The 49,482-nt window shown below is 72.7% G+C and carries 43 protein-coding genes; 18 read left to right on the plus strand and 25 right to left on the minus strand.

What is annotated here, in order from left to right; genetic code table 11:
- Nucleotides 1-253 precede the first annotated feature (253 nt).
- Both AB0D31_RS26745 and AB0D31_RS26750 read right to left on the minus strand, forming a co-directional pair.
- Entirely contained in the window at nt 254-928 is a 675-nt protein-coding gene (locus AB0D31_RS26745; protein WP_362727739.1) for an HAD-IA family hydrolase, read from the minus strand.
- A 146-nt stretch (nt 929-1,074) separates the two neighbouring features.
- Nucleotides 1,075-1,980, minus strand: coding sequence for a peptidoglycan-binding domain-containing protein (locus AB0D31_RS26750; RefSeq protein ID WP_362727741.1), 906 nt, complete (start codon nt 1,978-1,980; stop codon nt 1,075-1,077).
- A gap of 435 nt (nt 1,981-2,415) precedes the next feature.
- Here AB0D31_RS26750 and AB0D31_RS26755 point away from each other — a divergent pair, with 435 nt between their 5' ends.
- Nucleotides 2,416-4,491 (plus strand): MFS transporter, encoded by a 2,076-nt coding sequence (locus AB0D31_RS26755; RefSeq protein ID WP_362727743.1) that lies wholly within the window; start codon nt 2,416-2,418, stop codon nt 4,489-4,491.
- Between the two features lie 117 nt (nt 4,492-4,608).
- Here the strand turns inward: AB0D31_RS26755 and AB0D31_RS26760 are convergent, their stop codons facing one another.
- From AB0D31_RS26760 to AB0D31_RS26785, 6 genes are all read right to left on the minus strand, one after another.
- On the minus strand, nt 4,609-5,112 hold the full coding sequence (locus tag AB0D31_RS26760; protein WP_362727745.1) for a GNAT family N-acetyltransferase: 504 nt from the start codon (nt 5,110-5,112) through the stop codon (nt 4,609-4,611).
- 59 nt (nt 5,113-5,171) lie between these two features.
- Nucleotides 5,172-5,531, minus strand: coding sequence for an antibiotic biosynthesis monooxygenase (locus AB0D31_RS26765; RefSeq protein ID WP_362727747.1), 360 nt, complete (start codon nt 5,529-5,531; stop codon nt 5,172-5,174).
- A gap of 69 nt (nt 5,532-5,600) precedes the next feature.
- On the minus strand, nt 5,601-6,716 hold the full coding sequence (locus AB0D31_RS26770; protein ID WP_362727749.1) for a DUF2330 domain-containing protein: 1,116 nt from the start codon (nt 6,714-6,716) through the stop codon (nt 5,601-5,603).
- A gap of 138 nt (nt 6,717-6,854) precedes the next feature.
- Nucleotides 6,855-7,598 carry a pyridoxamine 5'-phosphate oxidase family protein gene (locus AB0D31_RS26775; protein ID WP_362727751.1) on the minus strand — a complete coding sequence of 248 codons (744 nt, stop codon included), beginning with the start codon at nt 7,596-7,598 and terminating at the stop codon, nt 6,855-6,857.
- Nucleotides 7,599-7,690: 92 nt separating this feature from the next.
- Nucleotides 7,691-8,647 carry a phosphotransferase gene (locus AB0D31_RS26780; RefSeq protein WP_362727752.1) on the minus strand — a complete coding sequence of 319 codons (957 nt, stop codon included), beginning with the start codon at nt 8,645-8,647 and terminating at the stop codon, nt 7,691-7,693.
- Between the two features lie 242 nt (nt 8,648-8,889).
- Nucleotides 8,890-10,137 carry a cytochrome P450 gene (locus AB0D31_RS26785; RefSeq protein WP_362727754.1) on the minus strand — a complete coding sequence of 416 codons (1,248 nt, stop codon included), beginning with the start codon at nt 10,135-10,137 and terminating at the stop codon, nt 8,890-8,892.
- A gap of 237 nt (nt 10,138-10,374) precedes the next feature.
- Between AB0D31_RS26785 and AB0D31_RS26790 the strand changes: the two genes are divergently transcribed.
- Nucleotides 10,375-11,547 carry a steroid 3-ketoacyl-CoA thiolase gene (locus tag AB0D31_RS26790; protein WP_362727756.1) on the plus strand — a complete coding sequence of 391 codons (1,173 nt, stop codon included), beginning with the start codon at nt 10,375-10,377 and terminating at the stop codon, nt 11,545-11,547.
- A 56-nt stretch (nt 11,548-11,603) separates the two neighbouring features.
- Here AB0D31_RS26790 and AB0D31_RS26795 read toward each other — a convergent pair whose 3' ends face one another.
- The 7 genes from AB0D31_RS26795 to AB0D31_RS26825 form a co-directional block, all read right to left on the minus strand.
- Entirely contained in the window at nt 11,604-12,026 is a 423-nt protein-coding gene (locus tag AB0D31_RS26795; RefSeq protein WP_362727758.1) for a transglycosylase SLT domain-containing protein, read from the minus strand.
- 307 nt (nt 12,027-12,333) lie between these two features.
- Nucleotides 12,334-13,173 (minus strand): ECF transporter S component, encoded by an 840-nt coding sequence (locus AB0D31_RS26800; protein WP_362727760.1) that lies wholly within the window; start codon nt 13,171-13,173, stop codon nt 12,334-12,336.
- A gap of 20 nt (nt 13,174-13,193) precedes the next feature.
- Nucleotides 13,194-14,927, minus strand: a complete 1,734-nt coding sequence (locus AB0D31_RS26805) for an ATP-binding cassette domain-containing protein (RefSeq protein WP_362727813.1) — start codon at nt 14,925-14,927, stop codon at nt 13,194-13,196.
- Nucleotides 14,928-15,013: 86 nt separating this feature from the next.
- Complete coding sequence (locus AB0D31_RS26810; protein ID WP_362727762.1) at nt 15,014-16,204, minus strand: energy-coupling factor transporter transmembrane component T; 1,191 nt, start codon at nt 16,202-16,204, stop codon at nt 15,014-15,016.
- Between the two features lie 7 nt (nt 16,205-16,211).
- Entirely contained in the window at nt 16,212-16,871 is a 660-nt protein-coding gene (locus AB0D31_RS26815) for an SCO2322 family protein (protein WP_362727764.1), read from the minus strand.
- Nucleotides 16,871-18,103 carry a prenyltransferase/squalene oxidase repeat-containing protein gene (locus AB0D31_RS26820; protein ID WP_362727765.1) on the minus strand — a complete coding sequence of 411 codons (1,233 nt, stop codon included), beginning with the start codon at nt 18,101-18,103 and terminating at the stop codon, nt 16,871-16,873. Before AB0D31_RS26820 ends, AB0D31_RS26815 begins: the two co-directional genes overlap by 1 nt.
- 504 nt (nt 18,104-18,607) lie before the next feature.
- Complete coding sequence (locus AB0D31_RS26825) at nt 18,608-19,672, minus strand: MBL fold metallo-hydrolase (RefSeq protein ID WP_362727767.1); 1,065 nt, start codon at nt 19,670-19,672, stop codon at nt 18,608-18,610.
- Between the two features lie 330 nt (nt 19,673-20,002).
- Between AB0D31_RS26825 and AB0D31_RS26830 the strand changes: the two genes are divergently transcribed.
- A complete protein-coding gene (locus AB0D31_RS26830; RefSeq protein WP_362727769.1) occupies nt 20,003-21,463 on the plus strand; it encodes an aldehyde dehydrogenase in 1,461 nt (486 codons plus the stop codon).
- Nucleotides 21,463-21,696, plus strand: a complete 234-nt coding sequence (locus AB0D31_RS26835; RefSeq protein ID WP_362727771.1) for a ferredoxin — start codon at nt 21,463-21,465, stop codon at nt 21,694-21,696. Before AB0D31_RS26830 ends, AB0D31_RS26835 begins: the two co-directional genes overlap by 1 nt.
- A gap of 93 nt (nt 21,697-21,789) precedes the next feature.
- Here the strand turns inward: AB0D31_RS26835 and AB0D31_RS26840 are convergent, their stop codons facing one another.
- Entirely contained in the window at nt 21,790-22,416 is a 627-nt protein-coding gene (locus AB0D31_RS26840) for a TetR family transcriptional regulator (RefSeq protein ID WP_362727773.1), read from the minus strand.
- Nucleotides 22,417-22,664: 248 nt separating this feature from the next.
- Here AB0D31_RS26840 and AB0D31_RS26845 point away from each other — a divergent pair, with 248 nt between their 5' ends.
- The 4 genes from AB0D31_RS26845 (at nt 22,665) to AB0D31_RS26860 (ending at nt 26,771) form a co-directional block, all read left to right on the plus strand.
- Nucleotides 22,665-23,990 carry a glycosyltransferase family 4 protein gene (locus tag AB0D31_RS26845; protein ID WP_362727775.1) on the plus strand — a complete coding sequence of 442 codons (1,326 nt, stop codon included), beginning with the start codon at nt 22,665-22,667 and terminating at the stop codon, nt 23,988-23,990.
- Between the two features lie 147 nt (nt 23,991-24,137).
- Nucleotides 24,138-24,929: a class I SAM-dependent methyltransferase gene (locus AB0D31_RS26850; RefSeq protein ID WP_362727777.1), complete on the plus strand. Its 792-nt coding sequence runs from the start codon at nt 24,138-24,140 to the stop codon at nt 24,927-24,929.
- Nucleotides 24,926-26,002: a prenyltransferase gene (locus AB0D31_RS26855; protein ID WP_362727779.1), complete on the plus strand. Its 1,077-nt coding sequence runs from the start codon at nt 24,926-24,928 to the stop codon at nt 26,000-26,002. Before AB0D31_RS26850 ends, AB0D31_RS26855 begins: the two co-directional genes overlap by 4 nt.
- 187 nt (nt 26,003-26,189) lie before the next feature.
- A complete protein-coding gene (locus AB0D31_RS26860; RefSeq protein WP_362727781.1) occupies nt 26,190-26,771 on the plus strand; it encodes a hypothetical protein in 582 nt (193 codons plus the stop codon).
- Nucleotides 26,772-26,791: 20 nt separating this feature from the next.
- Here AB0D31_RS26860 and AB0D31_RS26865 read toward each other — a convergent pair whose 3' ends face one another.
- The 4 genes from AB0D31_RS26865 to AB0D31_RS26880 all read right to left on the minus strand — a co-directional run bounded on the left by AB0D31_RS26865 (nt 26,792) and on the right by AB0D31_RS26880 (nt 30,701).
- A complete protein-coding gene (locus AB0D31_RS26865; protein ID WP_362727782.1) occupies nt 26,792-27,802 on the minus strand; it encodes an LLM class F420-dependent oxidoreductase in 1,011 nt (336 codons plus the stop codon).
- 138 nt (nt 27,803-27,940) lie between these two features.
- The gene (locus AB0D31_RS26870) at nt 27,941-28,801 is read right to left on the minus strand and encodes a hypothetical protein (protein ID WP_362727784.1); all 861 of its coding nucleotides are present in this window, start codon (nt 28,799-28,801) and stop codon (nt 27,941-27,943) included.
- A gap of 144 nt (nt 28,802-28,945) precedes the next feature.
- On the minus strand, nt 28,946-29,905 hold the full coding sequence (locus AB0D31_RS26875) for an N-acetylmuramoyl-L-alanine amidase (RefSeq protein WP_362727786.1): 960 nt from the start codon (nt 29,903-29,905) through the stop codon (nt 28,946-28,948).
- Nucleotides 29,906-30,107: 202 nt separating this feature from the next.
- Entirely contained in the window at nt 30,108-30,701 is a 594-nt protein-coding gene (locus AB0D31_RS26880; protein WP_362727815.1) for a class I SAM-dependent methyltransferase, read from the minus strand.
- Between the two features lie 726 nt (nt 30,702-31,427).
- On the opposite strand from AB0D31_RS26880, the gene AB0D31_RS26885 reads away from it, so the two are divergent.
- The 3 genes from AB0D31_RS26885 to AB0D31_RS26895 all read left to right on the plus strand — a co-directional run bounded on the left by AB0D31_RS26885 (nt 31,428) and on the right by AB0D31_RS26895 (nt 36,450).
- Complete coding sequence (locus AB0D31_RS26885) at nt 31,428-33,635, plus strand: acyl-CoA dehydrogenase family protein (protein WP_362727788.1); 2,208 nt, start codon at nt 31,428-31,430, stop codon at nt 33,633-33,635.
- 71 nt (nt 33,636-33,706) lie between these two features.
- Entirely contained in the window at nt 33,707-34,894 is a 1,188-nt protein-coding gene (locus AB0D31_RS26890) for a lipid-transfer protein (RefSeq protein ID WP_362727790.1), read from the plus strand.
- A 116-nt stretch (nt 34,895-35,010) separates the two neighbouring features.
- Entirely contained in the window at nt 35,011-36,450 is a 1,440-nt protein-coding gene (locus AB0D31_RS26895; RefSeq protein WP_362727791.1) for an MFS transporter, read from the plus strand.
- A 133-nt stretch (nt 36,451-36,583) separates the two neighbouring features.
- Here AB0D31_RS26895 and AB0D31_RS26900 read toward each other — a convergent pair whose 3' ends face one another.
- Nucleotides 36,584-37,225: a response regulator transcription factor gene (locus AB0D31_RS26900; RefSeq protein ID WP_362727793.1), complete on the minus strand. Its 642-nt coding sequence runs from the start codon at nt 37,223-37,225 to the stop codon at nt 36,584-36,586.
- Nucleotides 37,226-37,326: 101 nt separating this feature from the next.
- On the opposite strand from AB0D31_RS26900, the gene AB0D31_RS26905 reads away from it, so the two are divergent.
- Nucleotides 37,327-37,908, plus strand: a complete 582-nt coding sequence (locus AB0D31_RS26905) for a dihydrofolate reductase family protein (RefSeq protein WP_362727795.1) — start codon at nt 37,327-37,329, stop codon at nt 37,906-37,908.
- A 42-nt stretch (nt 37,909-37,950) separates the two neighbouring features.
- Here AB0D31_RS26905 and AB0D31_RS26910 read toward each other — a convergent pair whose 3' ends face one another.
- The 3 genes from AB0D31_RS26910 to AB0D31_RS26920 form a co-directional block, all read right to left on the minus strand.
- Entirely contained in the window at nt 37,951-39,153 is a 1,203-nt protein-coding gene (locus AB0D31_RS26910; RefSeq protein ID WP_362727797.1) for a sensor histidine kinase, read from the minus strand.
- A gap of 123 nt (nt 39,154-39,276) precedes the next feature.
- On the minus strand, nt 39,277-39,999 hold the full coding sequence (locus tag AB0D31_RS26915; RefSeq protein WP_362727799.1) for an ABC transporter permease: 723 nt from the start codon (nt 39,997-39,999) through the stop codon (nt 39,277-39,279).
- The gene (locus AB0D31_RS26920) at nt 39,999-40,913 is read right to left on the minus strand and encodes an ABC transporter ATP-binding protein (protein WP_362727801.1); all 915 of its coding nucleotides are present in this window, start codon (nt 40,911-40,913) and stop codon (nt 39,999-40,001) included. The genes AB0D31_RS26915 and AB0D31_RS26920 overlap by 1 nt, the downstream gene beginning before the upstream one ends.
- Nucleotides 40,914-41,253: 340 nt before the next feature.
- On the opposite strand from AB0D31_RS26920, the gene AB0D31_RS26925 reads away from it, so the two are divergent.
- The 3 genes from AB0D31_RS26925 to AB0D31_RS26935 all read left to right on the plus strand — a co-directional run bounded on the left by AB0D31_RS26925 (nt 41,254) and on the right by AB0D31_RS26935 (nt 44,267).
- Entirely contained in the window at nt 41,254-42,108 is an 855-nt protein-coding gene (locus tag AB0D31_RS26925) for a MaoC/PaaZ C-terminal domain-containing protein (protein WP_362727802.1), read from the plus strand.
- Nucleotides 42,109-42,175: 67 nt separating this feature from the next.
- Nucleotides 42,176-43,252, plus strand: a complete 1,077-nt coding sequence (locus AB0D31_RS26930; protein WP_362727804.1) for a Zn-dependent alcohol dehydrogenase — start codon at nt 42,176-42,178, stop codon at nt 43,250-43,252.
- A gap of 70 nt (nt 43,253-43,322) precedes the next feature.
- On the plus strand, nt 43,323-44,267 hold the full coding sequence (locus tag AB0D31_RS26935; protein WP_362727806.1) for a 3-oxoacyl-ACP reductase: 945 nt from the start codon (nt 43,323-43,325) through the stop codon (nt 44,265-44,267).
- 446 nt (nt 44,268-44,713) lie between these two features.
- Here the strand turns inward: AB0D31_RS26935 and AB0D31_RS26940 are convergent, their stop codons facing one another.
- Complete coding sequence (locus AB0D31_RS26940; RefSeq protein WP_362727808.1) at nt 44,714-45,838, minus strand: hypothetical protein; 1,125 nt, start codon at nt 45,836-45,838, stop codon at nt 44,714-44,716.
- A gap of 259 nt (nt 45,839-46,097) precedes the next feature.
- Here AB0D31_RS26940 and AB0D31_RS26945 point away from each other — a divergent pair, with 259 nt between their 5' ends.
- Genes AB0D31_RS26945 through AB0D31_RS26955 form a run of 3 tightly spaced genes read left to right on the plus strand, consistent with a single transcriptional unit; the run spans nt 46,098 to nt 49,087 of the window.
- Complete coding sequence (locus AB0D31_RS26945) at nt 46,098-46,946, plus strand: Nif3-like dinuclear metal center hexameric protein (RefSeq protein ID WP_362727809.1); 849 nt, start codon at nt 46,098-46,100, stop codon at nt 46,944-46,946.
- The gene (locus AB0D31_RS26950; RefSeq protein ID WP_362727817.1) at nt 46,943-47,686 is read left to right on the plus strand and encodes a C4-type zinc ribbon domain-containing protein; all 744 of its coding nucleotides are present in this window, start codon (nt 46,943-46,945) and stop codon (nt 47,684-47,686) included. The genes AB0D31_RS26945 and AB0D31_RS26950 overlap by 4 nt, the downstream gene beginning before the upstream one ends.
- Nucleotides 47,687-49,087 carry a bifunctional RNase H/acid phosphatase gene (locus AB0D31_RS26955; RefSeq protein WP_362727811.1) on the plus strand — a complete coding sequence of 467 codons (1,401 nt, stop codon included), beginning with the start codon at nt 47,687-47,689 and terminating at the stop codon, nt 49,085-49,087.
- The last annotated feature ends 395 nt before the right edge of the window (nt 49,088-49,482 follow it).

Genomic DNA, 49,482 nt, shown 5'->3' on the forward strand with positions numbered 1-49,482 from the left:
TCCCCCAAGGCCTTAAGGGCCAGGGGGAACCCCCATTGACAGGCTGAGGTTGCCCATGCGGGCCGGCATCCTGCCGCGGTCAGCCCACCTGGGGCCCCACCACGGCGGAGCCCGTAGGGCACTCTCTGCCGGGCAGACACCCCCACCGCGGCGGAGCCGCGCAACGGGTGCAGCCCGCGCCCCTCGGAGCGTATCCGGGATGCGAAAACGGCCCCCGTGGTAGGACGGGGGCCGTTTGTACGGGGGCGGCTGCTCAGCCGGCGATCTCCAGGCGCAGGGTGCCGTCCGCCCCGGCGGTGACGGTGAGATGCGTGAGGTCGGGAACGTGGACGGTGGGCTGATGGGCACCCGCCCGCGGGCCCACGCCCACGACGCGCATCCCCGCGGCACGGCCCGCCGCGATGCCGGCCTCGGAGTCCTCGAAGACGACGCAGTCCGCCGGGGCGAAGCCCAGCTCGGCGGCGCCCTTGAGGAAGCCCTCCGGATCCGGCTTGCTCGCGCCCACCGACTCGGCCGTGATCCGCACCTCGGGCATCGGCAGCCCAGCGGCTGTCATACGGGCCCGGGCGAGCGCCGCGTCGGCGGAGGTGACCAGGGCGTGCGGCAGCTCGGCGATGGCCGCCATGAAGGCACCGGCGCCCCCGACCGGCACGACGCCGTCGGTGTCCGCGGTCTCCTCGGCGAGCATCACCTTGTTGTCCGCGTGGTTCTGCTCCATCGGGCGCTCCGGGAGCAGCACGGCCATCGTGGCGTAGCCCTGACGGCCGTGGACGACCTTGAGGGCGGCCTCGGGGTCGAGGCCGTGGCGCTCGGCCCAGCGCCGCCAGCAGCGCTCGACCACGGCGTCGGAGTTCACGATCGTGCCGTCCATGTCCAAGAGGAGGGCGCGGGCGGTCAGGACGGTGGTGGTCGTGGTGCTGGCCGACATCGGCGGACTCCAGTAGCGCGGGACGGCGCATGGGGGGCACGGAAAAACAAAGGTGACCCCCGCCCGCCGGTCAGGGAGTACAGGCAGGGATCACTTTGTTCCACCACGATACAAAACGAGGAGGGGGTTGTGCCACCCGGGCGGTCCTAGGGCTGGTCCGTCATGGATTCGAGCGCGCGCCGCGTCGGCGGCCCGTACACCCCGGCCGGGTCGCCCGTGACACCCGTATAGGACTGGAAGTCGCGTACCGAGCGCTCCGTCCGCGAACCGAAGCCGCCGTCGACGCTGCCGTTGTAGAGGCCCAACTGGCTGAGCCGCTCCTGGAGTTCGAGCACATCGGGCCCGCTGTCGCCCCGCCGCAGCGTCCGGCTCTGCGGCGGCGCGACCGGCTTGCCCTCGGGGGCACGCGAGGACGATGCGGAGGGCGACGGCGCCGCGGGCGCGGACTTCGACGGGCCCGGTGCGGCGGCCTTCGACGCGGAGGCGGACGCGGACGGCGAGGGCGGCATCGACGCGGACGCGGAGGCGGAGTGGCTCGGCGCCTGCTTCCTCGTACGCGATGCGGTGGCCGACGGCGTCGCGGACCCGGTGTCGGCGCCGCTGTACGGGACGCCGGTGTCCACGGCATCGGGCAGCGCCTGCTTCGGTGTCGCGTCGTCGGCGAACAGAGTGCTCGCGAAGGCCGCCGTGGCGACGACGACGGCGGTGGCGGCCCCGACGGTCAGCGCGGCGAGCCGACGCCGCCTGCGGGGCCTGCGGGGCCGGGGGCCCGCGGGGCGGGGGGAGCCGGAGGTGTGGTGCGCGGGGTACGGCACCGTGGCCGCGACCCCGCCGCCGCCCCCGGCGGAGACCTGCCCGGCGGCTCCCTGACCGGCCGAGTCCTCCGTGGCCGGGGCGACCACCCCGAGCTGCATGGTCCGGTCGATGCCGGTGTCGATGCCGGTGTCGACACCGATGCCGGTGTCGACACCGCTGTGGACACCGGCACCGGAGGAACCATCGCTGACGACGCCGTCGACGCCGTCGACACCACCGGAAGCCCCAGCAGCCACTCCAGCAACCAAAGGGTTCCCGTCAGGCGCAGGCCCCCCGTCAGGCGCAGGCCCCTCGTCCGCCGAAGCCGCCCCGTTCGGCAGGACGACGTACGGCCGGATGCGCAGCGGATCGAACTCTTCCGACGCGGCGGCCTCCGCCGAGCGTTCGGCATGCAGGGTCTCGGCCGCGCGTACGGCGCAGGCGCAGCCGGGTCTGCCGTCCACCCCGCGTTCCGCGCCGCATTCAGGACAGCCGTGTCCGGTCATCGTCGGGTCCCCTCCCCTTGGACTGCGAGCGATTATGCCCGGCGGCCCGCGGGCACCCGGGGGCTGTGGCTCGCCCCGGCAGGCCATTTCCGTACATTCCGATCAAGATGGTGTGTGCGGATCCGAGCGCCAACGGATCCGAGCACACCAACGGATCCGAGTACCCGAACGGATGGGACGTGGGCCATGGCTCAGGGAACCGCTCCCGCCACCGTCGCCCCCGGTGCGGGGCACGAACGGCGGACCGTGATGGTCGCCATCGGAGCGCTGCTGCTCGGCATGCTGCTCGCCGCGCTCGACCAGACGATCGTCTCGACGGCGCTGCCGACCATCGTCAGTGACCTGGGCGGGATGGAGCACCTGTCGTGGGTGGTCACGGCGTACATGCTGGCGTCCACCGCGGCCACCCCGCTCTGGGGCAAGCTCGGTGACCAGTACGGCCGCAAGAAGCTGTTCCAGGCGGCCATCGTCATCTTCCTCATCGGTTCCGCGCTGTGCGGCGTGGCGCAGAACATGGGCGAGCTGATCGGCTTCCGCGCACTCCAGGGCCTCGGCGGTGGCGGACTCATGGTCCTGTCCATGGCGATCGTCGGCGACCTCGTCTCGCCCCGCGAGCGCGGCAAGTACCAGGGCCTGTTCGGCGCGGTCTTCGGCGCGACCAGCGTGCTCGGCCCCCTGCTCGGCGGGTTCTTCACCGAGCAGCTCAGCTGGCGCTGGGTGTTCTACATCAACCTGCCCATCGGCGTCATCGCGCTCGCGGTCATCGCCGCCGTCCTGCACATCCCGGCGCGCGGCACCCGGCACACCATCGACTACCTGGGCACCTTCCTCATCGCCTCCGTCGCGACCTGCCTGGTTCTGGTCGCCTCGCTCGGCGGTACGACCTGGCCCTGGGCCTCCGCGCAGATCATCGGGCTCGCGGTGCTCGGCCTCGTCCTGCTCGTGGCGTTCGTCGCGGTGGAGCGCAGGGCGGTCGAGCCGGTCCTGCCGCTGAAGCTGTTCCGCATCCGCACCTTCAGTCTCGTCGCGCTCATCAGCTTCATCGTGGGCTTCGCCATGTTCGGCGCGATGACATACCTGCCGACGTTCCTCCAGGTCGTGCAGGGCATCTCGCCCACCATGTCCGGGGTGCACATGCTGCCGATGGTGCTCGGCATGCTGCTGACCTCGACGGCGTCCGGCCAGATCGTGTCCCGCACGGGACGCTGGAAGGCCTTTCCCATCGCGGGCACCGCGGTCACCACGATCGGCCTGCTCCTCCTGCACCGGCTCACCGAGACCAGCTCCACCTGGGAGATGAGTGTCTACTTCTTCGTGTTCGGCGCCGGCCTCGGTCTCGTCATGCAGGTCCTGGTCCTGGTGGTGCAGAACGCGGTCGACTACGCGGACCTGGGCGTCGCCACCTCCGGCGCCACCTTCTTCCGCTCCATCGGGGCCTCGTTCGGCGTCGCCATCTTCGGCACGATCTTCACCAACCGGCTCACCGGGAAACTCTCCGACGCCCTCGCCGGGCAGCAACTTCCGCCCGGGGTGGGCCCCGGCACCATCTCGGCCGACCCGCACACCATCGGACTGCTCCCGCCCGCCGCACGCGCGCCGGTGCTGCATGCGTACGCCTCGTCCATCACCGATGTCTTCCTGTACGCGGCGCCGGTCGTGCTCCTCGCGTTCGTGACCGCGTGGTTCCTCAAGGAGGACAAGCTGCGGGGTGCGGTCACCGCGCCCGACACGAGCCAGACCCTCGCCTCGAACCCCGTCGAGCGGTCCTCGTACGACGAGTGCGCGCGGGCCCTTTCGGTGCTCGGCACCCGCGAGGGGCGCCGCGAGATCTACGAGACGATCACGCGCAAGGCCGACCTCGATCTGCTGCCCGCGGCCAGCTGGCTGCTTCTGCGCATCAACAAGTACGGATCCGCCGACCCCGGGGTGCTCGCCGAGCGCAGCCCCGTACCCCTGCATGTGATCACGGAGGCGGCCCGCCAGGTCGAGGAGCGCGGGCTCGCCGAGCGCGACGGCATGCCGCTGGTCCTGACCGACGAGGGCCGGGGCATCGCGGTGCGGCTTTCGGCGGCACGCGAGGAGTCCCTGGCCGAGCTGCTCGGCGACTGGTGGGGCCCGGGGCGCCCCACCGACCTGGTGAAGCTGGTGAGGGAGCTCTCCTCGGAGCTGTCCGGCTCCGACGAGGAACAGCCCCACACACCGCTGGCCCGCCAGGACCTCAGGACCCAGGGGTACGGGGAGTCGGGGCACGGGGAGTCGTAGGCCACGGGGAGTCGTGGGGCGCGGTGACGTCCGGGGCTCGGGCCCACCCGCCGCCGTAGGCCACGGTGACGTGCGCGGCCCAGGCCCACCCGTCGCCATGGCGGGCGGTCCCGCGCGCTACAGCTCCTTCGCGAACCAGCGTTCGCTGTACGGGCCCTCGCTGTACGGAGCCACCTCGCGGTAGCCGTGTTTTGTGTACAGGCCCCGCGCCTCGACCAGGTCGTGCCGGGTGTCCAGGGCAATGCGGCGCGCCCCGAGGCGACGGGCCGCGTCCTCCAGGGCGTGGAGCAGGGCCCCGCCGCCCCCGGTCCCGCGCGCGAAGGGGCGGACGAAGACCCGGGTGAGTTCGGCGGTGGCCGGGGACGACCCGTCGATGAGGGGCGCCTTCGCGAAGAGCAGCACGCCCCCGCACGCCGCCGGCCGCCCCTCGTACCGCCCGACCACGAAGTCGCCCGTGGGCAGGGCGAGTTGATCGGCGCCGTCGTCGGTGAGGCCCTGCTCGATCTCCGCGGCGGTGGCGGGCCTGCCGTACCACCGGCTCGCCACCTCGTCGTAGTACGCGCGGCGCAACAGGCTCGCATCGGGGGTGTCGGGCCGCTCGGCGGCCATGATCCAGCTCATGGGCCCTGCCTATCCCGAGGGCGCGGGCCCCGGCCACCGAATTAAAACGGCCGGCCCGCTCAGGCCTTGGGCGCCGCCTGCTGCACGACCTCGAACGACCACAGCGTGGAACCGGACGCCGCCGGCTTGGGCCGCTCGCCGCCCTCACCCTGGGCGCCGCCGTGTGCACCGCCCTGACCCTGACCGCCGCCGTGCGCGCCCCGCATCGACGTGGCCATCCAGTTCTGGAAGTCCTCCTCGCTGCGCCAGCGGGTGTAGACCAGGTACTGGTCGGTGCCCTCCGCCGGGCGCAGCAGCTCGAACCACTCGAAGCCGTCGGAGTTCTCCACGGACCCGGCCCGCGAGGCGAACCGCTTCTCCAGGACCTCACGCTGCTCGTCCGGCACGGTCAGTACGTTGATCTTTACGACGCTGGGCACGCGACACCTCTCGTCACATCGGCGGGCGCCGGGGTGGCGCCTTCGCCTCGTCCATCTGCGCTCAGTGTGCTACACGGCGTTCCGGTACGGAGCCGGGGCCACCCGGCGGGCCCGCAGCCGCCACACGGTCAGGCCCGCCCCCGCGGCCACCACCAGGGCGCCGCCCACCACTGTGACGAGCCAGGCCGGGGCGCCGCCCACGGTCATCAACTCCTCGGTGTACCAGGCGCGTTGGAATGGCGTGTCAGTGGGCGCCTGGCGGATCTCGTGATCGCCGGTGATCTTGGAAGGCTGAGCGAAGTACTGGGTCAGCGCGGTCACGTACACCGACGGCGCCTGCCCCGTCAGGTCGCCCAGCGCGCCACCCGGATGTGTGACCCGGCCCGCGAAGAGCGTCTGCGGCTCGTAGCCTCCGATGGCGGACGCCGTCTCCATACGGTGGGTGCCCAGCAGGTACAGGTTCAGCGTCTGCGGGGTCCTGGCGAGGCGCGAGAGCCGCATCGGGTAGACGGGACGGTCGCTGGCGAAGGTCAGGCTCAGCGGGTCGAGCGGCCCGCCCAGCGTCTGGCCCACCTGGTCGGGGGCGAGCCGGATCGCCACGTACTCCCACTTCTGGTCGACGTAGGGCCGCAGTTCGGTGGCGAGGGCCTGCGGCAGCTCGAAGCCGTTGTGCGCGAGCCAGTCGCGCAGCGCCGTCGGGTCGGTCGCGGTGAGCCTGGCCACGTCGAACGGGCCGAGACGCTCCCTGCCGACCACCTCCACGGGGGGCTTCGCGGCCGCGCGCGGCGCGCCGTCGCCCACGCTGCGGTCCTCGGCGAAGGGCCAGTCGCCGTCCTTGGGCCAGAAGTAGGAGCGGGTGCGGTGCACGGGTGCGGAGATCTCTTCCAGCTGGTCGAAGAGGTGCCGGTCGCCCAGCTTCACCGTCGCCCGGCTGGGCACCGGCATGATCCACGCGGCGCGTGGTGCGTTGCCGTCGACCGTGAGCCGCATGACGATCTGCTCGCTCCGGCCGTCCCACCGGACGGCCGAGGTCTCCTGGCGCACGCTCAGCTGCCGCCCGCTCTGCGGCACCATCGCCCCACAGCCGCAGGCGTACGCGGGCGCCACGAGCGAGCCCAGTTGCAGCGCGACCAGCGCCAACGCCACGAGCAGCGCCCGCCGCCACAGTCCTCGCGTGCCCGTCATGCCCTCGTACCCCCGTGTGATCGCTCCGACAGACGATCGACGCAGTCGACCGACGGGAGCTACGACGACGGCGCGGCACCTCCGGTTCCGGTTGTTCCGGTGCTGCGCGGGCCGGGGCGGGCCGGGGCCGCGGGGGCCTCAGCCGGCGGAGCCGCCGCCGAGCGCCGAGACATGGCTGGGTACGGCGATGTCCGCGGGCAGGGCGGGGTCGGGCTCGGGCGCACCGAAGCGGGTGTGCACGGGGATCACTCCCGCCCACAGGCCGAGCTGTCCGTCGGGCCCATCGGCGTCGTCGGGCGGCCCCGACGCCACCTTGACGGACGCCTCGTCGAGGGAGAGGGCGAGCAGTGAAGTGGCCGCCAGTTCCTTGGAGTTGGGGCGTCGGGCGTACTCCCACTGGCCGGGCGCGCAGTGCTCGGTCAGGACCCTGAGCCCGTGCAGCAGCTCGTCGCCCTCGGTGATCAGCCGGGGCACGGCGTAGATCATCGCGCTGCGGTAGTTGACCCCGTGCTCGAAGACCGAGCGGGCGAGCACGAGCCCGTCGATGTGCGTCACGGTCACGCACACCGTGGCCTGCGGCGCCCGCACGATGCTGCGGCTCGCGACCGAGCCGTGCACGAACAGCGTCCGGCGGTCGAAGTCCACGCCGTACACCGTCGGCACCACCATCGGGGCGCCGTCGACGACGACCCCGAGGTGGCAGACGAAGCCGGCGCGGAGGATCGCGTCGAGGTCGGCGGCGCGCGTGCTGCCCTGGTCGCGCAGCCGCCGGTGCCGGGTCCGATCGGTGACCGTCAGCTCCGTGGCGGGCGGCTCGGCCGGGGTTTGTCCGGGTTCGGCGGGAGTGGCCCGAAGGTGCTGATCCAGTGGTTGTGCGTCCATGATCCTGCCGATTCCGTCGCGAGGTGGGTCTGAGGCAACTGTTTCAGCAGGATGAGAGGGCAGGCAAGAGGCGTTCGCCGTGAGTCCGCCGTCTAGTGACCCTGGTCGAGCACGGCCTCGATGTACTCCTCCAGGCGTCGCCCGACGACATCGGGGGTCAGGTCGTCGCGGCCGAGGGCGCGCCAGGACACGGCGACCTTTTCGGCGTCCGGGGCGAAGGCGAGGGCGTCGAGGAGCCGCCAGTACAGCCGGTCGTCCGGATCGAGCGCGAGCCGGCCGCCGGCCGCGCCGTACCGCTCGGCGAAGCCGAGGCCGGCCGGGATGCCGTGCAGCAGCGCGAGGTTGGTCGAGCAGTGGGCCACGTCGAGATCGGCGGGGCCCCAGGAGGTCTCGACCCAGTCGACCACACCGCTCACGCGCAGGTCGGCCCCGGCGCCGGCGAACAGGACGTTGCCGGGGTGGAAGTCGCGGTGCAGGAACACCGGCCGGTACGCGGGAGGTTGGCGCCGGATCACGTCGACGGCACGCTGCCAGAGCTCGGGTCGGCGGGTGGTTTCGGGCACCCGTACGCGGTCCGGGGCGGTCCAGGCCTCATAGGTGCGCGGCCGGTCATCCTCGGCGACCTCGATGCGGTGGATGTCGAGGAGGTGGCGGGCGAGAAGCGGCGCCCGCTCGGCGGCGCCCGCGTCGTCGATGCGTACGGTGCCGGGGAGCAGCGACATGAGCAGCGAAGGGTGGTCGCAGTGCGAGCCGTCCGGGTCGACGGCAATGAGCTGGGCGGCGGGCACCGGGGTGCGGCCGAGCAGGGTCAGCACATCGGCCTCGCGCAGGAGCAGCCCGGGGGCGGCCCGGACGTAGAACTGCTTGACGAAGGAGCGCAGGACGACGGAGCGCGGCCGCTCGCCGCCGATGCGAAGGCGCCGCATCTCGGAGCTCCACCCGCCGCGCAGCGCGACCGCCCCCTCGACGGTCGCGCTGCCGCCCAGGCTCTTCTCCACCCACAGCCGGGTCGCGCCCCAGCTCTGCCCCGTGTCGTCCGACTGGATCATGGAGCGAGCGTAACGAGCCGCGAACCAGGGGCGAACCAGTCGCGAACCAGTCGCGAACCAGTCGCGAACCAGTCGCGAACCAGTCGTGAATGAGTCGGGCGAGAGGAGACAGGGGCCGGGGCGTAGGGGGACGGACCCTGTCTCCTGGTTCGGGGCCGGGTGGCTGGGTGGCTTGGTTCGGGGGCCGGGCGGTCGGGATCGGGGGCGGGCGGTCCGGTTCGGGGGTCGGGTGGTCGGAGTGGTCAACTACGGGTCACTGCAAGGCCCTTGATGCCGTTGAGCCAGGCCGAGCGGAGCCGGCGTGGCTCGCCTGCGAGGCGTAGATCGGGCAGGACGTCCGCGATGGCGTTGAAGATCAGGTTGATTTCGAGGACGGCGAGGGACTTGCCGAGGCAAAAGTGCGGGCCGCCGCCGCCGAAGCCGAGGTGGGGGTTGGGGTCCCGGGTGATGTCGAAGCGTTCCGGGTGCTCGAAGACCTCGGGGTCGTTGTTGGCGGAGGAGTAGAAGATGCCGACGCGGTCGCCCGCCGTGATCTTCTGGCCGGCAAGCTCGGTGTCCTGGGTCGCCGTGCGCTGGAAGGCGACGACGGGGGTGGCCCAGCGCACAATCTCCTCGGCCGCGGTGGCGGGGCGCTCGCGTTTGTAGAGTTCCCACTGGTCGGGGTTGGTCAGGAACGCGTGCATGCCGTGGCTGATCGCGTTGCGGGTCGTCTCGTTGCCCGCCACCGCGAGCAGGATGACGAAGAAGCCGAACTCGTCCGAGAGCAGATTGCCCTCGCCCTCGGCCGCGACCAGCTGCGACACGATGTCCTTGGCCGGGCACTCCTTGCGGGCGGCCGCGAGGTTCATCGCGTACGACACCAGCTCCATCGCCGCCTCGGCGCCGATCTCCTCGGTGATCGCGTACTCCGGATCGTCGTACGCCGCCATCTTGTTGGACCAGTCGAAGATCTTGGTCCGGTCCTCCTGGGGGACGCCGATGAGCTCGGCGATCGCCTGGAGGGGGAGCTCGACGGCGATATTGGTGACGAAGTCGAAGGCGCCGTTGTTCTTGTTGGCTTCCGACAGGGCCGCGTCCACGATGGAGCGGGCGCGGTCGCGCAGCGCGTTCTCCAGGGAGCGGATCGCGCGCGGGGTGAAGCCGCGCTGGACGATCTGGCGGACCCGGGAGTGCTCGGGCGGGTCCATGTTCAGCATGATCAGTTTCTGTACGTCGATCTGCTCGCGGCTGATCGACTCGTTGAAGCGGATCACCGCGGTGTTGGTGGTGGAGGAGAACAACTCCGGGTGCGTGGACACGTACTTGACGTCCGCGTGCCGCGTCACCGCCCAGTAGCCGTCGTCCTGGAAGCCGGCGATGCCGTTCGGCTGGGCGCACCACCACACCGGAGCGGTGCCGCGCAGCTCGGCGAACTCCGGGTGCGGTACGCGGGATTGGAGCAGGTCGGGGTCGGTGAAGTCGAACCCGTCGGGCAGGTGGGGGCAACGCATCGGCCACTCCATGTCTGACGGTCCATCAGAAGTTGAGGGCAAGGTAGTAACGGGTTCCACAACAAGCAAGGCTCGCGGCGGCATCTGTTGCGCACTGAACTGCCCACGAGGGGCGTGCACAACCCTTGCGTACCCGGGGTAGCTCTCATAAGACTGCACTCAGAACTAGAACGCGTATCAGTTCGTGGCCGTGCGGTGCCGGGACACCCAGCGGCTGTGTCAGGAGAGGACGAGCTCATGGCCGCGGAACCCGTCATCGTCGAAGCCGTACGCACACCCATCGGCAAGCGTGGAGGCGCGCTCGCCAATCTGCACCCTGCCTACCTGCTCGGCGAGACCTACCGCGAACTCCTCGGACGCACCGGCATCCACGCCGACTGCGTCGAACAGATCGTCGGCGGTACGGTCACCCACGCCGGCGAGCAGTCCATGAACCCGGCGCGCACCGCCTGGCTCGCGGTGGGGCTGCCGTACGAGACCGCCGCGACCACCGTCGACTGCCAGTGCGGCTCCTCGCAGCAGGCCAGTCACATGGTGGCCAACATGATCGCGGCGGGGGTCATCGACGTCGGCATCAGCTGCGGGGTGGAGGCGATGTCCCGGGTGCCGCTCGGCTCCGGCTCCAAGCACGGGCCGGGCAAGCCGTGGCCCGACGAGTGGAACGTGGACCTGCCCAACCAGTTCGAGGCGGCGGAGCGGATCGCCCGCAAGCGGGGCCTGACCCGGGAGCGGGTCGACTCGCTCGGGCTCCTGTCGCAGGAGCGGGCGGCCGTGGCCTGGGGCGAGGAGCGCTTCAAACGCGAGACCTTCGCCGTGCAGGTGCCGACGACCGAGGAGGAGCAGGCGGCCGGGCAGGGGATGTGGCGCCTCGTCGACCGCGACGAGGGGCTGCGCGACACGTCGATGGAGGCGCTCGGGCGGCTCAAGCCGGTCATGCCCACGGCGGTGCACACGGCGGGCAACTCCTCGCAGATCTCCGACGGTTCGGCGGCGATCATGTGGGCGTCCAAGCGGATGGCCCGCGCGCTGAAGCTGAAGCCGCGGGCGCGGATCGTGGCGCAGTCGCTGGTCGGTGCCGACCCGCACTTCCACCTCGACGGGCCGATCGACGCGACGCGGGCGGTGCTTGGGAAGGCGGGGATGTCGTTGCGGGACATCGACGTCGTCGAGATCAACGAGGCGTTCGCGTCGGTGGTGCTGAGCTGGGCGCAGGTCTTCGAGCAGGACCTGGAGAAGGTGAACGTGAACGGGGGCGCGATCGCGCTGGGCCACCCGGTGGGGGCCACCGGAGCCCGGCTCATTGCGACGGCACTGCATGAGCTTGAGCGGCGGGACAAGGAGTTCGCGTTGGTCACGATGTGCGCGGGGGGTGCGCTGGCGACGGGCACGATCATTCAGCGCCTGTCCTAGGACCCAGCCGGGCCCCTGGGGCTCCGCCCCAGGGCCGCGGCTCCTGCTGGTACGGCTCAGTACCAGCTGTTCTGCTGCCAGAAGTTCCACGCGCCACACGGGCTGCCGTAACGGTCGTTCATGTAGCTCAGACCCCACTTGATCTGGGTCGCCGGGTTGGACTTCCAGTCGGCACCGGCGGACGCCATCTTCGAGCCGGGCAGGGCCTGGACCAGACCGTACGCGCCGGAGGAGGCGTTGGTGGCGGACGGGTTCCAGCCGGACTCGTGGTTCACGATCTTGCTGAAGCACTGGAACTGCTGGGCCGGCATCATCTTCTGCGCGATCGCCTGGGCGCTCGTCGGTGCGGCCTGGGCCGGGACGGCGGCCATGGCGACACCGGCGGCGGCGAGCACAGTGGCGCCGGCGGCGGCGATGGACTTCTTACGAGCGGTGAAACGGGCGGCGAAAGACAACACGAAACCTAACCTCGGGGACATGGTCGTCGCGCTCGGCCGAACGTCTCGAAGACTTCTACGGCGGGGGAACCCGTAAGGAGTCGGCCCGGTGCGGACCGGGCGGTTCCGGCGACTCGAACAGTTGTAACGGGCTCCGGGGGGCGACCGCAACGACCCCATTTACTAGTGGGAGTCGCACGAGGGGTGCAACGTCCTTCGGGGTGTAAGAGAGGGGTAAGGCCAGGTCACTGCGGCTGCGGCAGCCCGTTTGGATCATGCGGATCGGGCACTACCGCGGCTCGTAGAGGACCAACGGCCTGTGGGCGGCCTCACCCCGGAGGGACCCTTTTCAGGCCTCGAATGTGACCTGGGCCTCGAAGGCGGCACGCCTCGTGGCCCTTCGTAGCGCCTTGAGGAGCGTCGCGCCGAGCGCCACCGTCAGCACCACCGTGAGCGCCGCGCGCCCCAGGTCCCAGCCGAGCGAGGTGGCCGCGCAGTACGCGAAGAAGCGCACCAGGTTGTCCCGGAGCGGATCGCCGGGATGGAAGGAGATCCCCGACGACATGCCGCCGATGAAGGTCCAGCCCTGGAGGTTCATGACCGTGCCGTACGCGAAGGAGGCGAGCGCGCCATAGACGGCGAGCATCGCGAGTTCGGCCCGGCCGCGCAGGCGGTGCGGGGCCGGCAGCAGGCCCGCGCCCATCGTGAACCAGCCCATCGCCAGCATCTGGAACGGCATCCACGGGCCGACCCCGCCGGTCAGCAGGGCCGAGGCGAACATCGTCACCGAGCCGAGGACGAAGCCGAAGCCCGGGCCGAGCACCCGGCCGCTCAGCACCATCAGGAAGAACATCGGCTCCAGGCCGGCCGTGCCCGCCCCCAGGGGCCGCAGCGCCACGCCCACCGCGGCGAGCACCCCGAGCATCGCGACGGCCTTCGCGTCCAGACCGTCGTCGGCGATGGTGGCGATCACCACACCCACCAGGAGCGGGAGCAGCGCGGCGAAGAGCCAGGGGGCGTCCGGCGCGTGCGCGAGCCCGGAATCGGCGTTGGCCAGCAGCGGCCAGCCGAACGCGGCGACGCCGACGAGGGTGATGAGGGCGAGGGCCGCGATCGCGCGCGGGCCCAACCGGACGGGGCGGGCGGGCCTCGGCTTCCGGGCCGCGACAGGACTCGTGTTCCGGGTCACGCCAGGCCTTGTGTTCCGGGTCATGACAAGGCCTCGCGTACCTGCGGGGACAGGGCCTCGCGTACTTGCGGGACGGTCAGCCAGTGCTGCGGCGCGAGCACCTTGGCGACCTGCGGGGCGAACGCGGGCGACGAGACGACCACCTCGGCGGTCGGGCCGTCCGCGACGACCTCACCGCCCGCGAGGATCACCACACGGTGGGCGAGCTCGGCGGCGAGCTCCACGTCGTGCGTGGCGAGCACGATGGCGTGCCCCTCGGCGGCGAGCCCCCGCAACACCGTGATCAGGCGGGCCTTCGCCGCGTAGTCCAGGCCGCGGGTCGGCTCGTCGAGCAGGAGAAGGGGAGGGCGGCCGGTCAGCACGATCGCGAGAGCGAGGGCGAGACGCTGTCCTTCGGACAGGTCGCGGGGGTGGGTGCCGTCCGCCACGTCCGGCAGCAGCTCGGAGACGAGCGCGCGGCAGCTACCGGGCTCGGCCCCGGCGTCCTCGTCCGCGGCGGCGCACTCCGCGGCCACGGTGTTGGCGTACAGCAGGTCACGCGGCTCCTGCGGTACGAGAGCGACCTCCCGGATCAGTTCGCGCGGCGGGCTGCGGTGGGGGATGCGGCCGCCCACGGTGACCGACCCGGAGGTGGGCTCGATCATGCCGACGAGGGTGCCGAGCAGGGTGGACTTGCCGGCCCCGTTGCGGCCCATCAGGGCGATGGTCTCGCCCGGGCCGACGGCGAGGTCCACGCGACGCAGCGCCTCCACCCGGCCGCGGCGGACGCCCAGGGCTACGGCGGTCGCGGTAGCGGTGGGGGTGGGCACTTCAGGGGCGGGCATCTCAGGGGTGGGCAGCGTGGGGGTGCGCGGGGGGCGGCGGAAGAGGGCGGCCAGGGCGCGCTGTGCGGCTGTGTGCCGGGGGACGGGGGTGCGGGGTCCGGCCCCGCGTCGGGGCGGCTGTTCCGCGTGGTCACCGGGGAGGGGCGACTGTGCGGGCTGCGGGGTGTGCGTGGCCAGGCGGGCGCGCAGGGGGCCTGCCTTTCGGCGGGCGTCGCGGACCGAGAGGGGGAGGGGGGCCCAGCCCGCCAGGTGGCCCAGGGCCACCACCGGGGGGTGGACGGGGGAGATGCGCATGATGTCGGCGGGGGTGCCCATCACCGGCGGGGCGCCGGGCGCCGGGAGCAGGATGACCTGGTCGGCGTATTGGACCACCCGTTCCAGGCGGTGCTCGGCGAGCAGGACCGTGGTGCCCAGGTCGTGCACCAGGCGTTGCAGGACCGACAGGACGTCCTCCGCCGCGGCGGGGTCGAGCGCCGAGGTCGGCTCGTCCAGGACGAGGATCTTCGGATGGGGAGTGAGTACCGAGCCGATCGCGACGCGTTGCTGCTGGCCGCCGGAGAGTGTGGCGATCGGACGGTCGCGCAGCTCCGCGAGGCCCAGCAGGTCCAGGGTCTCCTCCACGCGGCGGCGCATCACGGCGGGGGCGAGCCCCAACGACTCCATTCCGTAAGCGAGTTCGTCCTCCACGGTGTCGGTGACGAAGTGGGCGAGCGGGTCCTGGCCCACCGTGCCGACCAGGTCGGCGAGTTCGCGCGGCCGGTGGGTGCGGGTGTCGCGGCCGTCCACGGTGACCCGGCCGCGCAGGGTGCCGCCGGTGAAGTGCGGGACGAGCCCGGAGACCGTACCGAGCAGGGTCGACTTGCCGACGCCGGACGGGCCGATCAGCAGAACCAACTCCCCTTCCGGGATGGTCAGTTCGACGCCCTGCACGGTCGGCTCGTGGGCAACGGCGCCGGGGTTGCTCGAGCCGTCGAAGTCGCCCGGGTCGTAGGTGACCGACACGTTCTCGAACCGGATCACTGTGACTCCTTCGGAGGTACGGGTGCGACGAACGCCGGGAGCAGACCGGCGAGCAGCGACAGCGCGGGCCAGAGCGGCAGGCCCGGCGCGGTCAGCGGGACGACACCGAGGGTCAGCGCGTCGGGAGCGTAGGAACCCGCCCACACGGTCAGCGCCGCGACCGCCACACCCGAACCGGCCACGAGGCAGGAGCGGACGCCCCAGCGGTCGGGCCGGTAGCGGGTACGGATCTGGCGGCGGCCGCCGAGCCGCAGCCCCGCGAGGCAGGCGAGCAGCCCTCCGGCCAGCACGGGGACGCCGTATCCGGCGCCCTCGGAGGCGAGCAGTCCGTACGTTCCCGCGCACACGCCGAGCAGGCCGCCCAGGGTGAGGGCGGTGGTGGTGTGGCGTAGGGGGGCGGGGACCCGGGCGCTGCGGCCGTAGCCGCGGGCGTCCATCGAGGCGGCGACGGCGACGGAGCGTTCCAGGGCCCCTTCGAGCACCGGCAGGCCGATCTGCGCGATCGCCTTGACGCCGCCGGTGGGGCGGCCGCGCAGCCTGCGCGCGGTACGCAGCCGTACGACGTCGGCGACCATGTTCGGCGCGAACGTCATCGCGACGACCACGGCGACGCCGGCCTCGTACAGGGCGCCGGGCAGCGACTTGAGGAGGCGGGCCGGGTTGGCGAGGGCGTTCGCCGCGCCCACGCAGATCAGCAGGGTGGCGAGCCGCGCACCGTCGTACAGGGCGAAGAGCATGCCCTCCGCCGTGACGCGGCCGCCGACGCGGATGCCCTTCGCCCAGTCGGGCAGCGGGAGCTCGGGGAGCGTGAACAGGGTGTGGCTGCCGGGGATCGGCGAGCCGAGGACCAGGTTGAAGGCGAGACGGATGCCGACGACAAACAGGCCGATCTTGATGAACGCGGTGTAGGACCGGGCCCAGGGGGCGTCCGTCTTACGGGCGGCCACGACGTAGCCGGCGACACCGACGAGGAGGCCGAGCAGAAGGGGATTGTTCGTGCGCGACGCGGCGGTGGCCAGCCCGAGCGCCCAGAGCCACCAGGCACCGGGATGCACGGCGTTGCTACGGCTCGCCAGGGGCGTGAGTGTGCGGCGCGGGGCAGGTGTGCGGGGGGTGGTCTCGGGCCGGGGCCGGGGCCGGGGTGTGCGGGGGTTGGTGGCCTCGGGCCCGGGGGTTTCGGGGGGCATGGTGGGGTCAGTGCCTGCGGCGGCGGGACTGCCAGATCGCTGCCGCGCCCAGGGCGAGGACCGCGGCCACCCCGGCCAGGAGGCCCGCCGACGGGCCGCCGCTTCCGCCGTCGCCGCCCGCGCCACCGTGCTGCGCGGCCGGCTCGGACGTTCCGGCCGGGTCGCCCACCTGCTCGCCGCAGCCGGCACGCGGGTACCCGTTGATCGCGCACAGCAGGGCCGCGCTGTTGTAGCGGAGCGGCTTGGCGACGGCCGCGAGGGCGTCCGCCGTGGTGGCGTCCGGGGCGACCTGGGCGCAGGCGGTGCGCGGTGCGGGCGGGGTCTCGCCCTGGGCGGCGTCCTGCGGCGTACCGAAGTCGATGACGAGCGCGACCCGCTTCGTGCCGTCCTTGGTCGGCGTCGCGGCGCACACCGCCTCGAAGGACGGCGCCGAACGCGGCTTGGTGGCGTCCTGGGAGTCCGCGCTCACCGCGAAGCGGAAGCCCTCGACCGAGCCGTCGCCGGGGTGTGCCGACGCCGGGCCCTGAGTGGCGTACGTCCAGGCGTCGCCCGTCAGGTCCCAGAAGGACCAGTAGCGGTACCCGGCGGCTTCGGCCGAACCCGTACCGGCGAGCAGGGTCACCAGGGTGAGGAGCAGGACGGCCGGCGCGGCGAGTCGCGTGCGCATCACAGCTGCTGGTTCTTCTTGCGGCCGCTGATCAGAAAGCCGACACCGATGCCGGCGACGAGGCCGACGCCCACGATCCACCAGACGGAGATGCCGTCGTTCTTCTTCTCGCTCTTCTGCGCGTCGTCCTTCTTCTCGGCGGACGACGACGCGGCGGCCTCGGGGGCGGGACCGGTGGCGTTCAGGGCCTTGACGAGGTCGGTGCCGCCGAAGTTCTTCGGGTCGGCGCCGGTCGCGTCGGCGGCGAAGACGAGCTGGGCGTAGGCGGCGGGGCCGTTCTCCTTGGCCCAGGCGGCGGCGTTCTTGGCGAGCCAGTCGGCCGACTTCTTCGCCTGGTCGGGCAGGCCCGCCGCGGCGAGCGCGACGACCGCGTCGGCGGTGTTGCCGACGTCGGGCTGGTCGGTGGCGCCCGGCATCGCGGACTTCAGGAAGCCGGTCGGGGCGAGCGTCCTGGCGAGGTAGGCGGCGCCGTTGTGCGCGCCCTGCTCGGGGGTGGACGCCTTCGCGCAGGCGGTGCCCTTGGTGTCGGGGCTGCCCGCGGTGGCGGCGAGGCCCTTGCCGAGGGAGCCGGTCACGGCGGCGGCGGTCGCGTCGGGGTTGGCGTACAGCTTCTGCGTCTTGGGGTCGGGCTGGAAGGCGAAGGCGCCCGCGCCGTCGGGGTCGTCGCAGGGCAGCGCGAAGGTGAGGAGCGCGTCGAGGGGGGACTTGCCGCCCTTGGCCGACTTCACGTCGGCGGGCTTCTCGCCTGCGGCGGCCAGGGCACCGATCACGATGGCGGTGGAGTTGGCGTCGCTGCCGCCCATGCCGGGGGTGTACGGCCAGCCGCCGTCGTCCTGCTGTACCGACTTCAGCCAGGTGACGCTCTTCTTGACGGCGTCGGTGTGACCGCCCACCGCGACGAGCGCCTGTACGGCGGCGGCGGTGGCGTTGGTGTCCAGCTTCGTCGCGTCGCACGCCTTGGCCGTGTCGGCGCGGAACGCCATGAACGAGCCGTCGGCGCACTGCTGCCCGGTGAGCCAGCCGACCGCCTGGCCGGCCGGGGTGACATCGGCCTTCTCCTGGGCGAGGAAGGCCAGGGACTGCCGGAAGACTCCGTCGTACGTCGGGTCCTTCGCGCCGTACAGGCCCGGCGGGACCGCCGCGGGGGAGGGCGCGGCGACGGCGGCCGGGGCGGCTGCGCCGAGGACGGCGGTTGCTGCGGCGAGTGCTGCGGCGCAGCGGCGTACGGTCATGGCGGGCGGTGCCTCTCCTGCGGGGGAGCGCGGGCGCGGGTGCGCGCTGCACCCGGCTCGGCTCCGTGTACCTCGACGGTGCCGGTCACCTGCGGTGTGCGGGTGACGCGTGAGCCGGTCATGCGATGAGGGGCATTCCTTGCGCGGAATGCGGTCCCGCCGGGGCTCGCACGAAACCGAGCTCGGGGGAGGCTTCCCCCGTACGGGGCATGACGACGACGCGTCCACCTTACCGGGGCGCCCGCGTCCCCCCACCGGGGCCCTGGCCCTGCGGGCAGCACCCCGCGCCCCTGGCGGGACCGGTGCCGGGCGGCATGGAGATCCTCAGCCTGTCATGGGGGCCCATGGCCCTTGAGGTCTTGGGGGAGATGAAGGACGAGGGCCGTTCAGGCCCGAACGGGGGTCTGGAGCGGAGCCCCAGGGAGCCGGGCCGTTCTACGGAGCCGCACGGGCGGGTGGGTGGGTGAACGTGTTGGGGTCCGGGGCGGCGATCCGGCGGCTCCGCTAGACCGAGCGGTACCGGACGACCCCACCCACCCCCGCCGTATCCACCCGCTCGACCCGCCCCAGCTTCTCCAGCCTGCGCACATGCGCCTCCGCCTCGGAGACGGCGATCGTGCGGGAACCGTACGGGATCTGCTCCCAGGGCCGGTTCCACTCCATGCGTTCGGCCAGCTGCCACGGGGTGAGCGGTGTGGACAGCAGGGTCAGCAGGCTGGTCAGGCGGTCCTCGTGATGGGCCAGCAACTCGGCCACCCGCACCGCCGGTTCCGTAAAGGGATGCTGGTGCGCGGGCAGTACTTCGGCGACGCCGAGGCGGCCGACGCGTTCGAGGGAGTCGAGGTAGTCGCCGAGCGGGTCGGCGCCGCCCGCGTCGTCGGGGTCCTCGTACAGACCGATGTGCGGGGTGATGCCGGGCAGCAGATGGTCGCCGCTGAACAGGCGCCCATTGCCCGGGAGTTGGCCCGGGTGCTGCTCCTCCAGGTGGAGGCATACGTGGCCCGGGGTGTGCCCGGGCGTCCAGATCGCGCGGAGCCGGCGCCCGGCCAGCGGCAGCAGCTCGCCCGGTGCGATCTCGCGGTCGGGCAGCGCGGCCCGCAGGCCCGGCAGGGCCCGCCCCCGTCCGGCGGCGCGGGCCTCGCGCAGCGGGGCGAGATGCTCCTCGGGCGCACCGACCGCCGTGAGCTTGGCGCACAAGTAGTCGAGCCAGACGCCCGGTTCGGCCTCGCGGGTGCGGCGTACGACGGCGGTGTCGGCGGGGTGCATCGCGATCCAGGCGCCGGACGCCTCCCTGACCTGACCGGAGAGGCCGTGGTGGTCGGGGTGGTGGTGGGTGATGACCACACCGTGGATGTCGTTCACGTCCGTACCGAGGGCGCGCAACCCCGCGCCGAGTGTGGACCAGGAGGCCGGGTCGTCCCACCCGGTGTCGACGAGCACCGGACCCCGGTCGGTGTCGACGAGGTGGACCAGGGTGTGGCCGAGCGGGTTGTCGGGGATGGGCACCTTGATGGAGTGGACTCCGCCTCCGTGGTCGCTCACCTGGGGCGCGGCTGGCTCCTGCGGCATGGAGTCCTCGTCTCTGTGGGGCTCGCGGCGGGCCTCCCCCGGGTGCGCGTCCGACGGGCCGCCCTGCGGTCACTATAACTAGAACTGGTTTCAGTAGTCGCCTCCGTCATGCAACTTCCCGAGGCGGGGGGTGCGATGAGATCCCCACCCTCGCCCCGCCCTGCCGGACGCCTCCGTCAAGGCCCCGCCCCACCCGTGGACTCCTGGAACTAGAACTGGTATCAGTTCTGAGGCAGAGTCAGGTCCCGCTGAATGCACACCGGAACGCACACCAATGGAACGCACACCAATGGAACGCAGACCACGCCCGCGCCGCAGGAGGCACCCGGCATGACCGAGCTCGTGGAACACGGACAGCTTTTCATCGGCGGGGAGTTGACCGACCCCCTCGGCTCCGACGTCATCGAGGTGATCTCGCCCCACACCGAGCAGGTCATCGGCCGCGTCCCGCACGCCTCGCGGGCCGACGTGGACCGGGCCGTCGCCGCCGCGCGCACCGCCTTCGAGACGGGGCCCTGGGCGCGGGCCACGCCGGATGAGCGCATCGACGTGGTGTCGCGGATCAAGGACGCGATCCTGGCGCGGCACGAGGAGATCGCCAGATCGATCAGCTCGCAGAACGGATCCCCGTACTCCTGGAGCGTGCTCGCGCAGGCGCTCGGCGCGATGATGGTGTGGGACTCGGCGATCACCGTCGCCCGCCAATTCCCGTACGAGGAACGGCGGTCGGGCGCACTCGGCCCGCTGCTCGTACGGCGCGAGCCGGTCGGTGTCGTGGCGGCCGTGGTCCCGTGGAACGTGCCCCAGTTCGTGGCCGCCGCCAAGCTCGCCCCCGCGCTGCTCACCGGCTGCTCGGTGATTCTCAAGCCGTCCCCCGAGACCCCCCTCGACTCCTACATCCTCGGCGAGATCGCCGCCGAGGCCGGGCTCCCAAGGGGCGTCCTGTCGATCCTGCCCGCGGACCGCGAGGTCAGCGAGTACCTCGTGGGGCACCCCGGCGTGGACAAGGTCGCCTTCACCGGGTCGGTCGCGGCCGGCAAGCGCGTGATGGAGGTGGCCGCGCGCAACCTCACCCGCGTCACCCTGGAGCTCGGTGGCAAGTCGGCCGCCGTGATCCTTCCCGACGCCGATCTGGAGGCGACCGTCGCGGGGGTGGTCCCGGCGGCCTGGATGAACAACGGGCAGGCGTGCGTGGCCCAGACCCGCATCCTGGCGCCGCGCGGTCGCTACGACGAGTTCGCCGAGGCGTTCGCGGCGGCGGCGGGCGCGCTCGTCGTCGGCGACCCGATGGACCCGGCCACCCAGGTCGGCCCGCTCGTCGCCGAGCGCCAGCAGCGCCGCTCGCTCGACTACATCCGGATCGGCCAGGAGGAAGGCGCCAAGATCCTGGCGGGCGGCGGCCGGCCGGCCGGGCTGGAACGGGGCTGGTACGTCGAGCCGACCCTCTTCGGCGGGGTCGACAACTCGATGCGCGTCGCCCGCGAGGAGATCTTCGGCCCGGTCATCTGCCTGCTGCCGTACGGGGACGAGGCGGAGGCACTGCGGATCGCCAACGACTCCGAGTACGGGCTCAGCGGCAGCGTGTGGACCGCCGACGTCGAGCACGGCATCGACTTCGGGCGCCGGGTGCGGACCGGGACCTTCAACGTCAACACCTTCAGCCTCGACATGCTCGGCCCGTTCGGCGGCTACAAGTCCTCCGGTGTGGGGCGGGAGTTCGGGCCCGAGGGGTTCGGCGAGTACCTGGAGCACAAGATGATCCACCTGCCCGCCGGGCACGGAGGCGAGTGATGGGCGACCGCTGGCATGTCGAGGTCGACCGGAGCGTGTGCATCGGCTCCGGCATGTGCGTCAACCACGCCCCGGACGGCTTCGCGCTCGACTCCGCGCGGCAGTCCCATCCGCGGTCCGCGGACACGGATGCCAACGAGGCGATCCTGGCGGCGGCCGAGGGCTGCCCGGTCGAGGCGATCCTGATCACCCTGGTCGAATCGCGCGAGGCGGTGTTTCCGCCGGAGGAGTAGCCGCCGAGCCCGCCCCCAGCCCCGCCGGGCCGGGGGCCCCACACCCCGTTCGCCCGCGGACCGTGCCCGCGTCCCGCGCGGTCCCCCGCGCCCCTAGCGCGGTGCGGGTCGGCCGGGGCTGGTGAGGTCGATGAGTTTGCAGACTGTTTCGATGTCGATCTTGACCTGGGCGATCGACGCCCGGCCCGAGAGCCACGTGATCAGGGCCGAGTGCCAGGTGTGCTCGATGACGCGGACCGCCGAGAGCTGCTCGGGCGTCGGATGGTCGAGGCCCATCGCGTCGAGGATGATCGCCGTGGTCTGCCGCGAGACCGTGTCCACCTCGGGGCTCACCGAGCGGTCCGCGAAGGTGAGCGCCCGCACCATCGCGTCCGCCAGATGCGGCTCACGCTGAAGCGCGCGGAAGGCCCGCATGAGTGTTTCGGCCACCCGTTCGGCCGAGGCCTCGCCGGACGGTGGATGCTTGCGCAGCGTGCTGTGCAGGTGCTGGAGCTGGTCCTGCATGGTGGCGACCAGGAGGTGGATCTTGGACGGGAAGTAGCGGTACAGGGTGCCGAGCGCGACCCCCGCGGCCTCGGCCACCTCCCGCATCTGCACCGCGTCGAACCCGCCCCGGCTGGCCAGCTGGGCGCTCGCGTGCAGGATGCGGCGGCGCCGCGCCTCCTGGCGTTCCGTCAGGGGAGGGGAGGCCGCGGTGGCCGCCTTGACTTCCGCTGTCATATGTACCGTTCCCCGTTTGTCCGGTTCTCTCGGGTTCCCCCGCCACGGTCTTCGGCGGCCCAGCATGGCAGGGGCCCCGCCGTGGCGCGAATCACCTGATCCGGCCCTTACAGTCGCACTACCTGCCGGTAGATTCGATGCTCCTTGAGTGATCAAAGCACGCTCAAGAAGGATCAAGTCTGGAACTTGTTCTAGATTAGCGCGAGCGGTTACGCTCCGGCGAAACGCAGTGATGAAGGGGGCCGCGAGTGACCGCTGAGGCCATAGAGGCAGGCCCCCGCACCGGGGACGCCGGCCGTGCGGGCGAAGGCCCGCTGCGGATCGCGCTGCTGACCTACAAGGGGAACCCGTTCTGCGGCGGCCAGGGCGTCTACGTCCGCCACCTCTCGCGCGAACTGGCCCGGCTCGGCCACCACGTCGAGGTCATCGGCGCCCAGCCCTACCCCGTGCTCGACGAGGGCGTGCCCCTCACCGAGCTCGCCAGCATGGACCTCTACCGCTCGCCCGACCCGTTCCGCACGCCCGCGCGGGACGAGTACCGGGACTGGATCGACCACCTCGAAGTGGCCACCATGCGCACCGGCGGCTTCCCCGAGCCGCTCACCTTCTCGCTGCGCGCCCGGCGTCATCTGGCCGCCCGCCGCGGCGAGTTCGACGTCGTCCACGACAACCAGACCCTCGGCTACGGGCTGCTCGGCGACATCGGCGCGCCCCTGGTCACCACGATCCACCACCCCATCACCGTCGACCGCAAGCTCGAACTGGACGCGGCCCCCGACTGGAAGCGCCGCGCCTCCGTGCGCCGCTGGTACGGCTTCACCTCCATGCAGAAGCGGGTCGCCCGCCGGCTGCCCTCCGTGCTCACCGTCTCCGGCACCTCCAAGGGCGAGATCGTCGACCACCTCGGGGTCCGCGAGGACCGCATCGAGGTCGTGCACATCGGGGCCGACACCGCGCTGTGGTCGCCCGATCCCGCGGTCGCCGAAGTGCCCGGCCGGATCGTGACCACCTCCAGCGCGGACGTACCGCTCAAGGGCCTGGTCTTCCTCGTCGAGGCGCTCGCCAAGGTGCGCGCCGAACACCCCGACGCCCACCTCGTCGTCGTCGGCAGGCGCGCCGAGGACGGGCCCGTCGCCCATGCCATCGAGAAGTACGGGCTCGGCCACGCCGTCGAGTTCGTCAAGGGCATCACCGACGCCGAACTCGTCGACCTCGTACGCTCCGCGCAGATCGCCTGCGTACCGTCGCTGTACGAGGGCTTCTCGCTGCCCGCCGCCGAGGCGATGGCGACCTCCACCCCGCTGCTCGCCACGACCGGCGGCGCGATCCCCGAGGTCGCCGGCACCGACGGCGAGACCTGCCTCGCGGTGCCGCCCGGCGACGCGGGGGCGCTCGCCGCCGGCCTCACCCGCCTCCTCGGCGACCCGGCGCTGCGCCGCCGCCTCGGCGCGGCCGGCCGCGAACGCGTCCTCGAACGCTTCACCTGGCGCCGCGCGGCCATCGGCACCGCCGACCTCTACCGCTCCGCGATCGCCGCCCAGGGCCGCCCCGCGGCCCGGAAGGCGGCCAGGTGATCCGCAGCTCGGACCACAGGCGCCCCGCGGGCCGGAACGCGCCCCGGCCGCCCGGCCGCGGTGCGTTCCGGCGGGGTGCCCGGTGACGACGCACCACCCCCGAAACCCCGGCCGAACCCATCCCCCCGTCCGCGAAAGCAGGCATCCGTGCTGACCGTCGACTTCTCCCGCTTCCCGCTCGCCCCGGGCGACCGCGTGCTCGACCTGGGCTGCGGCGCGGGCCGGCACGCCTTCGAGTGCTACCGGCGCGGCGCCCAGGTCGTGGCGCTCGACCAGAACGGCGAGGAGATCCGCGAGGTCGCGAAGTGGTTCGCCGCGATGAAGGAGGCCGGCGAGGCGCCCGAGGGGGCCACCGCCACCGCCATGGAGGGCGACGCGCTCAACCTCCCCTTCCCCGACGAGTCCTTCGACGTGGTGATCATCTCCGAGGTGATGGAGCACATCCCCGACGACAAGGGCGTACTCGCCGAGATGGTCCGCGTCCTGCGGCCCGGCGGACGCATCGCGGTGACCGTGCCCCGGTACGGGCCCGAGAAGGTGTGCTGGGCGCTCTCCGACGCGTACCACGAGGTCGAGGGCGGCCACATCCGCATCTACAAGGCCACCGAGCTCATCGGCAAGATGAAGCAGGCCGGCCTCAAGCCGTACGGGTCCCACCACGCGCACGCGCTGCACTCGCCGTACTGGTGGCTCAAGTGCGCCTTCGGCGTCGACAACGACAAGGCGCTGCCCGTCAAGGCGTACCACCAGCTCCTGGTCTGGGACATCATGAAGACGCCCGGCATCAGCACCGTGACGCGCCTCGCCGAGCGGGCCCTCAACCCGGTCGTCGGCAAGAGCTTCGTGGCGTACGCGACCAAGCCGCACCTGCCCGTGCTCGCGGAGAAGCCCGCACAGAAGCACGCCGAGAAGCCCGCCGAGAAGAGCGTCGCCAAGTGACCTCTCCGGAGCGCACCGAACACCTCGTGCTGCCCGGGGTGCTCACCGCCGGGCAGGCCGGGCGGACGGTCGCGGCGCTGCTCGCCGCGCAGCGCGCCGACGGCGCCATCCCCTGGTTCCGCGGCCACCACCTCGACCCGTGGGACCACACCGAGGCGGCGATGGCCCTGGACGCGGCGGGTGAACACGCCGCCGCCGAGCGGGCGTACGAGTGGCTGGTCCGCCACCAGAACGCGGACGGCTCCTGGTACGCCGCCTACCACGACGGCGAGCACTCCAAGGTCACCGACCACGGCCAGGAGTCCAATTTCGTCGCCTACATCGCCGTCGGGGTCTGGCACCACTACCTCGCCACCGGCGACGACACCTTCCTCGACCGGATGTGGCCCGCCGTCCGGGCCGCCGTCGACTGGGTCCTCGCCCTCCAGCAGAGCGGCGGCCAGATCGGGTGGAAGCGCGAGGAGGACGGCACCGCCGTCAACGACGCGCTGCTCACCGGAAGCTCCTCCGTGCACCACGCGCTGCGCTGCGCGCTCGCCGTCGCCGAGCAGCTCGAAGAGCCGCAGCCCGGCTGGGAGTTGGCGACCGGCGCGCTCGCCCATGCCATCCAGCGCCACCCCGAGCGCTTCCTCGACAAGTCCCGCTACTCCATGGACTGGTACTACCCCGTCCTCGGCGGCGCCCTCACCGGTGCCGACGCCAAGGCCCGTATCGACTCGATGTGGGACGCGTTCGTGGTGCCGGGCCTCGGGGTGCGCTGTGTGCTGCCCAACCCGTGGGTCACCGGAGGTGAGAGCTGTGAACTGGCGCTCGCGCTCTGGGCGATGGGGGAGTCGGACCGGGCCCTGGAGATCCTCCAGTCCATCGGGCACCTGCGGGACGAGGCGTCGGGCATGTACTGGACGGGGTACGTCTTCGAGGGCGACCGCGCGGTGTGGCCGGAGGAGCTCACCACGTGGACGGCCGGCTCGCTGCTGCTCGCGGTGGCGGCGCTCGGCGGCGACGAGGCAACCGGCGCGGTCTTCGGCGGGGAGCGGCTCCCCAGGGGCCTGGCGCCCTCCTGCTGCGGGTAGGACGCCCGCGGGCAGGGCGACCGCGGCCAGGACTTCCGCGGGCAGGGCGACCGCGGCCAGGGAGGCCGTGAGCAGGACTCCCGCAGGGTGGCCGCGAGAGGACGACCCGTACGGAGTCGCCCGAGTGGCGCAGTGCGGTGGGGCGGGTGAGGCTGCCGGGGAGGCCGAACATCCCCCGGAGGTCATCGTGCCCACTACCTTCCCCATCCGCCGCATAATCGTGGCGGTCGTCCTGTCCTGCGCCGTCCTGGTGTCGACGACCGCCTGCGGAGGAGAGACCAGGTCCACCCGGTCCACCACCCAGAACGCCGCGCTCACCGCGGCCGAGAGCACCCCGTCGCCGAGCGCGTCGGCGCAGAAGCAGAAGCTCACCAAGACCCGCTTCGTCGCCAACGCCGGACTCGCGGCCGGCGCCGCCTACCAGTGGATCATCAAGCCGTACAAGGCGGGCAAGTTCAAGAAGGGCGCGAAGGGCCGTACGTTCGCGCTCGTCAAGGCCGGTCTGGCCGGTGCGTTCACGTACAACCGCCTGAAGGCGGCGAGCGAGAACGCCAAGGGTGATCCGCTGCTGTCCAAGGCGATCGCGCCGCTCTCGTCGGGCATCGACTCGCTGAAGAACCTGGGCGGCAAGCTGCGCAAGGGCGACGCGAACGACAGCGATGTCGGCATGTTCGAGAACGTGATCAACAACGTCAAGGGCGCGGGTCAGAAGGCGGGTGCGCCGGTCAAGGACCAGGTGCCGTCCGCGGGCCAGCTCAGCGGCGGCTGAGCTGCGGCTGAGCGGCGCTGCTAGGCGTTGAGCTCCGCGAGCGTGCGGAGCGTCGCAGGGTCCGGTGAGGTGACCAACAGGTCCGTCACCGGGCCCTTGCGCCACAACTCCAGGCGTTCCGCGATGCGTTGACGCGGGCCGACCAGGGAGATCTCGTCGGCGAACGCGTCCGGCACGGCCAGGACCGCCTCGTCGCGGCGCCCCGCGAGGAACAGCTCCTGAACGCGCCGGGCCGCGTCTTCGTACCCCATGCGCGCCATCAGGTCGGCGTGGAAGTTGCGCGCCGCGTGGCCCATGCCGCCGATGTAGAAGCCCAGCATCGCCTTCACCGGCAGCAGGCCTTCGGCGACGTCGTCGCAGAGGTGGGCGCGCACCAGGGGGGCGACCAGGAACCCCTCGCGCAGCTCCGTGAGGGAGGCGGCGTAGGCATCGGTGCGGGTCGGCGACCAGTACAGCGGGAGCCAGCCGTCGGCGATGCGGGTCGTCTGCGCGATGTTCTTGGGTCCCTCGGCGCCCAGGAGTACGGGGATGTCGGGGCGCAGGGGGTGGGTGATGGCCTTGAGGGGTTTGCCGAGGCCGGTACCGTCCGGGCCGCCGTAGGGGTGGGCGTGGAAGCGGCCGTCGAGCTCCACCGGCCCCTCGCGTCGCAGCACTTGCCGGATGACGTCGACGTACTCGCGGGTCGCGGTGAGCGGGCTCGACGGGAAGGGCCGCCCGTACCAGCCCTCGACGACCTGCGGCCCCGAGAGCCCCAGGCCCAGCATCATCCGGCCGCCCGAGAGGTGGTCGAGGGTGAGGGCGTGCATGGCGGTGGCGGTGGGGGTGCGGGCAGCCATCTGTGCGACGGCGGTGCCGAGCCTGATGCGGGAGGTGTGCGCGGCGATCCAGGTCAGCGGGGTGAAGGCGTCCGAGCCCCAGGCCTCCGCCGTCCACACCGAGTGGTAGCCGAACTCCTCGGCGGCACGGGCCAGTTCGAGATGGGCCGGGTTGGGGCCGCGCCCCCAGTAGCCGAGTGCGAGTCCCAGACGCATGTGCCGCCCCCTCCAGGAGAACCGGTGAGAACTGGTCCCGAATGGCCCGCCGAGATCTGACGGGCCGTCAGGGGACTGTAGGGCAACGGCCCCCCGCCCGGAAGGGGCGGGGGGCCGTCGTGGAGCGGTGCGGGCGGATCAGCCGCGCTGGATGCCCGTGGTGTCCTGGAGGACGCCGCGGCGGCCGTCCTGCGTCTGGGCGACCAGGCCGGGACCGCGCTGGTCGACCGCCAGGTACCAGGTGCCCGGGGCGAGTTCGGCGATCGGGGTCGGCGAGCCGTCCTCCGCGTACAGCGGGCGGGCGACGGGGACCGCGAACCAGAACGGGGCGAAGTCGCCGGCCGGGGCGGCCTGCGCCTGGCTGTCCTTGTGCGCGTCCGGGGCCGGGGCCGGCGTCGGGGCCTGCGCGCCGAACGGCTGGGCCTGGGCGGCCTGCTGGCCACCGAGGCTCGGGTCGCCGGGGTGGGCGCCGTAGGGCTGCTGCTGGGCGGCGCCGGGGTAGCCGTAGCCACCGGCCGGCTGGGCCGCGCCCGGGTAGCCGTAGGTCGCGGGGGCGGCGGGGCTCGGGGTGCCCATCAGGGGCGCCTTGAGCGCGCCGACCAGCGGCGAGGCGACCGCGGCCGCGGCGAGGACCAGCGCGGCGATGAGGCCGAGGATCATGCCGGCGCCCGAACCGTGCGCGTCGATGATCGTCCAGAACGCGGTCCACGCGGCGAAGACGGTGAACGCGACACCGAACTGCGTGAGGTCGAGGCCCGCGATCTGCTTGGGCTGCGGCAGCGAACGGCCGACGACGACCAGCACCGCACCGATGATGCCCGCGAGGAACATGCTCATCAGAAGCGAGAGCGAGTCCCAGGCGTTCGGCGCGTCGATGCTCGGGCAGAACTGCCCGGAGCAGCTCGGAGCGGACGTGAGATTCAGGAACGAGGCGATGAACAGCACCACCGCTGCACCGATCACCACGCCGTCGCCTCGTGTGAGGGAGCGGATGTTCACGTAAAAGTCCTCTTTTATGTCGTCTCGTCGGGGCGGTCATCGCTGCCGCCGGTGTACGTGCACACGGCGTGAAGCTCTAGGTGGTTCCCCCTGTTACGGAGAATCTATCGCTTGGATCTGTGGGCCGTACGGCGGGTCGGGAGCCTACCCGCCCAGGAACGCCGTAATGCCGTCTGCGATGCCCTGGGCCGCCTTCTGGTGCCAGTCCGCACTCTTGAGGAGCGCGGAATCCCGGGAATCGCGCATGTTCCCGCACTCGATGAACACCTTGGGAACGGTCGACAGGTTGAGCCCGCCGAGGTCGCTGCGGATGTCCAGGGCGGTGCCGTCGCCCACGTAGTTCGAGGCGTTCATGCCGGTGTCCTGGACGAACTTCCCCGCGATCCGCACACCGAGTTCACGCGAAGGCCCCACGATCGGGGCGGTGTCGGCGGCGCCGCCCTTCACCTTCGCGGGCAGGATCACATGGAAGCCGCGCTGGCCCTGGGCCGCGCCGTCCGCGTGCACCGAGACGACGGCGTCCGCCTTCGCCTGATTACCGATCCGGGCCCGCTCGTCCACACACGGCCCGAATGTCCGGTCGCCGTTCTGGGTGAAGATCACCTTGGCGCCCTGCTTTTCGAGGATCGCCCTGATCCGGTGCGACACATCCAGCGTGAACTCGGCTTCCGTATAACCGTCGTTGGTCTCGGTGCCGGTGGTGTCGCATTCCTTCTCGTTCGTTCCGATGTTCACCGGCTCATTGATCTCTTGTGTATGCCGGAAATTATTCGGATTGTGACCCGGGTCGATGACGACGGTCTTTCCGGCGAGCGGTCCGGTGCCGGTTCCGCCCTGCGGCGGCGTGGGAGATGCGGAGCGCGGGGTGCCCGACGCCGTCAGGGTCGCGGTGTCGGCCCCGGGCAGCGAGGACCGCGCGCCGTGGCTGGGCAGGGGCAGCACCTTGGGCGGCTTGTCGTCCTGCCCGCCGGTGCTGCCCATCGCCTGCCAGACCAGCCAGCCCGCGAGGACGGCCGGCGCGAGGGCGGCGAGGGTGACGAGGGCCCGGCGGCGCCCGCGGCGCGACCGGCTGTCCGGATTCGATGACTCGCTGTCGTACGACACGGGTGCGATGCTAGGCCGTCCCTTTCGGATCGTGCCCGACCCGCGCCGCCCGGCAGCGCGCCTGGCCCAGCCGCCGGGCCCACCCGGGCGCCCCGGGTGTCAGAGCCGCCGGGCCACCTGGGCGCCCCGGGTGTCAGAGCCGCCGGGCCACCTGGGCGCCCCGGGTATCAGAGCCGCCGGGCCCACCCGGGCGCCCCGGGTGTCAGAGCGCGGCGGACGTCCGGCGCAGCACGCGCAGCGAGTCGGTCGCCGAGACCTCGGTGAACGCGCCGGACTCCAGGGCCCGCAGGTAGACGCGGTACGGGGCCTGGCCGGTGAACTCGTCCACCGGGTCGGGGAAGACGTCGTGGATGACGAGCGTGCCGCCCTCGGCGAGCTTCGACGCCCAGCCCTCGTAGTCGGCGGTGGCGTGCTCGTCGGTGTGGCCCCCGTCGATGAAGACGAAGCCGAGCCGCCCGCCCCAGACCCGGGCCACCTGCGGCGAACGCCCGACCACCGCGATCACGTGGTCCTCCAGGCCCGCGGCGTGCAGGGTCCGCCGGAACGTGGGCAGCGTGTCCATCCGCCCCACCTCCGCGTCGACGACCGTCGGGTCGTGGTACTCCCAGCCCGGCTGCTGCTCCTCGCTGCCGCGGTGGTGGTCGACGGTGACCGCGACCGTGCCGGTCTCGCGGGCGGCCTCCGCGAGCAGGATCGTGGAACGCCCGCAGTAGGTGCCGACCTCCAGGAGCGGCAGCCCGAGCGCCCCCGCCGCGGCGGCCGCCTCGTACAGCGCCAGTCCTTCCCGTACGGGCATGAAGCCCTTCGCCGCCTCGAAGGCGGCCAGGATCTGCGGCTTGGGAGAGGCCACGGCCCGGCTCCTTTGGGTCGTAGGTATGTGGGCGGTCCATGGTGCCGTACGCCTGGGCGGCGGGCGTGGGCGGGCGTGGATCCGGGGTGCGGCTTCCTGGGGCACCGCCCCCGACCCCGTTTTGGCCTGGAACGACCCTCGTCCTCAAACGCCGGACGGGCTGGCTGTGCCCATGCCGCCCGGCACCGAGTGGTTACGGGCGTGGGCTGGGTGAGGATGTCCGCGCAGGCCGGCACCGCGTAGGCAGGGGCGCGGGGAACTGCGCGGGTGTCCCAGCACGGTCCGCATCCGAAGGGCGGGGTTGCTGGGGCTCCGCCCCAGGCCCCGTTCGCGCCTGAAGGGCGCTCGTCCTCAAACGCCGGACGGGCTGGCTGTGCCCATGCCGCCCGGCACCGAGTGGTTGCGGGCGTGGGCTGGGTGAGGATGTCCGCGCAGGCCGGCACCGCGTAGGCAGGGGCGCGGGGAACTGCGCGGGCGGGTCGAGGTGTGGCACCACGTCAAGGGAAGCTCACCTGGGGGCGCGGGGAACTGCGCGGGGTGTCGGAGGCGCGCGCCCTGCCTCGGGCAGCGACCGGCGTATTCGCAAGGTCACCTCCACCTGACCTTCCGTCAGAATGGAACGTGTTCTACTCTTGCGCCGTTCCGGGGGCCGGCCGACGGGTGAGGGCGTACATGGGCATCGCGATCACGCAGGAGCAGCGGGAGCTCGCCGCGGCGGTACGCGGCCATCTCGGGCGGGCCGTGCCGGTGGACCAGGTGCGCAAACTCCTCGATTCCCCCGGGCCCGCCGGCGTCCGGCCGCCGTTCTGGGACGGGCTCGTGGAGCAGGGGCTGCTCGGCATCCATCTCGGCGAGGAGTTCGGCGGGGGCGGGCTGCCCGAGCTCGTCGTCGTCCTGGAGGAGGCCGGGCGCGCGCTGCTGCCCGGGCCGTATCTGCCCACGGTGCTCGCCGCGGAACTGCTCCGCAGGGCAGGGGGCCACGACGTGCTCGTCAGGGACCTCGCCGAGGGGCGCAGGACCGCCGCCGTGGCGCTCGGCGCGGGCACCCTCACCGCTGTGGCGCCCGGCGCGGGCGGGGCATCCGCGGGCGCCCTCACCGCCGCCGGCCGCGAGGACGGCCGGCTCCTCGACGGTGTCGCGCCACCCGTACTCGCCGCCGGCCAGGCCGAGTTGGTGGTGCTCGCCGCGAAGGACGGCGACCGGACGGTGTGGCTGGCGGTGGACGCCGACGCCCTGCGGATCACCGCGCACCGCGGCGCCGACCCCACCCGGCCCACCGCCGAGGTGAGCGCCGAGCGCGTCGTGGCCCCGCCGGGCCGGATCCTCGACGTGGACCCGGACCTCGCCCATGACCTCGCCGCCCTGCTGTTCTCGGCCGAGTCCTGCGGCACCGCCGCCCGGGCCCTGGAGATCGCCGTCGCCCACGCCAAGGTGCGCGAACAGTTCGGGCGGCCCATCGGACAGTTCCAGGCCGTGAAACACCTCTGCGCCGACATGCTCGTACGCCTCGAACAGGCCCGCGCCCTGGTGTGGGACGCGGCCCGCGCCATGGACGAGCCCCCCGAGGTGCGGGGCCTCGCCGCCTCGCTCGCCGCGGCCACCGCCCTCGACGCCGCGTTCACCTGCGCCAAGGACTGCGTCCAAATCCTCGGCGGCATCGGCTTCACCTGGGAACACGACGCCCATCTGTATCTGCGCCGCGCCCTCGTCGCGCGCCAGCTCCTGGGCGCCGGGGACACCCACCGGCTGCGGGCCGCCCGCCTCGCCGCCGCCGGCGCCCGCCGGGAGCTGCGCATGGAGCTGCCGCCCGAGGCCGAGAATTACCGCGCGGCGGCGCGCGCGGCCGCCGAAGGGGTACGGGGCCTCGACCCCGGCGCGGCCCGGCGCGCCCTGGCTCCCACCGGGTACGCGGCCCCGCACCTGCCCGCGCCGTACGGACTCGGCGCGGGCCCGGTCCAACAGATCGTCATCCAGGAGGAGTTGAGACGCGCCGGAGTCAAGGTGAGCGATCTCGGCATCGCGACCTGGGTGGTGCCCTCGCTCCTCGCCCACGGCACCGGGCCGCAGCAGGACCGCTTCCTCGCCCCCACCCTGCGCGGCGAACTCCTGTGGTGCCAGCTCTTCTCCGAACCCGGCGCCGGCTCCGACCTCGCCTCGCTGCGCACCAGGGCCGAGCGCACCCCGGACGGCGGCTGGCGTGTCACCGGGCAGAAGGTGTGGACGAGCGCCGCGCAATGGGCCGACTACGGCATCCTGCTCGCCCGCACCGACCCGGACGCCCCCAAGCACAAGGGGCTCACCTACTTCGTCGTCGACATGAAGCGCGCCGAAGGCATCGACATCCGCCCCTTGAAGGAGATCACCGGGGACTCCCTCTTCAACGAGGTCTACTTCGACGGCGCGCTGCTGCCCGCCGACGCCGTCGTCGGCGAGGTGAACGGAGGCTGGCGGGTCGCCCGCAACACCCTGGGCAACGAACGGGTCCACATGGCCGACCAGGTGGCCTTCGACACCGGCCTCGAAGCGCTGATCGCCCGCGCCGGGGAGCTCGACGGGGCGTACCAGCTGCGGATCGGCGCGCTCGCCGCGGAGGCGCACGCACTGGCCTGCATCGGGCTCCGCACCACCATGCAGCAGGTGTCGGGCCTGGAGCCCGGCGCCGGTGCCAGCCTGCGCAAGCTGATCCAGACCCCGCACCAGCAGAAGGTCGCCGAACTCGCCCTCGAACTCCTCGGCCCCGAGGGCGCGTCGGCCGAGGGCCCGGGCGAGCGGGCCATGCACGGCTTCCTCATGGCGCGCTGCCTGACCATCGCGGGCGGCACCACCCAGGTCCAGCTCAACGTCGTCGCCGAGCGCATCCTCGGCCTGCCCCGAGACTGACTGCCCTCCCGAGACCGACTGCCCCCAGCCTGAAGGGTCCCGTTGTCGTGAAAAATGCCATGAGGAACGCGATGAAGAGTTACATCGTCGGTGTCGGCATGACCAGGTTCGAGAAGCCGGAGTCCCGGGACTGGCAGTACTGGGACATGGTGAAGGAGGCGGGAGGCGCGGCGCTCGCCGACGCCGGTATCGCCTACGACCAGGTGGAACAGGTCCCCGTCGGCTACTGCTTCCAGGCCTCCACGGCAGGCCAACGGGCTGTCTACGAACTGGGGTTGACCGGCATACCGGTCTACAACGTCAACAACAACTGCGCGACCGGGTCGAGCGCGCTGATGCTGGCGCGGCAATTCGTGGAGGGCGGCGCGAGCGACTGCGTCCTCGCGCTCGGCTTCGAGAAGATGAAGCGGGGCGCGCTCGGCGGCGGCTCGGACGGCGGCGACTTCGCGACCTCCCCGGTGGCCCGGCACTACGGCGTCATGGCCGCGCGCCACGGCTTCGAGATGACGCCGCCCACCGCGCAGATCTTCGGCAACGCGGCGCGCGAACACATGGAGCGGTACGGGACGACCGCGGCGCAGCTCGCCGCGGTGGGCGCCAAGAACCACCGCCACTCGGTGAACAACCCCAACGCGCAGTTCCAGGAGCCCTATTCGGTGGAGGAGATCCTCGCGGCGAAGACCATCCACCGGCCGCTGACCAAGCTCCAGTGCTCACCGACCTCGGACGGCGCCGCGGCGGCGGTCGTCGTCTCGGAACGGTTCGCCGACCGGCATGGCCTGCGGGACAAGGCGATCGAGATCGCGGGCCAGTCGATGGCGACCGACACCGAGGAGTCGTTCGCGTCGGGGAGCTGCATCGACGCGGTAGGGACACCGATGTCCCGCGCGGCCGGCCGCCAGGCGCTCGAACGCGCGGGGCTCGGCATCGAGGACATCGACGTCATCGAGCTCCACGACTGCTTCTCGATCAACGAGCTGCTCACCTACGAGGCGCTCGGATTGTGCGGGGTGGGGGAGTCCGGCAAGCTCGTCGAGTCGGGCGCGACGACGTACGGCGGCCGCTGGGTGGTCAACCCCTCCGGGGGCCTGATCTCGAAGGGCCACCCGCTGGGCGCGACGGGGCTCGCGCAGGCGGCGGAGCTGGTGTGGCAGCTGCGGGGTGCGGCGGGGCCGCGGCAGGTCGAGGGCGCGCGGGTCGGGCTCGCCCACAACATAGGCCTGGGCGGCGCGGCGGTGGTGACGGTGCTGCGCCGGTGAGTTGTGTCGCGGCCCGCCGCCCAAGCAGGGCACCCGGCATCCGTCCGTCACGGTGGAACCGGGGTCTCGGGGAAAGCGGGTGTAACGGGCACCCGCCCCGTGCGACCATGACCCGCATGGCCCACGCGTCCACTGACACCCACATATCCGCCCCCACCCGAACCCCCCGCACCTGGCCGGTCGTCCTCGCGGCCTGCGCGGGACAGTTCCTCGTCGTGCTCGACGTCTCCGTCGTCAACGTGGCCCTCCCCTCCATGCGCACCGGCCTCGGCATGAGCGCGGGCGGACTGCAATGGGTGGTCAACGCGTACGCCATCGCCTTCGCCGGGTTCATGCTGCTCGGCGGACGCGCGGGCGACCTGTACGGGCGCAAGCGGATGTTCCTCGTGGGCCTCGGCCTGTTCACCGCGGCCAGCCTCGGTGGCGGCCTCGCCCAGGAAGGCTGGCAGCTGCTCGCCGCGCGGGCCGCCCAAGGGCTCGGGGCGGCGGTCCTCGCGCCGGCCACCCTCACCATCCTGACCGCCGCCGTCCCCGAGGGCGCCGCCCGCACCCGGGCGATCGGCACCTGGGCGGCGGTCGGCGCGGGCGGCGGCGCGGCGGGCGGACTCGTCGGCGGGGTACTCACCGACGCCCTGTCGTGGCGCTGGGTGCTGCTCATCAACGTGCCGGTCGGCGCACTCGTGCTCCTCGGCGCCGCGCTGTGGATCACCGAGTCGCGGGCCGGTGTCCGCCACCGGCTCGACCTGCCTGGCGCCGTCCTCGTCACGGCCGGGCTCGCGACGCTCTCGTACGGCATCGTGCAGACGGAGGAGTCGGGCTGGGGCGCCCCAGCGACGCTGGTGCCGCTCGTCGGCGGGCTCGCCCTGCTGCTCGCGTTCCTCGTCGTCGAGGCCCGGACCGCCGCGCCCCTTATGCCGCTGCGGCTCTTCCGGCTGCGGGGGGTGTCCGCCGCCAACGCCGTGATGTTCGTGTGCGGCTCGGCAATGTTCTGCACCTGGTTCTTCATGACCCTGTACGCCCAGAACGTGCTCGGCTACACCCCGCTCGGCGCGGGCCTCGCCCTCATCCCCAGCTCGCTCAGCGTTGTCCTCGGCTCGAAGCTCGCGCCGCGCATCATGCCGAGGACCGGCGCGCGGAACCTGACGGTGCTCGGCATGCTGGTGACGGCGGCCGGGTTCGGCTGGCAGTCCACGATGCGGGCGGACGATCCGTACTGGCTGGCCATCCTGGTACCCGGCATCCTCATGATGACCGGCGCGGGACTTGCCACAACTCCCCTTGCCGCACTGGCCACTTCGGGGGCGGAGCCGGGCGAGGCGGGGCTGGTCTCCGGCCTGATCAACACCTCCAGGACGATGGGCGGGGCGCTGGGCCTGGCCGTCCTGTCCACGGTCGCCGCGTCCAGGACCGGGGTGGTCCAGAGCGCCGAGAACCTCACCGCCGGGTACGCCCTCGCGTTCCGCGTCGGCGGTTTCGTCCTGCTCGGCAGCGTGGTCCTCGCGCTGGTGTGGCTGCCCCGGGCGGCCCGGACAGCGCGGGCGGCCGTACGCGGCTGAGGGACGCCCGGCGCGGGCGGCGCGGCGGGCCGTACGCGGCTGAGGTGGACGCGCGGCATGGGCCGCGGCGGGCCCCCGGCGGGGGCGCGGCGGCTGGACACCGTCGGCGCCTCCGCCGGGGCCCGCCGGTCCGCTACAGCCAGCCCTGCTGGCGGGCCGACCGTACCGCCTCCATACGGTTGCGGGTGTTGGTCTTGCCGATCGCGGACGACAGGTAGTTGCGGACCGTCGACTCCGACAGGTGCAGCTTGCCCGCGATGTCGGAGACGGTCGCCCCGTCCACCGAGGCGTTCAGGACGTCGCGTTCGCGCGCGGTGAGCGGGCTCGGACCGGCGCTGAGGGCGGCCGCCGCGAGCGCCGGGTCGATGACGGTCTCGCCGCGCAGCACCTGCCGGATCGCCTCGGCGAGATCCTCGACCGGGCCGTCCTTCACGAGGAACCCGGCCGCGCCCGCCTCCATCGCGCGGCGCAGATAACCCGGCCGGCCGAACGTGGTGAGGATCAGGACCCGGCAGTCCGGCACCTCGTCGCGCAGCTCCGCCGCCGCGTCGAGGCCGCTCTTGCCCGGCAGTTCGATGTCGAGCAGCGCCACGTCGGGCCGCGAGACCAGCGCCTCGGGCACGATCTTGTCGCCGGCCGACACCTGCGCGACCACCTCCATGTCCTCCTCGAGCCCGAGCAGCAGCGCGAGCGCGCCACGCATCATGCCCTGGTCCTCGGCGAGGAGTACGCGTACGGATGGGGCGGGTCGGTGATCCTGGGGCATCTCGTCCATGGGGTCAGGCTACGGCCAGGGCGCCGCGCGCCCGCGATGAGTTCCGTCGCACTACACGGTCTGTCTCTGTGTACGGATCCCCCGCACCCGAGGAGCTCACCATGACCGCCACCTACACCTTCGACGTCTTCTCCAGCCTGGACGGCTTCGGTGGCGTCACCGATGACAGCTGGGGAGGCTACTGGGGCAAGCAGGGGCCCGAGCTGCTCGATCACCGTCTCGCCCTGTACCGCGAGGAGCAGCGCATGGTCTTCGGGGCCACCACCTACCGGCAGTTCGCGCGGATGCTGGCCGAGAGCACCGAGGAGTCCGGGGTGCGCGACCCCTGGGTCGCCAGGATGCGGAGCCTGCCGGCGACGGTGGTGTCGAGCACCCTGCGCGCGCCGCTGGACTGGCCCGACGCGACCGTGGTGAGCGGTGACGCCGTCGAGGCGGTCGCCCGGCTGAAGAAGGAGTCCCCGGTGCCGCTGCGTTCCCACGGCAGCCTGTCGCTGAACCGGGCGCTGATGGCGGCCGGGCTGGTCGACCGGGTCCAGGTGACGCTCTTCCCCGTGATCACGGGGCGGACCGGAGACGCTCCGATCTTCCGGGGCGCCGACGACTTCGACCTCGAACTGCTCCAGAGCCGCACGCTCGACGGCCGCATCCAGGAGCTGGTCTACCGGCCCACCCTGCACCGCTGAGTCACCGGAGCGATCCGTGCGGACGTCAGGGCCGGCCGGGCGTCAGGGCCGGGCGGGCGCCGTGCTCAGTTCGGCGTCAAGCGCCGTGTCCTGCGGGTCCACCGGGAGTTCGGCGCTGACCTGGAACCCGGTGCGGGGCGCGGGGCCCGCCGTCAGGGAGCCGCCCGCCGCGGCGAGGCGTTCGGTCAGGCCCTTCAGGCCGTTGCCGCCGATCCGCGGGGCGGGGGTGGGCGCGGCGGGTGCGCCCTTGCCGTTGTCGGTGACCGTCAGGATGACCCGCTCCGGCGTGCCCTCGATCACGATCTCGCAGCGCGTCGCGGCGCTGTGGCGTACGACGTTGGTGACGGCCTCGCGCACCACCCAGCCGAGCAGCGCCTCGGCCTGCGCGGGCAGCGGAGGCGCCGACTGGTGTACCAGCGGCTCGACTTCGGCGGCGCCGAGGGCCGAGCGGGCCCGGTCGAGTTCGGTGGCGAGGCTCCCCTCGCGGTAGCCGGTGACGGCCTCGCGGATCTCGGTGAGCGCCTGACGGCCGACCGATTCGATGTCGGCGACCTGGCCGAGCGCCGCGTCCAGATCGCGCGGCGCGAGCCGGCGGGCCGCCTCCGACTTCACCACGATCACCGAAAGGGTGTGGCCCAGCAGGTCGTGCAGATCGCGGGAGAAGCGCAGGCGCTCCTTCTCGACGGCGGTACGCGCCAACTCCTGCCGGGTGTCGCGCAGTTCGCGGACGGTCTCGGAGAGCGAGAGGAGCGCGGCGATCACCATGCCGGACAGGAACGTCCCGTACGCGATGGTCATGTTGGACCACGGGTCGCCGGTCTTGATGCCGGAGATGACGCCGACCGAGCCCGCGAGCACGATGATGACGACGCCGAGCCGCTTGTCGCGCAGGACCGCGCCGCAGGTGAGGGAGAGCAGCGGGAAGAAGAGGAGCCAGTTCCCGCCGTAGCCGAGGCCCAGGGCGTAGGTGACGGCGGCCTGGGCGCCGAGCAGGACCAGGGTCGCCTGCTCCTCGCGCCGCTGCTTGTCGAAGGCACGGAAGGCGACCAGGGCGTACAGGACGGCGAAGGCGAGGATGCCGAGGGCGCCGAGCACCGGGTGGGCCACCTGGCCCTTGGCCACGTCGATGACGGCGCCGGTGCCCATCAGGAGCCAGGGCAGGAAGGTGTGGGCGTTGGCGGGCGGACCGGGAAACTCGTCGGCCTTCGCACCCCGCGCGGGCAGCTTCGGCAGCAGTGATGGCATCGTGTTCTCCCCGTACTGACAGCTCATGAGTTCCACCCGGTCCCGGCCCCGGTCCCAATCCCGGCGCTCACGCGGTGCGTGCGGTCCGGCGTTCGCGCGGTCCGGCTTCACGCGAACCAGCGCTCACGCGGTCCGTGCGGACCGCCGGTAGGAGACCACGGCGTACGCGCCGAAGGCCACCAGCCAGAGCGCCATCAGCGCGATGGTGGCCGCACCCGGGGCGTGGCCCTGCGAGGTGGCCCAGCCGAGATCGGCGAAGCGGTGGGTCGGAGTGTACTCGGCGATCGTACGCAGCCAGCCGGGGAAGGCGGTGACCGGGAACCACAGGCCGCCGAGGATGGCGAGGCCCATCAGACAGGCCACGTTGACGACGCCGGTGGCCTGCGCGGAGAGCCGGTAGCCGTTGCCGAGGCCCAGCATCGTGAAGGGCAGCGCCCCGATCCAGAGCAGCAGCGTGAGCGCGCCCCACTGCCAGGCGTCCAGACGCACCCCGTTGATCAGCGCACCGGAGAGGAACACGGCGAGGATGCCGGGCAGGACGGTCACCGAGCCGCTGATCGCCCGGCCGGTCACCACCTTCGTCGGCGTGAGCGGGGCGATCCGCATCTGCCGCAGCCAGCCGATCGACTTGTCGGACGCGACCCCGGTCCCGACGCCCAGGGCCGCGCCGAGCGCGCCGTAGGCCGCCATGCCGACCATCGACTGGATCTTCCAGTCGTCGCCGTTGCCCGCGCCGCCGATGTTGGTGAAGAGCAGATACATCAGCACGGGCATCCCGATGCCGAAGGTCACGAAGGAGGCGTCACGGAGCGTGCGCCGCATCTCCAGCTTGATGTACTCGAACATCAGACGGTCTCGCTTTCGCGTGCGGTGAGGGAGAGGAAGGCGTCTTCGAGGCTGGCCGGGGCCACTTCGAGACGGCGTACGGCGCCCATGGCGGCGAGCGCGACGACGGTGGCGTCCGAGTCGTCGGTGCGCAGCCGGGCCCGGTCGCCGCGGATCTCGACGGTGACGACGCCCGGCAGCAGCGACAGGCCGGCGCTCGACGTGCCCGCGAGGTCGAAGGAGACCAGGCTGCCGCCGGCCGCCCGCTTGATCTGCTCGCCGGGACCGTCCGCGACGATCCGGCCCTGGTCGATGACGACGATGCGGTCCGCGTTGTCGTCGGCCTCTTCGAGGTAGTGGGTGGAGAACATGACCGTGTTGCCGCGGTCGGCGTAGGTGCGCATCGACTCCCAGAACGCGCGGCGCGCCTCGACGTCGAGGGCGGCCGTCGGCTCGTCGAGCAGCAGCAGTTCGGGGTTGCCGGCGAGCGCCATCGCGAACCGGACCCGCTGGGTCTGGCCGCCGGAGAGCTTGTCGACCCGGCGGTCGGCGAACTCGGTGAGCCCGGCGAGCGCGAGGGCCTCGGCGACCGGCATCGGCTTCGGGTACATGCTGCCGATGAAGAACACCAGCTCCCGCACGGTGACCCGCGGGATGGGGCTGCCCTCCTGGAGCATCGCCCCGACGAGACCGTCCCGCACCGCGCGCTCCGGGGTCCGGTCGAAGACCCGGACCTCGCCGGCGTCGGGTTCGTTCAGGCCGAGCAGGAGGCTGATGGTGGTGGACTTGCCGGCCCCGTTGCGGCCGAGCAGCGCCACGGTCTCGCCGCGCCCGATGGACAGCTCGGCCCCGTTCACCGCCCGGACCGCCCCGTAGGACTTCACCACCCCGCTGAAGCGGACCGCGGTGGCGCTCTGTGTCGTCGTCTGCGTCATGCCCTGAACGCTACGGAGCGGCAGGGCCCCGCCCCAGATGCGCATGTACGGAGCCGGGCAGGACAAATGTCATGGGGCACCCCCGCCGAAAGGTGCACCGGACGGCCCCGGCGCCATAACTGACGTAGCGTCAGGAGCCTTCACAACCGCCGGGGTGTGCGCTATACCTGGGGGCCATCGGCCTAGAACGCGTTCTAGAACGGGTCCGGCAGGCGAGCGGATCCGGTCCGGAGCGGGTGCTTCGTCCGGTCCAGTACGACCTCGGTGGGGCCGACGGTGCGGACGGCCGCACCGAGGTCTTTTCCCCGTGCCCGCACACCGCTCAAGGAGCAGCATCCCGATGCCCATTGATGCCGCGAAGGCGATCGCCGCCGAGCCCCGGTCCACCACCATCACCTGGGACCACAAGGACATTCAGCTCTACCACCTGGGGCTCGGCGCCGGAGTGCCGGCGACCGACCCCGACGAGCTGCGCTACACCCTGGAGTCCCGGCTGCACGTGCTGCCCTCCTTCGCGACCGTCGCGGGCGCGGGCATGGGTGTGGTCGGCGGGCTCTCCGCCCCCGGCATCGAGGTGGACCTGGCGGCGGTGCTCCACGGCGGCCAGGCCATCACCGTGCACCGGCCGATCCCGGTACGCGGCGAGGCCACCTCGACCTCCAGGGTCGCCGCCGTCCACGACAAGGGCAAGGCCGCCATCCTCGTCCTGCGCACCGAGGCCGCCGACGCGGACGGGCCGCTGTGGACCAGCGACGCTCAGATCTTCGTACGCGGCGAGGGCGGCTTCGGCGGGGACCGGGGGCCCTCGGCCCGCGTCGAGCAGCCCGACCGGGCCCCGGACCAGGTCGTCGAGCGCCCCGTCCGCGAGGAACAGGCCCTGCTCTACCGCCTGTCCGGCGACTGGAACCCGCTCCACGCCGACCCCGACTTCGCCAAACTGGCCGGCTTCGAGCGGCCCATCCTGCACGGCCTGTGCACGTACGGGATGACGCTGAAGGCCGTCGTGGACGCGCTGCTCGACGGCGATGTGACCCGCGTCCGCTCGTACGCCACCCGCTTCACCGGCGTGGTCTTCCCGGGCGAGACCCTGCGCATCCGGATGTGGTCGGAGCCCGGCCGGGTCCAGGTGTCGGTGACGGCCGTCGAGCGGGACGACGCGCCGGTCCTCTCGGACACGGTCGTAGAGCACAACTGAGCGTTATGTCCCGGTACTTGTTCCAACACCTGTCCCGGTATGTGAAGGGATCGAGGGGAGCCGCACCATGCGCGCAGCCGTACTGCACGAGATAGGCCAGGACAAGCTCGACGTGGTCGACGACATGGAGGCGACCGGCTTCGGCCCGGGGAAGGTCAAACTCCGCGTCCGCGCCACCGGCCTGTGCCACTCCGACCTCTCGGCGATGAGCGGCGTCCTGCCGCAGCCCGCGCCGTTCGTGCCGGGGCACGAGGGGGCGGGCGAGGTCGTCGACGTGGGCGACGGCGTGACGGGCCTCAAGCAGGGCGACCGGGTCCTGATGTGCTGGCTGCCCGCGTGCGGGGCCTGCCCGTCCTGCAAACGCGGCCAGACCCAGCTCTGCCTGGCCGGATTCATGAACGCCGGCACCCCCAACTTCCGCCGCTCCGGCGGCGATGTGTTCGGCTTCGCGGGGACCGGCACCTTCGCCGAGGAGGTCGTGGTCGCGGCCGGCTGCGCCGTCCCGATCCCGGACGACGTGCCGTACGAGATCGCCGCGCTCATCGGCTGCGGGGTGACCACGGGCCTGGGCGCGGCCATCAACACCGCGAAGGTGGAGGCGGGTTCGTCGGTCGCCGTCATCGGGTGCGGTGGCGTCGGCATCTCCACCATCCAGGGCGCGCGGGTGCAGGGGGCGGCCCAGATCGTCGCCGTCGACCCGGTCGCGTCCCGGCGCGAGGCGGCGCTCAGGTTCGGCGCCACGGAGGCGGTGTCGCCCGATGAGTTCACCGACGCCAAGCAGCGGATCACCGCGGGTGAGGGGTTCGACTACGTCTTCGAGGTGGTCGGCCGCTCGGCGACCGCCCGCACCGCGTACGAGAACACCCGGCGCGGCGGCACCCTGTGCGTGGTCGGCGCCGGCGCCATGGACGACTTCTTCCAGGTCAACATGTTCGAGCTGTTCTTCGACGAGAAGCGCATCCTGCCGTCGATGTACGGCGGCGGCGATGTGCTGCGCTCCTACGAACGGGCCATCGCGCTGTGGCGGGCGGGCCGCATCGACCTGGAGAGCCTGATCACCCACCGGGTGCGGCTCGCCGGGATCAACGAGGCGATCGATCAGATGCGCAGTGGCGAGGCCCTGCGCACCTGCATCGAGATCTGATCCGGCCCGTGTGTCCGATCCGGGCCGTGCGTTCCCTCCCTCCCCACTGCTGCGAGAGGACTCAACCGGCATGACTGCACTGCCACTTGAAGGTCTGTCCGCGATCGTCACCGGCGCCGGGCGCGGGCTCGGCCGGGCCGAGGCGCTGGAACTGGCCCGGCTCGGCGCGGCCGTCGTCGTCAACGACTTCGGACAGCCGGGCCGCGACGGCTCCGGCCAGGCCTCGAAGGGCCCCGCCGAGGAGGTCGCGGCGGAGATCAGGGCGGCGGGCGGCCGGGCCACCGCGCACACCGGCGACGTGGCCGACCACCAACAGGCAGGCGAACTGGTCCAGTTGGCAATCGACACGTACGGCAAGCTCGACATCCTGGTCAACAACGCGGGCATCCTGCGGGACCGGATGATCTTCTCGATGAGCGAGGCCGAGTGGGACTCGGTGATCCATGTGCACCTCAAGGGGCACTTCAACACGACCCACTTCGCGGCGGCGCACTGGCGCGGGCGCTCCAAGGCGGCGGGCGGCCCGGTCTACGGCCGCATCGTGAACACCTCCTCGGAGGCCTTCCTCGCCGGGTCCGCGGGCCAGCCCAACTACGCGGCGGCGAAGGGAGGCATCGTCGGCCTCACCACGTCGACGGCGCTCGCGCTCGCCAAGTACGGGGTGACGGCCAACGCGATCTGCCCGCGGGCCCGCACGCGGATGACCGAGGACGTGTTCGCGGGGTTCGCGGAGCCGGCCGAGGGCCGGCTCGACCCGCTGGCGCCGGAGCACGTCTCGCCGCTGGTCGGCTACCTGGCCTCGCCTGCGGCGGGGAGGGTCAACGGGCAGCTGCTCGTGGTCCACGGGGGGATGGTCGCGATCGTCGAACGGCCGCGGGTGGCTGCGCAGTTCGACACGTCGAAGGAGGTCTTCTCCTACGAGGAGCTCGACGAGCTGATCTCTCCCTACTACGCGGGCCGCCCCGAGGGGGAGACGTTCGCGGCGGCGGAGGTGCTGGGGCTGCGGCGCGCCTGAGCCTCGCGCCGGGGCCGGGCCCGCTTTCGAACCCGGCCCCTGAATCCGCTTGCGCCTGCGGGCGCCGGTGCCCCTGCCCGTGAACCCGCTTTCGCCTGCGGGCCGTGCGTGGCTGGTCGCGCAGTTCCCCGCGCCCCTGAAGACGTCGGTCACCTGCGGACGTGCCCGCGTCTCGCGCAGTTCCCCGCGGCCCTGGGTGGGTTGTCCTTGGCGGGGTGCCCAGGGGGGGGCTGGGTCTGGGGCGGACCCCCGGGGTCAGGCGGGGGTGGGCGGGGTTTCGTCGCGGCGGTGGCGTCCGTGGGGCGGCGTCACGGAATCCTCCGTGGAAGCGGCCCCGCCCCGATGCCGCCCCGCATGGTCGTTCCCCGTCTCCTGCGGACGGATGTCGGTCTGGTTGGACATGAGCTGTCGTCACCCCGTAGTCGTTCTCGTACTGGCCGCCGATTCTAACGATCACCCGGCACGGGCCGACGGCCGGTCAGAGGTGCCTGACCCAGCGGGACCGGTCTGGCCGCCGCCGGCTTCGCGGGGGCCGGCGGCGGCGCCGGCACCGGGTCGGGCGGCGCGGGCAGCTCGTGCACCGCGCACGGGCTCGCCTCGGTGGCATACGGAAGCCGGAGCACCCCTTCCGGTGTCCACAGGCCGCTGCCCGCCAACCAGCCTTGCGGCGCGGGCAGTTGATGCAGGTGGCGCCCCGCGGGGCGCCACACGCCGACCCACGTGCCGGCCGCCGCGTCGATGCGCAGGGCCACCGCGCAGGACTCCGGCATCAGAACCTGGCCCGGCTGTACGGCGAACGGCGTGATCGCCGCGTCGGCCAGGCGCAGGCACTCGGGGAAGCGCACCGGGAGCGCGGAGCCGAGCACCCCCCAGCCGAGCCGGTCGTGACCCGGGGCGTCCGAGCGGATCAGGATGAGCCCGCTGTCGGCGTCGGCGAGCAGCAACCGGTCGTCGCTGTCCTCGGTGATCTGGAGCAGCTCGGTGACCTCGCCGCCGCGCTCCAGGTCGACGACGACCGCCTTGGTGCGGCCGTCCAGCTCCCGGTCGAGGGCGAGCATCCGGCCGGTGCGGTCGAGCCACACCCCGCCCGAGCAGCGCCCCCGGAGCCGGGCGACCAGCTCGGGGCCGAACGCGCCGCCCGCCACCAGCCACAGCGCCGTGCCGTCCGGGCCCGCAGCGATGGCGTACGCGCAGCTGCCGTCCGGGGACGGCGGGAGCAGGGTGAGGTCGTCCGTACCGGCGTCGACCGCGCCCAGCGGCAGCTCGCCGGTGGCGGGCCCGGTGGGGTAGAGCAGGGCGAAGGAGTGCCGGTCGGCGATCCTGCGGTGGATGAGCACCCGGCCGTCCGCCATGGGCAGCACCCCGGCGTCGGGCTCCTCCGGCTGGTTGCCGGGGAGCGGCACCGCGTACGGCTCGGGGCCGTCGAGCGTCCAGCGCTCGGGGAACCAGGCCGCGCCGCCGCCCTCGTCACACACCAGCCTCGCGGCGTACGAACCGTCCGCCGTGATGGCGAATCCCGCACTCCTGACCGCGCCGCCCTCGGCAGCGGTCTCGATGGCCAAAGCCGTCATCAGATGGGTCACCTCCGGCCACCGAAGCTAGTTTTCGCCGCTCCGGCCGGACAACACGAGACCACGCGCTTCACACCAATGGGTGGCGGTCGCCGGATTCGCCCACCAGGGGCAGGACCGATGTGCAGGAACGATTTGTGTGAGGCGAGGCGTACCTCGGCCTGCCGGGCCGGGCGCCCTCGGCCCCCGGCCCGGGGCGGGGCGACGTGAGCCACCGGCGGCCGACCGGCGGGGCGCGCGGCGCAGGTAACCTGTCTGCGTGCCCCGTCTGTCTGAAGTCATCGCCGCGCTCGACGCCCTCTGGCCGCCCGAGCGGGCCGAGGGGTGGGACGCCGTCGGCACCGTCTGCGGCGACCCCGACGCCGAGGTGCGCCGGGTCCTGTTCGCCGTCGACCCCGTCCAGGACATCGTGGACGAGGCCGTCACGCTCGGCGCCGACCTCGTCGTCGCCCACCACCCGCTCTATCTGCGCGGCACCACCACGGTCGCCGCCGGCCACTTCAAGGGCCGTGTGGTGCACACCCTGATCAAGCACGACATCGCCCTGCATGTCGCGCACACCAACGCCGACACCGCCGACCCGGGCGTCAGCGATGCCCTGGCCGGCGCCCTCGACGTCCGCGTCATCGGCCCCCTCGTGCCCGACGCCACCGACCCGGCCGGCCGCCGGGGCCTCGGCCGCGTCTGCGCGGTGGAGCCCCCGATGACGCTCGGCGCGTTCGCCGCCCGCGCCGCCGCCCGGCTCCCCGCCACCTCGCAGGGCATCCGCGTCGCCGGCGACCCCGACGCGCTCGTGACGACCGTCGCGGTCAGCGGGGGCTCCGGCGACAGCCTCTTCGACGCCGTACGCGCCTCGGGAGCCGACGCCTTCCTCACCGCCGACCTGCGCCACCACCCGGTCTCCGAAGCCACCCAGCACTCTCCGCTCGGCCTGGTCGACGCCGCGCACTGGGCCACCGAATGGCCCTGGTGCGAGCAGGCCGCCGCCCAGCTCGACGAGATCTCCGACCGTCACGGCTGGGACCTGAGGGTCCACGTCTCGAAGACGGTCACCGACCCCTGGTCGGCCCACCACACCTCCCCTTCTATTGATGGAGCCCCCAACTGAACGCCGCGCCCGCCGACCAGATCCGCCTCCTCGACGTACAGGCGCTGGACGTCCGCCTGTCGCAGCTCGCGCACAAGCGCACCTCGCTGCCCGAGCACGCCGAGATCGACTCGCTCACCAAGGACCTCACCCAGCTGCGCGACCTCCTCGTCGCCTCGCAGACCGAGGAGAGCGACACCGCCCGCGAGCAGACCAAGGCCGAGCAGGATGTGGACCAGGTGCGTCAGCGCGCCGTCCGTGACCAGCAGCGCCTCGACTCCGGCGCGGTCTCCTCGCCGAAGGACCTGGAGAGCCTCCAGCGCGAGATCGTCTCGCTCGCCAAGCGCCAGGGCGACCTCGAAGACGTCGTCCTCGAAGTCATGGAGCGCCGCGAGGCCGCCCAGGAGCGGGCTGCCGAACTGACCGAGCGGGTCTCCTCCGTGCAGGCCAAGACCGACGACGCCACCGCGCGCCGCGACGCCGCGCTCGCCGGGCTCGACGCCGAGATCGCCTCCGCGACCAAGGAGCGCGAGATCGTCGCCGGGTCCGTGCCGGCCGACCTCCTCAAGCTCTACGACAAGCTGCGCGCCCAGCAGGGCGGCGTCGGCGCGGCCCGCCTCTACCAGCGCCGCTGCGAGGGCTGCCGCCTGGAGCTCAACATCACCGAGGTCAACGAGGTCAAGGCCGCCTCCCCCGACACGGTCCTGCGCTGCGAGAACTGCCGCCGCATCCTGGTGCGCACCTCGGAATCGGGTCTGTAAGTGCCTGACGCGGTACGGGAGTTCGTCGTCGAGGCCGACGGCGGCTCCCGGGGCAACCCGGGTCCCGCCGGCTACGGCGCGGTCGTCCTCGACCCGGCGACCGGCGAGACGCTCGCCGAGGCCGCCGAGTTCATCGGTGTCGCCACGAACAATGTCGCCGAGTACAAGGGGCTCATCGCCGGGCTGCGCGCCGCGCGCGCACTCGACCCGGCGGCGCGGGTCCGGGTCCGCATGGACTCCAAGCTGGTCGTCGAGCAGATGTCGGGCCGCTGGAAGATCAAGCACCCCGACATGCGGCCGCTCGCGGCGGAGGCGGGGCGCATCCTGCCGCCCGCGCAGGTGGCGTACGAGTGGATCCCGCGCGAGCGCAACAAGCACGCGGACCGGCTCGCCAACGAGGCGATGGACGCGGGCAAGCGGGGCGAGCGCTGGTCGCCGTCACGCTCCACGGCCGACCTGTCCGCCTCGCCGGACGAACGCGCGGCCCGGGTGGTCGGTGACGCGGCCGCGGGCGCGGCGCGGGCGCGGGCGGCGTTGGCCGGTGCGGCGGCTGCGACGGCCGGGGCTGTTTCGGCCGGGTCGGCTCGGGCCGCCTCGGCCGGGTCGACTCGGGCCGCGTCGGCCGGGTCGACTCGGGCCGCGTCGACTTCGGCCGGGTCCGCTCCGGTCGTCGTGCCCGGCCCGGGCCGTGGCGGCGCGGCCCCGGCCTCAACACCCGTACCGGACAAGCCGGTTGAGGCCGCGCCGAGCGTCGGCTGGGGTACCTCCGCCGATCTGGGAGCGCCTGCCACGTTCGTCCTGCTGCGGCACGGCGAGACGGCGCTCACGCCCGCCAAGCGGTTCTCCGGCAGCGGCGGGACCGATCCCGAACTCTCGGCCGTCGGGCGCGGCCAGGCCGAGCGCGCCGCCGCGGCCTTCGCCGAGCGCGGCACCATCGAGGTCGTCGTCTCGTCCCCGCTGCGGCGGTGCCGTGAGACCGCGGCCGCGGTCGCCGGCCGCCTCGGGCTCGACGTCCACATCGAAGAGGGCCTGCGCGAAACGGACTTCGGTGCATGGGAGGGGCTCACCTTCGCCGAGGTGCGTGAGCGTCACCCGGACGACCTCGACGCCTGGCTGGCCTCCGCGAAGGCCGCCCCGACGGGCGGCGGCGAGAGCTTCGCCGCGGTGGCCCGCCGGGTCGCCGCGGCCCGGGACCGCCTGATCGCCGCGCACCCCCGGCGCACGGTGCTCGCCGTGACCCATGTGACCCCCATCAAGACCCTGGTCAGGCTGGCGCTGGGGGCACCCCCGGAGTCTCTGTTCCGGATGGAACTCTCGGCGGCGTCGATCTCGGAGGTCGCGTACTACGGCGACGGCAACGCGTCGGTACGGCTGCTCAACGACACGGGGCACCTGCGGTGAGCTCGGGGGTGCTCGGGGGTGCCCCGGGTGCCCCCGTGCCTGGGGTGGTTCCGGGGTGCCCCGTACCTTGAGGTGTTCTCCTGGGTGCCCCGGAGCCCGGGGTGTTTCGGGGTTCTGAAGGGTTCCGGATGCTTTGGGGGCACTGAAGCACTGGGGCCCTGGGGGCGTCTTCGGGTGCGGGCCGTGCGTGGCTGGTCGCGCAGTTCCCCGCGCCCCTGAGGGCCGCGCCCCTGGGAGCCGGCTTTTTGGGCCCCGTGTCCTGGGAGGGCGGGCATCCTGGGTGGGGCCGGTCGCTGGGGGGTGCCTCTATGTCTTTCGTCAAGGCACCCCTGGCGGGTTTGGGGTGGTTCAGGGTTGCTGGGGTTATGCGGCTAGTTCGACGTCCTTCGGTGTCC

It is taken from the genome of Streptomyces sp. NPDC048361 (assembly GCF_040651795.1).
Lineage (GTDB): Bacteria > Actinomycetota > Actinomycetes > Streptomycetales > Streptomycetaceae > Streptomyces.

What these genes read in the sequence shown, in the direction of transcription:
- AB0D31_RS26745 (WP_362727739.1), bottom strand. Translation starts at nt 928, where the DNA reads ATGTCGGCCAGCACCACGACCACCACCGTCCTGACCGCCCGCGCCCTC.
- AB0D31_RS26755 (WP_362727743.1), top strand. Translation starts at nt 2,416, where the DNA reads ATGGCTCAGGGAACCGCTCCCGCCACCGTCGCCCCCGGTGCGGGGCAC.
- AB0D31_RS26760 (WP_362727745.1), bottom strand. Translation starts at nt 5,112, where the DNA reads ATGAGCTGGATCATGGCCGCCGAGCGGCCCGACACCCCCGATGCGAGC.
- AB0D31_RS26770 (WP_362727749.1), bottom strand. Translation starts at nt 6,716, where the DNA reads ATGACGGGCACGCGAGGACTGTGGCGGCGGGCGCTGCTCGTGGCGTTG.
- AB0D31_RS26775 (WP_362727751.1), bottom strand. Translation starts at nt 7,598, where the DNA reads ATGGACGCACAACCACTGGATCAGCACCTTCGGGCCACTCCCGCCGAA.
- AB0D31_RS26780 (WP_362727752.1), bottom strand. Translation starts at nt 8,647, where the DNA reads ATGATCCAGTCGGACGACACGGGGCAGAGCTGGGGCGCGACCCGGCTG.
- AB0D31_RS26785 (WP_362727754.1), bottom strand. Translation starts at nt 10,137, where the DNA reads ATGCGTTGCCCCCACCTGCCCGACGGGTTCGACTTCACCGACCCCGAC.
- AB0D31_RS26790 (WP_362727756.1), top strand. Translation starts at nt 10,375, where the DNA reads ATGGCCGCGGAACCCGTCATCGTCGAAGCCGTACGCACACCCATCGGC.
- AB0D31_RS26795 (WP_362727758.1), bottom strand. Translation starts at nt 12,026, where the DNA reads ATGTCCCCGAGGTTAGGTTTCGTGTTGTCTTTCGCCGCCCGTTTCACC.
- AB0D31_RS26810 (WP_362727762.1), bottom strand. Translation starts at nt 16,204, where the DNA reads ATGCCCCCCGAAACCCCCGGGCCCGAGGCCACCAACCCCCGCACACCC.
- AB0D31_RS26815 (WP_362727764.1), bottom strand. Translation starts at nt 16,871, where the DNA reads ATGCGCACGCGACTCGCCGCGCCGGCCGTCCTGCTCCTCACCCTGGTG.
- AB0D31_RS26820 (WP_362727765.1), bottom strand. Translation starts at nt 18,103, where the DNA reads ATGACCGTACGCCGCTGCGCCGCAGCACTCGCCGCAGCAACCGCCGTC.
- AB0D31_RS26825 (WP_362727767.1), bottom strand. Translation starts at nt 19,672, where the DNA reads ATGCCGCAGGAGCCAGCCGCGCCCCAGGTGAGCGACCACGGAGGCGGA.
- AB0D31_RS26830 (WP_362727769.1), top strand. Translation starts at nt 20,003, where the DNA reads ATGACCGAGCTCGTGGAACACGGACAGCTTTTCATCGGCGGGGAGTTG.
- AB0D31_RS26835 (WP_362727771.1), top strand. Translation starts at nt 21,463, where the DNA reads ATGGGCGACCGCTGGCATGTCGAGGTCGACCGGAGCGTGTGCATCGGC.
- AB0D31_RS26840 (WP_362727773.1), bottom strand. Translation starts at nt 22,416, where the DNA reads ATGACAGCGGAAGTCAAGGCGGCCACCGCGGCCTCCCCTCCCCTGACG.
- AB0D31_RS26865 (WP_362727782.1), bottom strand. Translation starts at nt 27,802, where the DNA reads ATGCGTCTGGGACTCGCACTCGGCTACTGGGGGCGCGGCCCCAACCCG.
- AB0D31_RS26880 (WP_362727815.1), bottom strand. Translation starts at nt 30,701, where the DNA reads ATGCCCGTACGGGAAGGACTGGCGCTGTACGAGGCGGCCGCCGCGGCG.
- AB0D31_RS26885 (WP_362727788.1), top strand. Translation starts at nt 31,428, where the DNA reads ATGGGCATCGCGATCACGCAGGAGCAGCGGGAGCTCGCCGCGGCGGTA.
- AB0D31_RS26890 (WP_362727790.1), top strand. Translation starts at nt 33,707, where the DNA reads ATGAAGAGTTACATCGTCGGTGTCGGCATGACCAGGTTCGAGAAGCCG.
- AB0D31_RS26895 (WP_362727791.1), top strand. Translation starts at nt 35,011, where the DNA reads ATGGCCCACGCGTCCACTGACACCCACATATCCGCCCCCACCCGAACC.
- AB0D31_RS26900 (WP_362727793.1), bottom strand. Translation starts at nt 37,225, where the DNA reads ATGGACGAGATGCCCCAGGATCACCGACCCGCCCCATCCGTACGCGTA.
- AB0D31_RS26905 (WP_362727795.1), top strand. Translation starts at nt 37,327, where the DNA reads ATGACCGCCACCTACACCTTCGACGTCTTCTCCAGCCTGGACGGCTTC.
- AB0D31_RS26910 (WP_362727797.1), bottom strand. Translation starts at nt 39,153, where the DNA reads ATGCCATCACTGCTGCCGAAGCTGCCCGCGCGGGGTGCGAAGGCCGAC.
- AB0D31_RS26915 (WP_362727799.1), bottom strand. Translation starts at nt 39,999, where the DNA reads ATGTTCGAGTACATCAAGCTGGAGATGCGGCGCACGCTCCGTGACGCC.
- AB0D31_RS26920 (WP_362727801.1), bottom strand. Translation starts at nt 40,913, where the DNA reads ATGACGCAGACGACGACACAGAGCGCCACCGCGGTCCGCTTCAGCGGG.
- AB0D31_RS26925 (WP_362727802.1), top strand. Translation starts at nt 41,254, where the DNA reads ATGCCCATTGATGCCGCGAAGGCGATCGCCGCCGAGCCCCGGTCCACC.
- AB0D31_RS26930 (WP_362727804.1), top strand. Translation starts at nt 42,176, where the DNA reads ATGCGCGCAGCCGTACTGCACGAGATAGGCCAGGACAAGCTCGACGTG.
- AB0D31_RS26935 (WP_362727806.1), top strand. Translation starts at nt 43,323, where the DNA reads ATGACTGCACTGCCACTTGAAGGTCTGTCCGCGATCGTCACCGGCGCC.
- AB0D31_RS26940 (WP_362727808.1), bottom strand. Translation starts at nt 45,838, where the DNA reads ATGACGGCTTTGGCCATCGAGACCGCTGCCGAGGGCGGCGCGGTCAGG.